General features: G+C 59.7%; 56 protein-coding genes and 2 tRNA genes (2 of these 58 cut by a window edge). 23 read left to right on the top strand and 35 right to left on the bottom strand.

Annotated elements, in window-relative coordinates; translation table 11 throughout:
- A protein-coding gene (locus tag QRN33_RS21400) for a 5-carboxymethyl-2-hydroxymuconate Delta-isomerase (protein ID WP_065617457.1) crosses the window boundary here: on the bottom strand, window positions 1–319 show its 5' portion. It extends 47 nt beyond the left edge of the window; the window shows 319 of its 366 coding nt (coding positions 1–319); the start codon lies at window positions 317–319; the stop codon falls past the left edge of the window.
- A gap of 159 nt (window positions 320–478) precedes the next feature.
- A complete protein-coding gene (locus tag QRN33_RS21395) occupies window positions 479–1,408 on the bottom strand; it encodes a LysR substrate-binding domain-containing protein (RefSeq protein WP_042607421.1) in 930 nt (309 codons plus the stop codon).
- A 202-nt stretch (window positions 1,409–1,610) separates the two neighbouring features.
- On the opposite strand from QRN33_RS21395, the gene QRN33_RS21390 reads away from it, so the two are divergent.
- Window positions 1,611–1,802, top strand: a complete 192-nt coding sequence (locus tag QRN33_RS21390) for a YegP family protein (protein ID WP_016771242.1) — start codon at window positions 1,611–1,613, stop codon at window positions 1,800–1,802.
- 155 nt (window positions 1,803–1,957) lie between these two features.
- Entirely contained in the window at window positions 1,958–2,479 is a 522-nt protein-coding gene (locus QRN33_RS21385; protein WP_285409972.1) for a DUF4142 domain-containing protein, read from the top strand.
- Between the two features lie 16 nt (window positions 2,480–2,495).
- Here the strand turns inward: QRN33_RS21385 and QRN33_RS21380 are convergent, their stop codons facing one another.
- From QRN33_RS21380 to QRN33_RS21370, 3 genes are all read right to left on the bottom strand, one after another.
- Complete coding sequence (locus QRN33_RS21380) at window positions 2,496–3,473, bottom strand: SDR family oxidoreductase (protein ID WP_285409970.1); 978 nt, start codon at window positions 3,471–3,473, stop codon at window positions 2,496–2,498.
- 19 nt (window positions 3,474–3,492) lie between these two features.
- Window positions 3,493–3,723: a hypothetical protein gene (locus QRN33_RS21375; protein WP_064362564.1), complete on the bottom strand. Its 231-nt coding sequence runs from the start codon at window positions 3,721–3,723 to the stop codon at window positions 3,493–3,495.
- Between the two features lie 91 nt (window positions 3,724–3,814).
- Window positions 3,815–5,392 (bottom strand): histidine kinase famiy protein, encoded by a 1,578-nt coding sequence (locus QRN33_RS21370; protein WP_285409967.1) that lies wholly within the window; start codon window positions 5,390–5,392, stop codon window positions 3,815–3,817.
- A 218-nt stretch (window positions 5,393–5,610) separates the two neighbouring features.
- On the opposite strand from QRN33_RS21370, the gene QRN33_RS21365 reads away from it, so the two are divergent.
- Window positions 5,611–6,600, top strand: a complete 990-nt coding sequence (locus QRN33_RS21365) for a ribonuclease Z (RefSeq protein ID WP_042607418.1) — start codon at window positions 5,611–5,613, stop codon at window positions 6,598–6,600.
- A gap of 54 nt (window positions 6,601–6,654) precedes the next feature.
- Here the strand turns inward: QRN33_RS21365 and QRN33_RS21360 are convergent, their stop codons facing one another.
- The 8 genes from QRN33_RS21360 to dapA all read right to left on the bottom strand — a co-directional run bounded on the left by QRN33_RS21360 (window position 6,655) and on the right by dapA (window position 13,538).
- Window positions 6,655–7,164, bottom strand: a complete 510-nt coding sequence (locus tag QRN33_RS21360; RefSeq protein ID WP_083353366.1) for a ferritin-like domain-containing protein — start codon at window positions 7,162–7,164, stop codon at window positions 6,655–6,657.
- Between the two features lie 76 nt (window positions 7,165–7,240).
- Window positions 7,241–8,125: a manganese catalase family protein gene (locus QRN33_RS21355; protein WP_064362567.1), complete on the bottom strand. Its 885-nt coding sequence runs from the start codon at window positions 8,123–8,125 to the stop codon at window positions 7,241–7,243.
- Between the two features lie 242 nt (window positions 8,126–8,367).
- Window positions 8,368–9,723: a chromate efflux transporter gene (chrA, locus tag QRN33_RS21350; RefSeq protein ID WP_285409962.1), complete on the bottom strand. Its 1,356-nt coding sequence runs from the start codon at window positions 9,721–9,723 to the stop codon at window positions 8,368–8,370.
- Window positions 9,724–9,842: 119 nt separating this feature from the next.
- Window positions 9,843–9,932 (bottom strand) — tRNA-Ser (locus QRN33_RS21345).
- Between the two features lie 84 nt (window positions 9,933–10,016).
- Entirely contained in the window at window positions 10,017–10,730 is a 714-nt protein-coding gene (gene purC / locus QRN33_RS21340) for a phosphoribosylaminoimidazolesuccinocarboxamide synthase (protein WP_016771262.1), read from the bottom strand.
- A gap of 28 nt (window positions 10,731–10,758) precedes the next feature.
- On the bottom strand, window positions 10,759–11,520 hold the full coding sequence (locus tag QRN33_RS21335; protein ID WP_042607414.1) for an MBL fold metallo-hydrolase: 762 nt from the start codon (window positions 11,518–11,520) through the stop codon (window positions 10,759–10,761).
- 6 nt (window positions 11,521–11,526) lie between these two features.
- A complete protein-coding gene (bamC, locus tag QRN33_RS21330) occupies window positions 11,527–12,642 on the bottom strand; it encodes an NlpB/DapX family lipoprotein (protein WP_042607413.1) in 1,116 nt (371 codons plus the stop codon).
- A gap of 17 nt (window positions 12,643–12,659) precedes the next feature.
- Window positions 12,660–13,538: a 4-hydroxy-tetrahydrodipicolinate synthase gene (gene dapA / locus QRN33_RS21325; RefSeq protein ID WP_042607412.1), complete on the bottom strand. Its 879-nt coding sequence runs from the start codon at window positions 13,536–13,538 to the stop codon at window positions 12,660–12,662.
- Window positions 13,539–13,866: 328 nt separating this feature from the next.
- Here dapA and QRN33_RS21320 point away from each other — a divergent pair, with 328 nt between their 5' ends.
- Entirely contained in the window at window positions 13,867–14,427 is a 561-nt protein-coding gene (locus QRN33_RS21320) for a glycine cleavage system transcriptional repressor (protein WP_042607411.1), read from the top strand.
- A 10-nt stretch (window positions 14,428–14,437) separates the two neighbouring features.
- The gene (locus QRN33_RS21315; RefSeq protein WP_041478861.1) at window positions 14,438–14,911 is read left to right on the top strand and encodes a peroxiredoxin; all 474 of its coding nucleotides are present in this window, start codon (window positions 14,438–14,440) and stop codon (window positions 14,909–14,911) included.
- Between the two features lie 121 nt (window positions 14,912–15,032).
- Here the strand turns inward: QRN33_RS21315 and QRN33_RS21310 are convergent, their stop codons facing one another.
- Window positions 15,033–16,103, bottom strand: a complete 1,071-nt coding sequence (locus tag QRN33_RS21310) for an AI-2E family transporter (RefSeq protein ID WP_041478862.1) — start codon at window positions 16,101–16,103, stop codon at window positions 15,033–15,035.
- A 32-nt stretch (window positions 16,104–16,135) separates the two neighbouring features.
- Window positions 16,136–16,375, bottom strand: a complete 240-nt coding sequence (locus QRN33_RS21305) for a sulfurtransferase TusA family protein (protein ID WP_042608134.1) — start codon at window positions 16,373–16,375, stop codon at window positions 16,136–16,138.
- 97 nt (window positions 16,376–16,472) lie between these two features.
- On the opposite strand from QRN33_RS21305, the gene QRN33_RS21300 reads away from it, so the two are divergent.
- On the top strand, window positions 16,473–17,906 hold the full coding sequence (locus QRN33_RS21300) for a M48 family metalloprotease (RefSeq protein ID WP_042608135.1): 1,434 nt from the start codon (window positions 16,473–16,475) through the stop codon (window positions 17,904–17,906).
- 78 nt (window positions 17,907–17,984) lie between these two features.
- Here the strand turns inward: QRN33_RS21300 and QRN33_RS21295 are convergent, their stop codons facing one another.
- From QRN33_RS21295 to rpoE, 4 genes are all read right to left on the bottom strand, one after another.
- Window positions 17,985–19,418, bottom strand: coding sequence for a DegQ family serine endoprotease (locus QRN33_RS21295; protein ID WP_042608136.1), 1,434 nt, complete (start codon window positions 19,416–19,418; stop codon window positions 17,985–17,987).
- A 208-nt stretch (window positions 19,419–19,626) separates the two neighbouring features.
- Window positions 19,627–20,592 carry a MucB/RseB C-terminal domain-containing protein gene (locus QRN33_RS21290; RefSeq protein WP_065615194.1) on the bottom strand — a complete coding sequence of 322 codons (966 nt, stop codon included), beginning with the start codon at window positions 20,590–20,592 and terminating at the stop codon, window positions 19,627–19,629.
- A gap of 8 nt (window positions 20,593–20,600) precedes the next feature.
- Window positions 20,601–21,188, bottom strand: coding sequence for a sigma-E factor negative regulatory protein (locus QRN33_RS21285; RefSeq protein WP_008077804.1), 588 nt, complete (start codon window positions 21,186–21,188; stop codon window positions 20,601–20,603).
- A 30-nt stretch (window positions 21,189–21,218) separates the two neighbouring features.
- Window positions 21,219–21,800 carry an RNA polymerase sigma factor RpoE/AlgU gene (rpoE, locus tag QRN33_RS21280; protein WP_003172477.1) on the bottom strand — a complete coding sequence of 194 codons (582 nt, stop codon included), beginning with the start codon at window positions 21,798–21,800 and terminating at the stop codon, window positions 21,219–21,221.
- Between the two features lie 557 nt (window positions 21,801–22,357).
- Between rpoE and nadB the strand changes: the two genes are divergently transcribed.
- On the top strand, window positions 22,358–23,974 hold the full coding sequence (gene nadB / locus QRN33_RS21275; RefSeq protein ID WP_285409924.1) for an L-aspartate oxidase: 1,617 nt from the start codon (window positions 22,358–22,360) through the stop codon (window positions 23,972–23,974).
- Here nadB and QRN33_RS21270 read toward each other — a convergent pair.
- Both QRN33_RS21270 and QRN33_RS21265 read right to left on the bottom strand, forming a co-directional pair.
- Window positions 23,943–24,395 carry a protein YgfX gene (locus tag QRN33_RS21270; RefSeq protein WP_083353370.1) on the bottom strand — a complete coding sequence of 151 codons (453 nt, stop codon included), beginning with the start codon at window positions 24,393–24,395 and terminating at the stop codon, window positions 23,943–23,945. The two genes, nadB and QRN33_RS21270, sit on opposite strands and share 32 nt — an antisense overlap.
- The gene (locus tag QRN33_RS21265) at window positions 24,379–24,633 is read right to left on the bottom strand and encodes an FAD assembly factor SdhE (protein WP_007911418.1); all 255 of its coding nucleotides are present in this window, start codon (window positions 24,631–24,633) and stop codon (window positions 24,379–24,381) included. Before QRN33_RS21265 ends, QRN33_RS21270 begins: the two co-directional genes overlap by 17 nt.
- A 150-nt stretch (window positions 24,634–24,783) precedes the next feature.
- On the opposite strand from QRN33_RS21265, the gene ygfZ reads away from it, so the two are divergent.
- Together ygfZ and QRN33_RS21255 are read left to right on the top strand one after the other, a co-directional pair.
- Window positions 24,784–25,725: a CAF17-like 4Fe-4S cluster assembly/insertion protein YgfZ gene (gene ygfZ, locus QRN33_RS21260; protein WP_285409920.1), complete on the top strand. Its 942-nt coding sequence runs from the start codon at window positions 24,784–24,786 to the stop codon at window positions 25,723–25,725.
- A gap of 34 nt (window positions 25,726–25,759) precedes the next feature.
- Window positions 25,760–26,581, top strand: a complete 822-nt coding sequence (locus tag QRN33_RS21255) for an HDOD domain-containing protein (RefSeq protein ID WP_042608142.1) — start codon at window positions 25,760–25,762, stop codon at window positions 26,579–26,581.
- A gap of 91 nt (window positions 26,582–26,672) precedes the next feature.
- Here the strand turns inward: QRN33_RS21255 and tctE are convergent, their stop codons facing one another.
- Complete coding sequence (gene tctE / locus QRN33_RS21250; RefSeq protein ID WP_042608143.1) at window positions 26,673–28,058, bottom strand: two-component system sensor histidine kinase TctE; 1,386 nt, start codon at window positions 28,056–28,058, stop codon at window positions 26,673–26,675.
- Window positions 28,051–28,722, bottom strand: a complete 672-nt coding sequence (gene tctD, locus QRN33_RS21245) for a two-component system response regulator TctD (RefSeq protein ID WP_034153139.1) — start codon at window positions 28,720–28,722, stop codon at window positions 28,051–28,053. Before tctD ends, tctE begins: the two co-directional genes overlap by 8 nt.
- A gap of 448 nt (window positions 28,723–29,170) precedes the next feature.
- Between tctD and QRN33_RS21240 the strand changes: the two genes are divergently transcribed.
- The 4 genes from QRN33_RS21240 to QRN33_RS21225 are packed head-to-tail and all read left to right on the top strand — an operon-like array spanning window position 29,171 to window position 33,206.
- Window positions 29,171–30,148, top strand: coding sequence for a Bug family tripartite tricarboxylate transporter substrate binding protein (locus QRN33_RS21240; RefSeq protein WP_285409915.1), 978 nt, complete (start codon window positions 29,171–29,173; stop codon window positions 30,146–30,148).
- A 56-nt stretch (window positions 30,149–30,204) separates the two neighbouring features.
- Window positions 30,205–30,663, top strand: a complete 459-nt coding sequence (locus tag QRN33_RS21235) for a tripartite tricarboxylate transporter TctB family protein (RefSeq protein WP_039760883.1) — start codon at window positions 30,205–30,207, stop codon at window positions 30,661–30,663.
- A gap of 1 nt (window position 30,664) precedes the next feature.
- The gene (locus QRN33_RS21230; protein ID WP_285409911.1) at window positions 30,665–32,179 is read left to right on the top strand and encodes a tripartite tricarboxylate transporter permease; all 1,515 of its coding nucleotides are present in this window, start codon (window positions 30,665–30,667) and stop codon (window positions 32,177–32,179) included.
- Window positions 32,172–33,206, top strand: a complete 1,035-nt coding sequence (locus tag QRN33_RS21225) for an AbrB family transcriptional regulator (RefSeq protein ID WP_285409910.1) — start codon at window positions 32,172–32,174, stop codon at window positions 33,204–33,206. The genes QRN33_RS21230 and QRN33_RS21225 overlap by 8 nt, the downstream gene beginning before the upstream one ends.
- A 90-nt stretch (window positions 33,207–33,296) precedes the next feature.
- On the opposite strand, the gene ung is transcribed toward QRN33_RS21225, so the two are convergent.
- Complete coding sequence (gene ung, locus QRN33_RS21220; protein WP_042608147.1) at window positions 33,297–33,989, bottom strand: uracil-DNA glycosylase; 693 nt, start codon at window positions 33,987–33,989, stop codon at window positions 33,297–33,299.
- Window positions 33,990–34,121: 132 nt separating this feature from the next.
- On the opposite strand from ung, the gene dspII reads away from it, so the two are divergent.
- Entirely contained in the window at window positions 34,122–35,234 is a 1,113-nt protein-coding gene (gene dspII, locus QRN33_RS21215) for an enoyl-CoA hydratase/isomerase DspII (protein WP_285409908.1), read from the top strand.
- 68 nt (window positions 35,235–35,302) lie between these two features.
- Here the strand turns inward: dspII and QRN33_RS21210 are convergent, their stop codons facing one another.
- The 4 genes from QRN33_RS21210 to QRN33_RS21195 all read right to left on the bottom strand — a co-directional run bounded on the left by QRN33_RS21210 (window position 35,303) and on the right by QRN33_RS21195 (window position 43,538).
- Entirely contained in the window at window positions 35,303–40,834 is a 5,532-nt protein-coding gene (locus QRN33_RS21210; protein ID WP_285409906.1) for a calcium-binding protein, read from the bottom strand.
- 2 nt (window positions 40,835–40,836) lie between these two features.
- Window positions 40,837–41,691, bottom strand: a complete 855-nt coding sequence (locus QRN33_RS21205; RefSeq protein WP_285409904.1) for a hypothetical protein — start codon at window positions 41,689–41,691, stop codon at window positions 40,837–40,839.
- 1 nt (window position 41,692) lies between these two features.
- On the bottom strand, window positions 41,693–42,937 hold the full coding sequence (locus QRN33_RS21200) for a glycosyltransferase family 4 protein (RefSeq protein ID WP_285409902.1): 1,245 nt from the start codon (window positions 42,935–42,937) through the stop codon (window positions 41,693–41,695).
- A gap of 196 nt (window positions 42,938–43,133) precedes the next feature.
- A complete protein-coding gene (locus tag QRN33_RS21195; protein WP_065615200.1) occupies window positions 43,134–43,538 on the bottom strand; it encodes a hypothetical protein in 405 nt (134 codons plus the stop codon).
- A gap of 370 nt (window positions 43,539–43,908) precedes the next feature.
- On the opposite strand from QRN33_RS21195, the gene QRN33_RS21190 reads away from it, so the two are divergent.
- The 5 genes from QRN33_RS21190 to QRN33_RS21170 all read left to right on the top strand — a co-directional run bounded on the left by QRN33_RS21190 (window position 43,909) and on the right by QRN33_RS21170 (window position 47,778).
- The gene (locus tag QRN33_RS21190) at window positions 43,909–45,396 is read left to right on the top strand and encodes a sensor domain-containing diguanylate cyclase (protein ID WP_285409900.1); all 1,488 of its coding nucleotides are present in this window, start codon (window positions 43,909–43,911) and stop codon (window positions 45,394–45,396) included.
- A complete protein-coding gene (locus tag QRN33_RS21185; RefSeq protein WP_042608153.1) occupies window positions 45,389–45,619 on the top strand; it encodes a cysteine-rich CWC family protein in 231 nt (76 codons plus the stop codon). Before QRN33_RS21190 ends, QRN33_RS21185 begins: the two co-directional genes overlap by 8 nt.
- 33 nt (window positions 45,620–45,652) lie before the next feature.
- Window positions 45,653–46,345, top strand: coding sequence for a pseudouridine synthase (locus QRN33_RS21180; protein WP_285409897.1), 693 nt, complete (start codon window positions 45,653–45,655; stop codon window positions 46,343–46,345).
- Window positions 46,346–46,661: 316 nt separating this feature from the next.
- Entirely contained in the window at window positions 46,662–47,546 is an 885-nt protein-coding gene (locus QRN33_RS21175; protein ID WP_041478884.1) for an alpha/beta fold hydrolase, read from the top strand.
- A gap of 158 nt (window positions 47,547–47,704) precedes the next feature.
- Window positions 47,705–47,778 (top strand) — tRNA-Gly (locus QRN33_RS21170).
- Window positions 47,779–48,227: 449 nt separating this feature from the next.
- Here the strand turns inward: QRN33_RS21170 and QRN33_RS21165 are convergent.
- Window positions 48,228–48,482, bottom strand: a complete 255-nt coding sequence (locus QRN33_RS21165; RefSeq protein WP_083354340.1) for a helix-turn-helix domain-containing protein — start codon at window positions 48,480–48,482, stop codon at window positions 48,228–48,230.
- Between QRN33_RS21165 and QRN33_RS26625 the strand changes: the two genes are divergently transcribed.
- Together QRN33_RS26625 and QRN33_RS21155 are read left to right on the top strand one after the other, a co-directional pair.
- Complete coding sequence (locus QRN33_RS26625) at window positions 48,453–48,581, top strand: type II toxin-antitoxin system HigB family toxin (protein ID WP_401200749.1); 129 nt, start codon at window positions 48,453–48,455, stop codon at window positions 48,579–48,581. The two genes, QRN33_RS21165 and QRN33_RS26625, sit on opposite strands and share 30 nt — an antisense overlap.
- A complete protein-coding gene (locus QRN33_RS21155) occupies window positions 48,581–48,937 on the top strand; it encodes a helix-turn-helix domain-containing protein (RefSeq protein WP_042608155.1) in 357 nt (118 codons plus the stop codon). Before QRN33_RS26625 ends, QRN33_RS21155 begins: the two co-directional genes overlap by 1 nt.
- A gap of 67 nt (window positions 48,938–49,004) precedes the next feature.
- On the opposite strand, the gene QRN33_RS21150 is transcribed toward QRN33_RS21155, so the two are convergent.
- Window positions 49,005–49,364, bottom strand: a complete 360-nt coding sequence (locus QRN33_RS21150; RefSeq protein ID WP_285409890.1) for a DUF6124 family protein — start codon at window positions 49,362–49,364, stop codon at window positions 49,005–49,007.
- A 429-nt stretch (window positions 49,365–49,793) separates the two neighbouring features.
- Between QRN33_RS21150 and QRN33_RS21145 the strand changes: the two genes are divergently transcribed.
- Complete coding sequence (locus QRN33_RS21145) at window positions 49,794–50,522, top strand: class I SAM-dependent methyltransferase (protein ID WP_116657853.1); 729 nt, start codon at window positions 49,794–49,796, stop codon at window positions 50,520–50,522.
- A 130-nt stretch (window positions 50,523–50,652) separates the two neighbouring features.
- Here QRN33_RS21145 and tam read toward each other — a convergent pair whose 3' ends face one another.
- Window positions 50,653–51,423 (bottom strand): trans-aconitate 2-methyltransferase, encoded by a 771-nt coding sequence (tam, locus tag QRN33_RS21140; protein WP_285409887.1) that lies wholly within the window; start codon window positions 51,421–51,423, stop codon window positions 50,653–50,655.
- Between the two features lie 174 nt (window positions 51,424–51,597).
- Between tam and QRN33_RS21135 the strand changes: the two genes are divergently transcribed.
- Complete coding sequence (locus QRN33_RS21135) at window positions 51,598–52,008, top strand: low affinity iron permease family protein (protein WP_016771301.1); 411 nt, start codon at window positions 51,598–51,600, stop codon at window positions 52,006–52,008.
- Between the two features lie 169 nt (window positions 52,009–52,177).
- Here QRN33_RS21135 and QRN33_RS21130 read toward each other — a convergent pair whose 3' ends face one another.
- The 4 genes from QRN33_RS21130 to QRN33_RS21115 form a co-directional block, all read right to left on the bottom strand.
- Window positions 52,178–52,681, bottom strand: coding sequence for a DUF4142 domain-containing protein (locus tag QRN33_RS21130; protein ID WP_042608160.1), 504 nt, complete (start codon window positions 52,679–52,681; stop codon window positions 52,178–52,180).
- 156 nt (window positions 52,682–52,837) lie between these two features.
- Window positions 52,838–53,473 (bottom strand): LysE family translocator, encoded by a 636-nt coding sequence (locus QRN33_RS21125; RefSeq protein ID WP_285409883.1) that lies wholly within the window; start codon window positions 53,471–53,473, stop codon window positions 52,838–52,840.
- Window positions 53,474–53,558: 85 nt separating this feature from the next.
- Complete coding sequence (locus QRN33_RS21120; protein ID WP_502945011.1) at window positions 53,559–54,287, bottom strand: PA3715 family protein; 729 nt, start codon at window positions 54,285–54,287, stop codon at window positions 53,559–53,561.
- A gap of 199 nt (window positions 54,288–54,486) precedes the next feature.
- Window positions 54,487–55,276, bottom strand: the 3' portion of a protein-coding gene (locus QRN33_RS21115) for an MFS transporter (protein WP_285409879.1). 542 nt of this gene lie beyond the right edge of the window; 790 of the gene's 1,332 nt are visible here — the last part of the coding sequence; its start codon lies off the right edge, out of view — the gene reads right to left on this strand; its stop codon occupies window positions 54,487–54,489.

Here is a 55,276-nt window from a genome sequence, read left to right as displayed (position 1 = left end):
GCAGTTCGACGCACAGTTGCACTTCAAGCCCGGCCGGCCATTCGCAGAGCTCCTGCAACACCGCCAGCAGGCTTTGCGACAACTGCTTCTTGATTTCTGCCGAGCGCCCGCTGAGCAAGGCCAGCTTCACATGGACGAAGGCACGCTCGCCGAGAGCCGTGCCGACCTTGAAGTGTTCGACCTTGATCGCGCGGCTCTTGATATCGAACTCCGCCCCGAACTGACCGGAACCGACCAGGGTGTTGTTGAGCCTGATCAGGGCAATGTCGGCATTCAACTGCGTCAGGTTGGCTGTGTATTCCATGTGCAGGTGTGGCATTGCGGATCTCCAGTCGGGGGGTGCGGGGGCGTACGTATAACACATGCGGCTGAGCGGACTTTCTGTAGGAGCTGTCGAGTGAAACGAGGCTGCGAGCTTTTGATCCTTCATTTGAAGATCAAAATCAAAAGATCGCAGCCTCGTTTCACTCGACATCTCCTACAAGGGATCGTGGCGCTCAGTTGGCCGTTCGCTCATGAATGCTTCCAGTCGCGAACGCAGCCAGCGTTCGGCCGGGTCGCTGTCGACATGGCTGAGCCAGACCATCGACAGGTCCAGCGTCGGCGTCTTGAACGGAAACGGTTCCTGGAACAGCGCCCCGGACGCCGCCATCGCCGCTGCAGTGTAGTCCGGCAGGCTGGCGATCAGGTCGGTGCCCGCCAGCAGCGCCGGCAGCGCGCTGTACTGCGGCACCGACAACACCACCTGGCGCGTCCGGCCCAGCTCCGCCAGCCATTCATCGGCATAACCACTGACATTGGCCGTGTGCGACACCAGTACATGCGGGCGAGCGCAATATTCGTCGAGAGTCAGCGGCGTATCAGAGGCGTCGGCGCGCAGGATGCTCGGCTGGATATGCCGTAGCAGTTTGCGTTTGGCGTTGGCCGGCAGGCCACGGGTCTGGCTGATGCCGACGGTGATATCGCCAGCCGCGAGAAGATCGGGAATCCGCCAGTAATCGACATGCTGCACGACGAACACCACGTTCGGTGCTTCCTGGCGCAGAGCGCGCAACAGCGGCGGCAGGAGGCCGAATTCGACGTCATCGGACAGGCCGATGCGAAAGGTCATGGTGCTGGTGGCGGGGTCGAAATCGCGGGTCAGGCTCAGCGCCGCCGACAGCGAGTCGAGTGCCGGTTTGAGATGGCGGTAAATATCTTCGGCACGGGCCGTCGGTTCCATGCGATGACCGACGCGGATGAACAGCGGGTCGTTGAGCATCGTGCGCAAACGGTTGAGCGCCGAGCTGATGGTCGGCTGGCCGAGGAACAGCTTCTCCGCGGCGCGGGTCACGTTGCGTTCGAGCATCAGAGTCTCGAACACCACCATCAGGTTGATGTCGGCCTTGCGAAGTTCATTGCGGTTCATCCATTGCCCCTGCTCCCCGGAATAGCGGCAGTGTAGAAAGGCCTTGGGCATTGCGTCCATAAACGTTTCCGAGACAGCGTTTCAGAAACATCCGCGAACGATTGGAAACAAATCCGCGATAGCCAAAAAAACCCTCTGCGCTAGGCTTGCGTCGATGCGCCACACAGGTTGGCGCGCCTATCGATCGCAGGGAGCGAACCGTATGTATTTCGAAATCTACCGACAAACCCGAGGCACCCCGAGCACCGGCAAAGGCCAATGGCGCTGGCGCCTGCGTGCGCGCAACCACGAGACGGTGGCCAGTGGTGAGTCGTACGTGAACAAGGCCGATTGCCTGCATGTGATCAACCTGATCAAAGCCGTACAGGGCGAGACGCCGATCAAGGAGATTTGAGCCAGGCGACGGTCCTTGTTGGAAAGGCGGGCCGTTGGTCGCCATTCAGAACGGTTGCTTGAATACCCATCCGCTATGCTCATCAAAGGTGCATGTGCTGCGATTGCTGCTGCCATGCACCTGACCGTCCATTGATCCCGCAGAGGTTACGCGCGATGAAATCACTTGCCGCAATCTGCCTTGCAATACTGGCCCTGAGCGCCCAGCCCGGCCACGCGGACACCCTCGATGCTTTCGTCGAAGAAGCGGCCCAGCAGAGCCTGTTCCAGAACAACAGCGCACATATCGCGCTGGAAAAGGCCACCCTGCCCGAGGTCAAAGCGTTCGCCAGACAAATGATTGCCGACCATGAGCGTTTCGATAAACAGCTCCGGCAGCTGGGGGAGAGCCAACGCATGGCGGTGCCGACGGAACCTTCGGTAGCCTCGAAAGCCAAGCAACTGCGCCTCGAGTCTCGGGACGATTCCTTCGATCGCATCTACATCGACAGCCAGGCCGAAACCCTCGAGCAAAAGCTGATGCTGTTCAAGAAAGAAGCCATGTCGTCGCAAGATCCGCAGCTCAAGGCCTTCGCTCAAGCAGCCTTGCCGGGCATTGAAAAACAGGCGAAAAATGTTCGGGATCTGCAGGAAAAACTCAAACCGTCAGCGGGCGCGCTGAAGTCCGTCAACCCTTGAGCGAACCGCGGAACGATCAAAACTGCAAAAGAATCACACCCACCAATACGGCGATTACCGCAGATACCGCCATCACTTGGGTCGAGGTGAACGCCAGCGCCGCCTCCTTGGAACGGCCGATGAAGCGGCCACGAATCTGATGTAAACCTGGCTGCGCTTCGAACAGGTTGTCCGGGTGCTCGTTGTCCTCAGGTTCACTGGTCTGCTGACCGGTCCAGGCGCTGCGCGCCAGCAAACGATCCAGCAAACCTGGCATGACCGACTGGCCGATGATCGCCTTGATCGTCGACCATCCCAGCCACAACTCTCGCGGCGGGTGTTTGACCACGCTGAAAATCGCTCGCGCTGCCACGTCCGGGTCATGGATCGGCGGCACAGGTTGCGGGCGTCTGGGCAATTTGTTGCGTGCCCAGTCGAACTGCGGCGTGTTGATCGCCGGCAGTTGCACCATGCACACGCGGATACGGCTGCGCTCATGCAGTAACTCGCAGCGCAACGCGTCGGTAAAACCGCGCACGGCGAATTTTGCCCCGCAGTAAGCGGCCTGCAACGGAATGGCGCGATATGCCAGCGCCGAGCCGACCTGAATGATCAGCCCCTTGTTGCGCGGGCGCATCAACGACAGCGCTGCCAACGTGCCGTGGACGGTGCCGAGATAGGTCACCTGGGTGACGTGCTCAATCTCGGCGGCGGACAATTGCTCTATCGGCGAGAGCACTGTGACCATCGCCGCATTGATCCACACCGTCAAAGGCCCGAGCCTGGCTTCCATCTGCTGGGCGGCCTCCTGCACGGCAAGCGCATCGGCAACGTCGACGCTGACGGCAGCCACCTCGACCCCATACATTTCCAGCTCCTGTTGCGTAGCGGCCAATCCTGCGGGATCGCGCGCCAGCAAGCCGATGCTATACCCGCCAGCGGCAAACCGATGCGCCACCGCGCGCCCGACGCCAGCACTGGCGCCGCTTATCACCACCAAAGGTTGCTCCTGCATGAACCGTCCTCGTTGACGCTCAGTCAATCGGCCCGATATTGATCATCAGGTCGTCACCCAGCCCTTGCACCTTGGCCAGCACATCCACCGGCGTTTCGCTGGAAAAATGCACGACGTAGCCCATGCCGCTGCCGTCCTCTTCGATCGCGCTGACCCACAGCTCGACCTCGTCGGCGTCCAGCCCCAGCGCCTGGCCGAACTGACGGTTGCGGTGATCGGAATCGGTTTCGTCCATCGGGTAATCGCTCATGACCAACATCTCCTCGGGGATCAGTCCCCTCACTGGTTGCTCAATGGGGTCTTAAGGATGGACGCCTGCCGCGCGACGACAGTTCGTTTTTTTAATCGAGCATCGAGCGCAGCTTGCGCAACAGGTCCACCGGCGCGTAGGGCTTGGCGATCAATTCGAATTCATTGTCAGTCAGCTCATCCGGCGTCGACTCGTCCGCGCAGTACCCGGTCGTGAGCAGGATTTTAATGGCCGGATAGCGTTGGCTGACTTCCCGCGCCAGTGCCAGCCCGTTCATCTCGCCAGGCATGACCAGATCGGTGAATACCAGGTCGTATTCGCTACTCTGCAACACGGCCAGTGCCTCGCTCGCATCAGCAACGAGGTCAGTGTGATAACCCTGTTCGGACAATACAAAGCGCGCCAGTTCAGCGACTTCGGCGCGGTCCTCGACGATCAGGATGCGCTCGGTACCCTTGAGGTTTTCGGCGGAGTAAGGCGCACCAGTTGCCGATGGCTGACTGTCGTCCGCCGGGAAGAACAGGCGCACCGTAGTGCCGAGTCCCGGCGTCGATTCGATTTTGACCACGCCGCCGGATTGCTTGACGAAGCCGTAGACCATCGAAAGCCCGAGACCGGCACCGTTGCCTTCTTCTTTGGTGGTGAAAAAAGGCTCCATCACTTTGTCGAGATCGTCGGCGGCTATACCCACACCGTTATCGGCAACCGCGATGCAGACGTAACGCCCCGCCGCCAGTCCGGCCTGATGCGGACCCGTCGGATCCGGTACATCGACGTTGCGGGTCTGCACGGTGATCGCAGGTTGCTGCTGGTCAACCAGCGCATCGCAGGCGTTGGAGAGCAAATGGTTCAGCGCCATCTCCGCCTGCGCCGGGTCGAGGCGGCAATTCCACAAATCCTCGGCCAATTCGAATTGCGGCTCCGGATCGCAGGATTCCGGTGCCGGCAGCGTTGACCGCTCGAGCAAGGCATTGAGATTGATCACCCGGCCCTCAAGCCGTTGCCGCCGGGAAAACGCCAGCAGATGCTGAGTCAGCAGACGGGCTTTTTCCGCCGCCGCACGGGCATGACCGGCGCCGACCACGATGCGCTGCGGGTCGATGCTCGGGCGTTTGGCGGTGTGCTGGATCAGCTCGATGTAGCCGATCATCACTTGCAGCAGGTTGTTGAAATCGTGGGCGATGCCACCGGTCAACTGCCCGAGTGCTTCCATGTTCTCGCTGTAACGCAAACCGTCCTCGGCGTCACGGCGTCGGCTGACGTCCATTTGCGAGGCGAAGAAATACACCAGTTGCCCGCGCTCGTTGAATAACGGCGCGATAAACAGCTCGTTCCAGAACGATGAACCGTCCTTGCGATAGTTGAGCACTTCCACGCAGGTTTCGTGGTGATGTTTCAACGCTTGTTTGACCTGTTGCAACACGGCGCGATCGGTCTGCTCGCCTTGCAGAAATCGGCAGTTGCGCCCGAGCACCTCTTCCCGCTCGTAGCCACTGAGTTCAAGAAAGGCATTGTTGGCAAAAATAATGGGATCATCGGCCTGCGCAGGATCGGTGACGATCATGGCCATGCGGCTGACCTGCACCGCCGCGAAGAACACATCTTTGCGCTCTTGCGAAAGGACCGCCACATCGGCTCGGTCGACGATCGGCCTGGAATTTCTAGGCAAGTTGACCTCCGCTGAGTTACTTCCGTTTCGCTGAGACCACCATCACCGATCGGAGTGCCGCGATCGAGCGCCGGCAGCGCAGGTGTCCGATGAGTTGCCGCAGACTGTCGAGGGATCCGAAGCGTGTCGCTGATTGTCGAAAGCACACCGAGCACTGCACGCGGTTATCGCGTTCGGCAGCCTGCATAGTCAAATCCGTACCGCCAGGGAGAACCACCGTGGATTTGTTGTTTCTGGGCACGTCAGCCGGCGTGCCGACCCGCCAGCGCAATGTCAGCGCCACGGCATTGATCGCGTCTGCGGGCAAGGGCTGGTACCTGATCGATTGCGGTGAAGGCACCCAGCATCAGGTGTTGCGCACACCGCTGTCGCTGAGCGAGCTGCGGGGTATTTTCATCACTCACGTGCACGCCGATCACTGCCTCGGCCTGCCGGGGTTGCTGGCGAGCACGGGCATGTCGGGGCGCACGCGGCCGCTGGATATTGTGCTGCCGACAGCGCTGCATCCGTGGCTGAAAATGAGCCTTGAGGTGACGCAATCGCATCTGCCCTTTGAGATCAACCTGCACGCCGTGGAAACGCTCACAGAGTGGCGCAACGTCAACGTTCAAGTGCAGACCGTCGAGCTGTCCCACCGTGTGCCGTGTCATGGTTATGTATTTACCGAGTCCGATCCGGAGCCGCGTCTGGACGTGCAGCGCCTCGAGGCCGAAGGCATAGAGCGCGGCCCGCTTTGGGGTCAGCTGGCCCATGGTCAGGACGTAGAGCACAACGGGCAGTTGTTGCATGCGCGGGATTACTTGCTCAGCTCACGACCTGATCGGCGCATCATTGTCTGCGGCGATAACGATCGCCCGGCACTGCTGGCCGAAGTGGCGCAATCGGCAGATGTGCTGGTGCATGAAGCGACATTCGTGCAAGCAGCGATCGACCGCGCTCGCGCCAGTTACGGCCACAGCAGCGCCGCCGCTGTCGCCGGTTTTGCCGAGTCCGCCGGCGTACGCAATCTGGTGCTGACGCATTTCAGCGCGCGCTATCAGGCCAATCCGGCTTTGAGTCCGTCGATCGAAGATGTGCGTAGTGAAGCGGCGTCGCTGTATCACGGCCAGCTGATTCTGGCGCGCGACCTGCAGCGTTATCACCTGGATCGGTCGGGACATTTGCAGCCGGTGGCGACTGAGCGCAAACCGCTGCAGGTCGCGCCATAATCCGCTACCGCTACCGCGTCCGCCCGGCTGACAGGCGGACGCTGGCACGCGGGCTTACTTCTTGGCTTCCTTGTCCGGATCCGCCGAGCGTTCGAGAAACGCTTCTGTCAGTTGCGGCAGGTGCTTGAGCAGCCATTCAGCCATGGCCACTTCCTGCGGCAGAATCTTTTCGCAGGCCTTCTGTGTCTGCTTGTCCCCCGCCGCTTTCGCCGCTGCAATAAGCACGGTGTAACTGGCGATTTCCATGTTTTCGAATACATAACCGGCCATGGCGCCCTTGATCACCTCGTCGCTCATCAAGGAGCCGCCGACGGCCTGACCGAACGCCATCAGCTTGCCGCCCAGGTCTTTGATCGTCGACGAATCACCGCCCAGGCGTTGCAGGCATTCGTCGATGAGTTTCTGCTGGCCGAGGGTTTCTTCGATGTGCTGATCAATGCGCGCCTTGAGCTTCGGGTAATGCTCCAGACGCTTGGACTGCGCCTTGAGCATCTGCTCGGCCTGTTGCTCCATAGCGTGGGCGTCACGCAGCCAGTCGAGCAGATTTTCCTGTGGAGTAGCCATTGTCGAGTCCTCTTCTTGATGATTCCCAATGATCAACCGGGGCGCGCCGTCGCATGTCAGGCGCGCCCCACGTGCCTTACAGCCCTGGTTTGGCCTGCGCGCCAGAGCCCAGGTCCGCACCGGTGACCGGTTCACTGTTGGGGTCGGACATGGTGCGCATCTTCATGTTTTCCAGCAGCGCTTCGTCGGCGCTGTCCAGTTGCACGGTGGCCAGGCCATCGCCGCCGTCGACTGCTGGCGTCGGGTCTTCGACAAACTCCCAATCGTCGCCCTGGTTCCAGGGACCGCGCATGCTTTCGGTGCCTTGCGACATGTTGAAGTACACGTTGGTGAACTCGGGCATGCCCGGCAGCTTGCCTTGCGGGAAGTTGGGCTGGATCGAGTGCAGGGCTTTTTCGAAAGACAACTGGTGGGCAATCTCGCGGGTCATCAGAAAGCCGAGCGCCTCTTTCACGCCGGGGTCATCGGTCACGTTCATCAAGCGCTCATAGACGATTTTCGCCCGTGCTTCCGCAGCGATATTGGAGCGCATATCGGCGGTGGGCTCGCCGATGGTATCGACGTACGCCGCTGTCCACGGCACGCCGGCCGAGTTGGTCAACGGTGAACCGGCACCGTACAGCAGGCTGGTGATGTGCGAGTCATTGCCGTTGCCATTGAGCGAGCGATACAACTCGCCCTCCTGCTCGACGCCTTCGGCCATCCGGCCTTTTGCGCCTTTGTTGAGCATGACGATGATCGAGCCAATGATCTCCAGGTGACTGAGTTCTTCAGTGGCGATGTCCATCAGCAGGTCTTTACGTCCCGGATCTTCCTCGGCCAGGGCTTGCGTGAAATAGCGCGAAGCCGCCGCCAGTTCACCTTGTGCGCCGCCAAACTGCTCGAGCAACAGATTGGCCAGCCCCGGATTAGGCTCGGCAACACGAACGGTGTATTGAAGTCGCTTGTTATGTAGAAACATGACAAATCTCCTCAGTCGGATAAGCGTGGCAAGTCGTCGGGTGAAAGCCTGCCTACCCTTTTGTGAAGCATTGTCTTTGCGGAAATTTCAAAAAAATTGCGGTAACAGGACAAATGGTTTGAACCGTATGGGCAAGTGAAACGGCGGCTTGCCGCTGGTACGACTCGCACTTGGTTAGATGGAACCAATGACAAAAGATCGGGTTGTCAGTCCGCGATTCGAACTGGCTGGGCCCACCTGGGTCAACGCAGCAAATGCACCAGCAACCCGACCAGCGCACAGCCCAGCAGCACCTGAATCACCCCGCGCTTGAAGCGAAACAGCGCAATGGCCGCGGCGATGGCAATCAATGCCGACGGCCAGTCCAGGCTGCCGCTGAAGCCCTGCGGCCAGAGCACGTGATAGCCGAAGAAACACGCCAGATTGAGAATCACCCCAACCACCGCGGCAGTGATGGCGGTCAGCGGCGCGGTGAACTTGAGTTCATCGTGGGTCGACTCCACCAGCGGGCCGCCGGCGAGGATGAACAGAAATGAGGGCAGGAAGGTGAACCACGTCACCAGCGCAGCGGCGACCGCGCCGGCGAGAAACACCTGATCGGCGCCAAACACCTGCGACACATAAGCCCCGACAAACCCGACAAACGCCACTACCATGATCAGCGGTCCGGGGGTGGTTTCGCCCAGCGCCAGGCCGTCGATCATCTGCGTCGGCGTCAGCCAGCCGTAGTGACCGACGGCGCCCTGATAGACATAGGGCAGCACCGCATACGCCCCGCCAAAGGTAAGCAGCGCAGCTTTGGTGAAGAACCAGCTCATCTGCGTCAGCGTGCCATGCCAGCCAAACAGCGCAGTCAACACGCCCATCGGCAATGCCCATAGCGCGGCGCCGATCACGGCGAGCATCGCCAGTTTCGTCCAACTGAAGCGGGCATGTGCTGGCGATGGCGTGTCGTCATCGATCAATGCCGGGCCGAAAGACTTGTTCGCCGCGCTATGCCCGCCGACCCTGAACTTCTCAGGCGCCAGTCGACCGCCGAAGTAGCCGATCACCGCCGCGCCCAGCACGATCAGCGGGAACGGCACATTGAGCACAAAAATCGCGGTAAACGACGCCGCCGCAATCGCCCACAGCCAATTGTTCTTCAGCGCCCGCGAACCGATGCGATGGGCCGCCTGCACAACAATGGCCGTTACCGCAGGCTTGATCCCATAAAACAAACCGGCCACCACCGGTACTTCACCGAAAGCGATGTACAGCCAAGAGAGGAAAATAAGGATGAACAGCGACGGCAACACAAACAACGCACCGGCCACAATCCCGCCCCAGCTTCGGTGCATCAACCAGCCAATGTAGGTCGCCAACTGCTGCGCCTCCGGCCCGGGCAGCAACATGCAGTAGTTCAACGCGTGCAGAAAACGCCGCTCGGAAATCCACCGCCGCCGCTCGACCAACTCCTGGTGCATGATCGAAATCTGTCCGGCCGGCCCGCCGAAACTGATAAACCCCAGCTTCAACCAGAACCAGAACGCCTCGCGCAAACTCACGACCTGCGGCTTCACCTCGCCACCACCCGCCAACGGCTGAACTTCACTCATCGAGCTGTCCTTTTGTGCAGTCGGCAGGTTGTACCCGAAAAGCGTCGCGAACAAAACGCCAGAAACGAAAAAGCCCCCGTAATCATCAATGATTACGGGGGCTTCGTCTTGTTCAATAATGGCGGAGAGATAGGGATTCGAACCCTAGGTACCGGTGAAGGTACAACGGATTTCGAATCCGTCCCATTCGGCCACTCTGGCATCTCTCCAACGGCGCGCATCATAACAACACTTTCGTTGGTTGCGAACCCCCCAAACGAAATTTTTTCCGTGCTATCAGATGCTTGCGTCGATTAAAGCGGTACACCCAGACGAGCGGCGACTTCTTCGTAGGCTTCGATGACGTCACCGAGGCCTTGGCGGAAGCGGTCCTTGTCCATCTTCTTCTTGGTGTCCTTGTCCCACAGACGGCAGCCGTCCGGGCTGAACTCGTCGCCGAGGACGATGGAGCCGTCGCTGAACACGCCGAATTCAAGCTTGAAGTCGACCAGCAGCAGGCCGGCGTCGTCGAACAGTTTGCTCAGGACTTCGTTGACCTTGAGCGACAGTTCCTTCATGCGCGCCAGTTGCTCGGCGGTGCCCCAGCCGAACGCCACGACGTGGGATTCGTTGATGAACGGGTCGCCTTTGGCGTCGTCCTTGAGGAACAGTTCGAAGGTGTACGGGTTGAGCTTCATGCCCTCCTCGACGCCCAGACGCTTGACCAGGCTGCCGGCGGCGTAGTTACGCACGACGCATTCGACCGGGATCATGTCGAGCTTCTTCACCAGGCATTCGTTGTCGCCCAGCAGTTTGTCGAACTGGGTCGGTACGCCGGCCGCTTCGAGCTTCTGCATGATGAAGGCGTTGAACTTGTTGTTCACCATACCTTTGCGATCAAGCTGTTCGATGCGCTTGCCGTCGAACGCCGAAGTGTCGTTGCGAAACAGCAGGATCAAGCGGTCAGCGTCGTCGGTCTTGTAAACCGATTTGGCTTTGCCGCGGTAGAGTTCTTCACGTTTTTCCATGATGGGCTCCGCTTGCTAAGTAGGTGGGCTAGGCGATGTGGCGCCAGTCGAGCCCTGAATCTTGATCGGCCAGTTGCAGCCAGTCCGGGTCGCACCCGAGGGTGTCGACAAAACATTGCCGGGCCAGCTGCGGCAGGTTGTTCTTGCTGCTCAGATGGGCCAGGACCAGGTGTTGCAAGCCCTGCCAGCCCAACTCGGCCACCAGGAATGCCGCCTGATGGTTGTTCAGATGTCCGCGTTCGCCGCCCACCCGCTGCTTGAGAAAGTACGGGTAGTGACCACGGGCGAGCATGTCGCGGCAATGGTTCGACTCGATCATCAATGCATCGAGGTCCCGGTAGCCATCCAGCACCCGCTCACAAAACGATCCCAGGTCGGTCAGCAGGCCGAAGCGCCGCTGTTCCTGATCGCTGAAGACGTACTGGGTCGGCTCCTGCGCGTCATGGGCCACGGCAATGACCCCGACGTTCAGTGCGCCGATCTGCATCTGCTCGCCGCCGGCCAGAAAGCCTGCCGGTTCAAGCGGTTTGCGCATCCCGCGCAGCGTGCCGCGACTCAGGTACACCGGCAGATTGTAGCGCCGAGACAGCAAACCCACGCCATGCACGTGGTCGGCATGTTCGTGGGTCACGAGTATCGCGCTCAGTTGCGCCGGGTGCACACCCAGGCGCAACAGACGTCTTTCGGTTTCCCGCAGGGAAAAACCACAATCCACCAGCACGTACGTATCGGCACTGGCGATCAGCGTGCCGTTCCCTTGGCTACCGCTGCCGAGAACGGCAAAACGCATATCGGATCAGCCCAGGTTGTCCTGAATCACGCTCAGCACTTTACGCGCGACATCGGCCGGCGCGACGGTGTTGATGTTCTTTTCGACGGTGACCTGGATGTTCTCGCCCACCTTGCTCAGGCGAACCTGATAACGCTCGGCGCGGGCTTCGACTTCTTCCTTGCTCGGCGCGCTGCCGAACAGGCCGCTGAAGAAGCCAGGCTTGTCGTCTTTGTTCTCGGCTTTTTCGGCCAGGTTGATGTAGTACAGGCCCAGGCTGCGGTTGATGTCTTCAACGCGCCATTCGCCCTGTTCCAGCGCACGGCCGACGCTCGACCAGGCGCGGTCCAGATCGGTACCGACGTTCAACACCGGGTTGCCGCTGCCGTCTTCGCTGAGGCTGACGCGGCTCGGTGCATCGAAATCACGCGAGGCCAGCATCGACACCGAACCACCCTTCTCGGAGGTGCGGCTCATGCTCGCGAGCATGTCGTCGACCAGCGCAGCGTCCAGGCCAGTGTTGACCGAACGGTTGGTGAAAGCCACGTCGGCCGTGCTGCCGGCAGGACGCTCGGCGCTGACCACGTAGATTTCACTGGTGTTGCGCTGCACGCCGGGTTCGATACGTACACGCACGCGGGTTTCGCTGTCGCTGGCGATACCGGCCGCGCTCAGGCGCTTGGCCATCGAAGCGGACAGTTCGTCGGAGTGCTGCCAGGTGGTAGTGAACTCACCGGTTTGCGGACGCTGTTCATCCAGACGGAAACCGTTGTCCTGGAAGAACTGCAGCGCCACTGGCCAGACTTCGGCCGGTGGATGCTGCGCCACGACCCAGCGCGAATCACCGCTTTTCTGCAGCGAGTAATCGGTGGCATCGGCAACCGCCGAAAGCGGCTGAGGACGCGGAACCACGTACTCGCCCGTCGCGGTGTCGTCGGCCACGTTGCGCGGGATCGGCAACAGCGGATCGAGACGCTTGGCAGTGCTCACATCCGGTGGCAATTGCATCGGTGCAGTCTGTTGCGCTTGCAGGTAATCGCTTCCACGGTCGCGGAAATAACCTTCCGGCCCCCAGACCCATCCGCAGCCACTGGTGCTGGAGATAATCAAGGCAAGTGCGGAAAGTCCGGCCATTCGCTTCATGCGTTGTACTTCCTCAATTAAACCAGGACGCTGCACTGGCGCAGGGCCGAGCGCAGCGTTTCATGACAAGGAGTGCTCAGCCAGGTCAGTGGCAGGCGGATGCCTTCGTGCATCAGGCCCATTTCGACCAAAGCCCACTTCACCGGAATCGGGTTGGCTTCGATGAACAGGTCCTTGTGCAGCGGCATCAGTTTTTCGTTGATTGCGCGTGCGGTGTCGGCGTCGCCTTTCAGCGCGGCCTCGCACAGGTCAGCCATTTCGCGCGGGGCGACGTTGGCGGTAACCGAGATGTTGCCCTTACCGCCGAGCAGGATCAGCTCGACTGCGGTCGGATCATCGCCGGACAACACGATGAAATCCTTGCTCACGCCATCGATGATCGCCTTGGCGCGTTGCAGGTCGCCGGTGGCTTCCTTGATGCCGATGATGTTCGGCACGCTGGACAGGCGAATAACGGTCTCGGCCTGCATGTCGCAGGAGGTGCGGCCGGGAACGTTGTAGAGAATCTGCGGAATGTCGACCGCTTCAGCGATGTGCTTGAAGTGCTGGTACAGACCTTCCTGGGTCGGCTTGTTGTAATAAGGAACCACCAGCAGGCAGGCATCGGCGCCGGCGGCCTTGGCGTTGCGGGTCAGTTCGACGGCTTCGCGGGTCGAGTTGGCGCCGGTGCCGGCGATGACCGGAATGCGCCCGGCAACCTGTTTGACCACGGCTTTGATGACGGCGATGTGCTCTTCTACATCAAGGGTGGCCGACTCGCCGGTAGTCCCGACGGCGACGATGGCATGGGTGCCGTTCTTGAGGTGGAAGTCCACGAGTTTGCTGAGGCTGTCCCAGTCAAGACGCCCTTGTGCATCCATGGGAGTGACCAGTGCCACCATACTGCCCGCAATCATGAAACCGCTCCTGCCGGAAAAAGAGAGCGGTAATGGTACTGGCGCCAAGATGCTTGCACAAGCGAAGTACTGCGCCGCCGCCATTCCCCTTGGCGCCGCTTTTCGCTACCCTTCAGACTTTGATCGGTACAGATCAGCTTGTACGCCGGGTTCCAGCCTCCCTTTTCGGCCTCCCAGGCCCCGTTCCTGCGTCGCATCGACGCGCTCCCGCACAGTGGAGCGAGCCGCGAGCGCAGGCCGGGTCTCTTTATACGGACCGCCAGAACAGGCACTCCCGACCAGCAACGCCCGTCAACCTACCGACCGCTCATCGCTTTAGGAATGCTGCATGTCCACCCCCACAGTTCGCGAACAATTCCTTGTCATCAGTGCCCTCGGCGCCAACCCCATGGAGCTGACCAACGTCCTGTGCCGCGCCAGCCATGAAAACCGCTGCGCCGTCGTCACCTCCCGCCTGACCCGCCACGGCGAGTGCAGCGCCCTGGTGCTGGAAGTTTCCGGTAGCTGGGACGCCCTGGCGCGCCTCGAAGGCAGCCTGCCGCTGCTGGCCAAGCGTCATGCGTTCACCGTCAACGTGGTGCGCAGCGCGGCGCTGGAAAATCGTCCGCAGGCCCTGCCTTACGTGGCCTACGTCAGCTCGGCCTATCGCCCGGACATCATCAATGAGCTGTGCCAGTTCTTCATGGACCACAACGTCGAACTGGAAAACCTCACCTGCGACACCTACCAGGCGCCCCAGACCGGCGGCACCATGCTCAACGCCACGTTCACCGTGACCCTGCCGGCCGGCACCCAGATCAGTTGGCTGCGCGATCAGTTCCTCGACTTCGCCGACGCAATGAACCTGGATGCCCTGATCGAGCCCTGGCGCCCACAAAACCCAATGTAAGGAAGCTTTCATGGCCGTTGTCATCGACCAACCGGTTGCGGATTTCACCGCGCCTGCGACCAGCGGGCAGACCGTCAGCCTGTCCGAACTCAAGGGCAAGCAAGTGGTGATCTACTTCTACCCGAAGGACAGCACCCCGGGCTGCACCACTCAGGGTCAGGGCTTTCGTGATCAATATGCGGCTTTCAAGGCTGCCAACACCGAAGTCTTCGGCATTTCCCGCGATAGTTTGAAGTCGCACGAAAACTTCAAAGGCAAACAGGAATTCCCCTTCGAGCTGATCAGCGACAAGGACGAGGCGGTTTGCCAGTTATTCGACGTGATCAAGCTGAAGAAGCTGTATGGCAAGGAATACCTGGGCGTCGATCGCAGCACGTTCCTGATTGACAAGGACGGCGTACTGCGTCAGGAATGGCGTGGCGTGAAAGTGCCGGGGCATGTTGATGCCGTGCTGGCGGCAGCTGAAGCTCTGAATAAAGCCTGATGTTTCTGTTGCGTCTTTGAAGACGCCTTCGCGAGCAGGCTCGCTCCCACAGTTGGAATGCCATCAACTGTGGGAGCGAGCCTGCTCGCGAATAGCCTCTCTGCAAAATCCGGATCAACCGCTAAAGCAACGGCGCCACCACCGGCTCCTTGCGCGGCCATGCATCCAGCACAGCCTTGAACAGCGTCGCCAGCGGGATCGCAAAGAACACGCCCCAGAATCCCCACAACCCGCCAAACAACAACACCGCACAGATGATCGCCACCGGATGCAGGTTGACCGCTTCCGAGAACAACAGCGGCACCAGCACGTTGCCGTCCAGCGTCTGAATGATTCCGTAGACCGCCATCAGATAAATGAACTGATCGCTCCAGCCCCACTGGAACAGCGCAATCAGCAGCACCGGCACGGTCACCACTACGGCGCCGACATACGGCACCACCACCGACAAGCCGACCAGCAACGCCAGCAGTGCCGCATAGTTCAGACCCAGGGCGATAAAAGCGATGTAGGTCACGCCGCCGCAAATCACGATCTCGATGCCTTTGCCACGAATGTAATTGGCGATCTGCCGGTTCATTTCCTGCGCTACGCGGGTGATCAACGCGCGCTCGCGGGGCAGATAGCCGCGCACCCACTCGCCGATCATCGCCCGATCCTTCAGGAAGAAAAACACCAGAATCGGCACCAGCACCAGGTAGATCATGATGTTCACCAGCAGCGGCAAACTCGACAGCGAGAACGTCAGCGCCCACTGGCCGAACTTGCCGATCTCGCCCCGCGCCGCTTCGATCGCTTGCAAGACTTGCTCGTCGGACACCAGATGCGGATAGCGCTCCGGCAATAGAAGCAGCAACGACTGCCACTTGGCGAGCATGCCTGGCAGTTCGTTGAACAGCGTGATCAACTGGTGCCACAACAGCGGCAGGACCACGACGATAAACAGCATCAGCGCGCCCATGAACAGCGCGAACACCAGCCCCACCGCCACGCCGCCGGGCACGCGCAGCCGCTCGAGTGTCACCACCAGGCCTTGCATCAGATACGCCAGCACCATGCCGGCGAGCACCGGGGCGAGCATGCCACCGAGGGTGAGCACGGCGGTGAAGGCGAGAACCAGCAGCACCGCCAGCACCACGGCTTCTTCATCGGAGAAGTAGCGCTGAATCCAGTCGCGTAACACTTTGAACATCAATAATCCCTTCGATTGTTAACGCGGTCGCTTCAGGCTTTCTTCAACCAGTAACGGTAGATCCCGGCCTCGTCCTCTTCACGCAGCAGCGCATGACCGGCCAGTTTGGCAAAGGTACGGAAGTCGCGCTGCGAACCGGCGTCCGTGGCGATCACCTTGAGCACGGCACCACTTGGCAGTTTATTGAGTTCCATTTTTGCCTTGAGCAACGGCAACGGACAGTTCAGGCCACTGGCGTCCAGTTCCACGTCATGGTCTACAGCGTCAGTCATTGCGTCACTCCGTTCGGGTTATCGAGCTGCCTAGAATATCTGGTCGCGGCTTCGGTGTCCGGCTACAGTAAGGTCTTTGTCCTTCAAGGCTTTGTGCATGACTTTTCTGCGCCCTACCCTGCTGACGCTCGCTTGCCTGCTCGCCTCACCAGGCTTTGCCGACGATCTGCCGTCACTTGGCGACGCCAGTTCTGCCATCGTCTCGCCGCAACAGGAATACCAGCTCGGCCGCGCCTGGCTGGCCATGCTGCGCAGTCAGGTTTCCCAGCTCAACGATCCACAGCTCAAGGATTACGTTGAATCCAGCGTGTACAAGCTCGTCGAGACCAGCCAGGTCTCCGACCGACGCCTGGAATTCATCCTGATCAACAGCCCGCAACTCAACGCCTTTGCAGCACCGGGCGGCGTGGTCGGGGTCAATGGCGGCCTTTTCCTCAACGCCCAGACCGAAGGCGAATACGCCTCGGTGCTCGCTCACGAATTGGCGCACTTGTCGCAACGTCACTTTGCTCGCGGAGTGGAAGCCTCACAACGCATGCAGGTGCCGATGATGGCCGCGCTGCTGGCCGGCATTGTCATTGCGGCGGCCGGTGGTGGGGATGCCGGCATCGCTACGATCGCCGGCACCCAGGCAGCGGCGTTGCAGGAACAACGGCGCTTCTCGCGGCAGAATGAACAGGAAGCCGACCGCATCGGCATTCTCAACCTGGAGAAGGCAGGTTACGACCCGCGCTCGATGCCGACCATGTTCGAACGCCTGATGCGCCAGTACCGCTTCGACGCCAAGCCGCCGGAATTCCTCCTGACTCACCCGGTTACCGAATCGCGGATCGCCGACACCCGCAACCGCGCCGAACAGGCGAAACCGGGCGGCATCGAAGACAGCATGCGCTACCAGTTGATCCGCGCGCGGGTGCAGTTGATCTACGAGGAAACCCCGGGGCTGGGTGCCAAGCGGTTCCGCGCCCTGCTCGATGAGAATCCGAAAAACGATGTCGCCCGTTACGGCCTGGCCATCGCCCAGATCAAGGGTGGCCAACTCAACGAAGCACGGGAGAACCTCAAGCAGTTGTTGACCAAATCGCCGAACGAGATCATCTACAACCTCGCGCAGGTCGATCTGGACATCACCAACAATCGTCTGCCCGATGCGCAGTCGCGAGTCGACCGCATGCTCACGCAATACCCGGGCAACTATCCGCTGAACCAGGTGCGCGTCGACCTTCTGCTGAAACAGAATCGCGCCGCCGATGCCGAGAAGGCGCTCGACAGTCTGCTCAAGTCACGCCCGGATGATCCGGACGTCTGGTATCAGGTTGCCGAAACCCGCGGCCTGTCGGGCAACATCATCGGTCTGCATCAGGCGCGGGCCGAATACTTTGCGCTGGTCGGCGACTATCGGCAGGCCATTCAGCAACTGGACTTCGCCAAGCGCAAGGCCGGCAGCAACTTCCCGCTGTCCTCGCGCATCGATGCCCGCCAGCGCGAGCTGATGGAGCAGGAGCGCATGGTCAAGGACATGATGGGCTGAGTCTTCCCGCAAGACATAAAGTGCAGACATAAAAAAACCGCCTCTTTCGAGGCGGTTTCTTTTTACCCTGTTGCGGGCTTATTCAGCCAGTTTGAAGGTGATGAAGCTGGCACGACCCTGACGCAGTACGCGCATCGACACCGACCGGTTCTTCGGCAACGCCTTGGCGATGTCGGTGAACTCCTTCGCCGAGCCAATGGCCTGGTTGTTCAGGTGGGTGATCACGTCACCCGGCTGCAGACCGATCAGCGCCGCAGGACCGTCCTGCACTTCCTTGATCACCACACCACCTTTAAGGTCGTAGGTTTTCTTCTGCTCAGCGGTCAATTCACCGACCGCAACACCGAGGCGGTTGCTGCTGCTTTCAGCGCCGGACTTCGGCAACGCGTTCAGCTCTTTGTCTTCGTCCGGAATCGCGCCGACAGTCAACTCGACGTTCTTGCGCTTGCCTTCACGAATCACTTCCAGATTTGCCTTGGCGCCAGCCTTCAGCGCGCCGACCAGATGCGGCAGATCAGCCGACATGACGATCGGCTGACCGTTCATGCTCAGGATCACGTCGCCAACCTGCAGGCCGCCCTTGGCCGCAGGGCCGTCATCCTGGATCTGCGCAACGAGGGCGCCGGCCGGCTTGTCCAGACCGAACGACTCGGCCAGATCCTTGTTCACTTCCTGAATGACCACGCCCAGCCAGCCGCGGCTGACTTTGCCACCACTCTTGAGCTGGTTGGAAACGTCCATCGCCACGTCGATCGGGATGGCAAACGAAACGCCCATGAAGCCACCGGAGCGGGTGTAGATCTGCGAGTTGATGCCGACCACTTCACCATTCAGGTTGAACAGCGGGCCACCGGAGTTGCCCGGGTTGATCGGCACGTCGGTCTGAATGAATGGCACATAGTTTTCGTTCGGCAGGCTGCGGCCGACGGCGCTGACGATGCCTTGGGTCACGGTGTGGTCAAAGCCGAACGGCGAACCGATCGCGACGACCCACTGGCCGGCTTTCAGGTCCTGGGATTTGCCGAGTTTGAGCACCGGCAGATCCTTGCCTTCGATTTTCAGCAATGCCACGTCGGAACGTGGATCAGTGCCGATCAGCTTGGCCTTCATCTCACTGCGGTCAGCCAGCCGGACGAGGATTTCGTCGGCATCGGCGATCACGTGGTTGTTGGTGAGAATGTAGCCATCCGGCGAAATGATGAAACCCGAGCCCAGCGATTGCGCTTCACGCTGGCGCCCGTCGCCACGGGGCGAGCGCTGCTGAGGCGGCATGCCGCGCTCGAAGAATTCGCGCAACATCGGTGGCAGGCCTTCCAGATCCGGCATCTGCTGATTGACGCGGCGGTCCGGCAGTTTCTGCGTGGTACTGATGTTCACCACCGCTGGCGAAGCTTGTTCGACCAACTGGGTGAAATCAGGCAGATCGGCCGCTTGCGCAGCAGGGACCGCCTGACCGAGCAACAGCACAGTGGCGAAGATGGAAAGGTAAGACTTCAAACTAGGTATCGACATACAGCTCCCGTTACGACGAGCAGGGTTAAGCGATATGGAGCAAAGGAACACCGGAAACCACAGACCGGCATTTTTGTTCCGGGAACAACAAACAAGGCCAGAGCCGTGAGGCTCTGACCTATAAAAAATTTTCAGGGGTTTTGCAAATGAAAATGCTCAGCAAACATTTCGACGTCTCGACGACGAAGTGGAAATGACTGAAATCAGCTCACTGCTTGCTGGTCGCAGCGCCATCGTTGTTACGCATCGATAGAGCGATTCGTTCGGCAGTACCAATCGGGATTTCGCCCACGACCGTGACCATCATTTCACCTTGCGGCGTGGTCAGGCGACGCGACACCGCGACGGTCGGACCCAACTGAGTGCGGGTGTCGGTGACGGTTGCACCGTTCAACGGCTCAAGAAACACGGAGAATCGCGCCAAGCCATCGTCGTACATCAGGCTGCTGACCTGGGTCTTGGTCTGCGCATCCTTGTGCGAACTGCTGCTGGTCAGCTCGAAGCCTGGCGGCAGCCAGTCCGAACGCCAGTTCTGCACGGTCTTCGCTGCGGAAGCCTTGTCATTGCCGATATTGATCGGCTTGCAATCGGCGTCTGCCAGCAATTCCTTGTCAGAAGGGATTTCATCAGTGTCGAGACTGGTGAACTGGAAACGTTCGAGCAACTGACCTTTATCGTTCAACAGCAACGACTTGAGCGGCAGCGCGGTTTTCTTGTCCAGATGCAGTTCGAAACCGTAACGGTGCTGATCACGAGGGGTCAGCGACACGATCACCGCGTCACGGCCGGCAACGCGCGACTTGCCGATAACCGCTAGGTCATACCAGTTCTTCAGCTTTTTGGGATCCAGCGCACGGGCGGCAGCGTTGGGTGAATCACCCAATCCCGCAATCAGGGTGCCGCTGACGCATTGAGTACGGCCATCAATGCGCACGACTTCCTGAGCCGAGCCGTCGAGCTGCAACAGCCGCTCGCGGACCTGACCATTCTGGACACGATGCCAGATGTTGTGCGTGGAAAAACTGCCGTTGCGCTCGTAAACGAAAGTACCGTTGAAGCTTTGCTGCTGCTCGGCCTGGCCCAGCCGGGTCAACCAATCCTGGGCCTCATCAGCGTGGGCTGGAACAACGAACCAGCCACTGAGCAGAAGCGAAAGTAGAGGGATGGCGCGCATGATCCTCCTTAACGGTTTTCCAGGCTTGCAGCACGTGCGTATGGCAGCGCGCTTTCAGTTCCCTTGAGTGCAGCCTGCTGAGCGTGCTGACGCAGATAGCCTGGCAGACGCTGATCATGCCAGCCTGGCTGACCTTGCAGAACGCCATTGGCCATCGGGCCAGTCGCTTCCGAGCTTTCGCTGTAACCAGCCAGAACTGCCGGACCCTTGACCTGTGGAGTGGCCAGAGTTGGCTGGTTCGACTGCTGCGCCAATTCGACGCCAGCGATTTCGTCCTGGTTGTACAGGCGAACACCGGCCAGAACAGCCACGGTCACCGAAGCGGCAACAGCGAGGCGACCCAGGTTACGCCATGGGCTGCGGGAAACTTTGGCCGGAGCCGTTTCGTCTTCCAGCGCAGCAGACACTGCCGCAGCGATATCCAGACGCGGAAGCAGCAGATCCTTGTGCATGGCTGCCCGAGCGATCTGGTAACGAGCCCAGGTCTCACGGGTATCAACATCATCCAGTGCGCTGAGCACTCGACGCAATTCCAGTTCGTCCGCTTCGTTATCCATCACTGCGGACAGCGATTCCTGCAGGGCTTCACGACTCATGGCGTTCCTCTCTTGGCTGTCGCCGCTGTCTCAGTTTTCCTGCAACAACGGTTGCAGGGCTTTGTCGATGGCCTCCCGAGCGCGGAAAATCCGGGAGCGCACGGTACCCACCGGACACTGCATGACGCTCGCAATGTCCTCGTAACTCAGACCATCGAATTCACGTAAAGTTAAAGCCGTACGCAAATCCTCTGGCAGTTGCTGGATGGTCCGATGGACAGTGCCTTCGATCTCATCCCGCAGCAACGCACGTTCTGGTGATTCGAGATCCTTGAGGCCGTGATCGCCATCGTAGAACTCTGCATCCTCCGAACTTACATCGCTATCCGGCGGCCGACGGCCGCGGGAAACCAGGTAGTTCTTCGCCGTGTTAATGGCAATACGGTACAGCCACGTATAAAACGCACTGTCACCGCGGAAATTTCCAAGTGCCCGATACGCCTTGATAAAGGCTTCCTGAGCAACGTCCTGGGCTTCATGGGTGTCGTGCACAAAACGCACGATCAACCCGAGAATTTTGTGCTGATATTTCAGCACCAGCAGATCGAAAGCTCGCTTGTCGCCACGCTGAACGCGTTCGACCAGCTGCTGATCCTCTTCCTGGGTTAGCATGAACACTCCTCGATAAGCCCGGAGGAGACTTGCATTACTAAACGACCAGACTTGCAAACATAGACTCGGGCTTTTCGCAAAAGTTCTCCCCCTCCAAGCAAGTTTCCTGCGGGCTCTGATTTGGCACGCACGAAAAACGCAGCGCGGGATAAACCGGCTGCGCGAATAATCTTGTTATCGGTTTCGCCGGCAGGAATCCAAACGCAGATTCCGCACTGAAGCCGACACTGTCCCTGGTTTCTGGCACCGTCTATTGATCTTGGGCCTTTGGCAAAAGTTCCAATTATTTATAGCCGGACCCACCTGACATTGCGCAACCGTGGGCGGAAAAGTCTGTTTCAGCGCCGATACAGGTGTCTTTTCCCACACACTGGGAAAAAAACTTCCGACGAAGCACAGCGCTTTTTACCCCGCTGTAGTCTCACAATGCCATCTGGGCCCGGCTATTGTGCCGTCCAACCCCTCTATATACTAGTGGGCTGTGTGGCTGTCTTGACTCGCCGATCCAGCTGTCTTGCGCCAACCCCGATCCGGGTCGCTTTGAGCGGAATCCTGAAATGAGCCAACAGTTCCAACACGATGTTCTGGTGATTGGCAGCGGTGCTGCCGGTTTGAGTCTCGCGCTGACCTTGCCCGGTCATCTGCGCATTGCCGTATTGAGCAAGGGCGATCTCGCCAACGGCTCGACCTTTTGGGCTCAAGGTGGGGTCGCCGCCGTGCTCGACGACACTGACACTGTCGAATCCCACGTCGACGACACCCTTAATGCCGGCGGCGGTTTGTGCCACGAAGATGCCGTGCGCTTCACCGTCGAGCACAGCCGCGAAGCCATTCAATGGCTGATCGACCAGGGCGTGCCGTTTACCCGCGACGAAAAGTCCGGCACCGAGGATGGCGGTTTCGAATTTCACCTGACCCGCGAAGGCGGCCACAGCCATCGGCGGATCATCCACGCGGCCGACGCCACCGGCGCTGCGATCTTCAAGACCTTGTTGGCCCGGGCCAAAGAGCGCGCGAACATCGAATTGCTGGAACAGCGTGTCGCCGTCGATCTGATCACCGAGCGCCGTCTGGGCCTGCAAGGCGAGCGGTGTCTCGGCGCCTACGTGCTGAACCGCGCCACCGGCGAAGTCGATACTTACGGCGCACGCTTCGTGATCCTCGCCTCGGGCGGCGCCGCCAAAGTCTACCTTTATACCAGCAACCCGGACGGCGCCTGCGGTGACGGCGTCGCCATGGCCTGGCGCTCCGGCTGCCGGGTGGCCAATCTGGAATTCAACCAGTTCCACCCGACCTGCCTCTATCACCCGCAAGCCAAAAGCTTCCTGATCACCGAAGCCCTGCGTGGCGAAGGTGCGCATTTGAAGCTGCCCAACGGCGAGCGCTTCATGCACCGCTTCGACAAACGCGCCGAGCTGGCGCCGCGTGACATCGTCGCGCGGGCCATCGACCATGAAATGAAGCGCCTGGGCATCGACTGCGTTTATCTCGACATCAGTCACAAGCCCGAATCGTTCGTCAAAAGCCACTTCCCGACTGTTTATGAGCGCTGCCTGGGCTTCGGCATCGACATCACCAGTCAACCGATCCCGGTGGTTCCCGCAGCGCACTACACCTGTGGCGGTGTGATGGTTGATCAGCACGGTCGCACCGACGTGCCCGGACTCTACGCCATCGGCGAAACCAGCTTCACCGGTCTGCACGGCGCCAACCGCATGGCCAGCAACTCGCTTCTGGAATGCTTCGTCTATGCCCGTTCGGCAGCGACAGACATTCTCGCGCAGCTGGATGATGTCGCGGCGCCGAGCGCCCTGCCCGTCTGGGACGCCAGCCAAGTCACCGACTCGGACGAAGACGTGATCATCGCGCACAACTGGGACGAATTGCGTCGATTCATGTGGGACTACGTCGGCATCGTGCGCACCAACAAGCGCCTGCAACGGGCACAGCATCGGGTGCGCTTGCTACTGGACGAGATCGACGAGTTCTACAGCAACTATAAAGTCAGCCGTGACCTGATCGAGCTGCGCAATCTGGCGCAGGTGGCCGAGTTGATGATCAGCTCGGCCATGGAACGCAAGGAAAGTCGCGGCCTGCATTACACCCTCGACTACCCGGACCTGCTGCCGGAAGCGCTCGACACTATTCTGGTGCCGCCCACCTACGCCGGCTGAACTTGAGCCGCACTCGCAGGCGTCGGTGCAGATCCGCCGCCTGCGAATCCCGTGGCACGCAGATCGATCTGACCCGCCATTCCCCGCGCAAGCGAAAACGCAGCACCACGATCAGCGGCAGCGCCAGGCTGTCCGGTCGTAACTGCGCGGCCTGCCAACCGCACGCCCGATTCCAGACCTGCCAGCCATCGCCGTCGCGTCGCAATCCGCAAAATGCATTCGGATGACTCAGCAGAATCTGCCGGGGCATCACCCAAAAGCCATGCAACAGACAGCCGGAAACACCGGCCAGACTGGCCCACAGCGGAATCGACAGTAGACACAACGAGCCCACGGCGAACGCCTGGGCCAACAGATACGCCGCCAGCAACTGCCGTGAGGCATGCCAGCGGCATTCGAACGTATTACTTGGGCTGAACACGATCCAGGATCATCCGGACCATGCGTTGCAGCTCAGGGTCTTCCGACTCGCTGCGCTCCATGAACCAGCCGAACATGTCCTGATCCTCACAGGTCAGCAAACGCACGTAGAGATCGCGATCCACCTGATTCAACGTTGCGTAAACCTCCTGCACGAACGGCACCAGCAACACGTCAAGCTCAAGCATCCCGCGACGGCTGTGCCAAAAGAGGCGATTCAGTTCAACTTGTTCGACCATGGAGCCCTCCTCGAATTTGCCGGGCAGTATACAGCCCCGGCGCGGGCCGCACAGTCGGCTTTGGTCGGGCACCCTTGATCCTTTATCAACTACCCATTTCAACCCTGCCCCCTTATGATGTGCCCCAGTCTATTTACCCTGCGATGACCCATGGCCGATTCTGCTTTTTTCTGCACCCTGTCTCATGAAGGCGTACTCGCGGTTCGCGGTGCGGACGCCGGAAAATTCCTGCAAGGCCAGTTGACCTGCAATATCAATTACCTGAGTGACACCCGCGCCAGCCTCGGCGCCCGCTGCACGCAGAAAGGCCGGATGCAGTCGAGCTTCCGTATCCTGCTGGAAGGTGACGGTGTGGTGATGGCGATGGCCAGCGAGCTGCTCGAGCCACAACTGGCCGACCTGAAAAAGTACGCGGTGTTCTCCAAATCGAAACTGACCGATGAAAGCGCCGCCTGGGTGCGCTTCGGCCTGGAGCATGGCGACGCAGCCTTGACCAGCCTCGGTCTGGCACTGCCGGCCGAAACCGATAGCGTCGTGCGCCACGAAAGCCTGATTGCGATTCGCGTCTCGCCCGAGCGCGCCGAACTCTGGGTGCCCGCCGTCCAGGCGCAAAACATCCAGAGCCAATTGTCCTCGACGCTGCCCGAGGGCGATCTGAATCAATGGCTGCTCGGCCAGATCCGCGCCGGTATCGGTCAGGTCATGCCAAGCACCCGCGAGCTGTTCATCCCGCAGATGCTCAATCTGCAGGCGGTCGGCGGCGTGAGTTTCAAGAAAGGCTGCTACACCGGCCAGGAAATCGTTGCGCGCATGCAGTACCTGGGCAAGCTCAAGCGTCGCCTGTACCGCTTGCGCCTTGACGCGGCTGAGCTGCCGGAGCCCGGCACTCAGTTGTTTGCCCCAAGCCACAACAGCTCGATCGGCGAAGTGGTGCTGGCGGCCAATGCCGAGGGAAACATTGAACTCCTGGCCGTGTTGCAGGCCGAAGCTGCCGAAGCCGGTGACTTGCATCTGGGCGCCCTCGAAGGCCCCGCGCTGCATCTGCTCGACCTGCCTTACGAACTGGATCGCGACCGCGAAATCCAGCGCTGATCGCAGCATTGTTGCGACACCCTAGAGAGTCCAAATGAGCGAACTGGCGGAAAAGGTCCAACAGGATTTGGTTGCGGCCATCGATAACGATGACCTGGTTCTGCCAACGTTGCCGGAAGTGGCCCTGCAAATCCGCAAGGCCGCCGAGGATCCGGAAATCAGCGTCAGCGATCTGAGCAAAGTCATCGGCCGCGACACTGCGCTGTCGGCGCGCCTGATCAAAGTGGTCAACAGCCCGCTGCTACGCGCCGCGCAGGAAGTCACTGACCTGCACACCGCCATCACCCGCCTGGGCATCAACTACAGCAGCAACCTGGCGATCGGTCTGGTCATGGAGCAGATCTTCAACGCCCGCTCCGAAGTGGTCGAACAGAAGATGCGCGAAGTCTGGCGCAGCAGCCTGGAGATCGCCGGTGTCAGTTATGCGCTGTGTCGTCGTCACACTCAGCTCAAGCCGGATCAGGCGGCGCTCGGCGGCCTGGTGCATCAGATTGGTGTGTTGCCGATTTTGACCTACGCCGAAGACCACAACGAGTTGCTCTCGGATGCGGTCAGCCTCACTCATGTGATCGAGCAGATTCATCCATTGCTGGGCGAGAAGTTGCTGCGGGTCTGGGAGTTTCCCGAACGGCTGGTGCAACTGCCATTGCTGTACGAGGACTTTCAGCGCGACTCGGCCAAAATCGATTACGTCGATTTGGTGCAAGTAGCGAACCTGTATTGCCGCAAGGGTACCGACCATCCTTTCGCGCGGATTGATCCGCTGAGTGTTCCGGCGTTCAGAAAGCTGGGGATTGATCCGGAGAACAAGCAATTTTGCGCGGATCTGGAAGAGTCGCGGTCGATGTTTTACTGATCCGGGACCGAGGCGCGGCTTTCGCGAGCAGGCTCGCTCCCACAGGAAAAATGCATTTTCAATGTGGGAGCGAGCCTGCTCGCAAAGAGGATCACCCAGCGATAAAACTCACCCGCACCTTCAACCCCGCCTGCTCACCGTCATGCAAGGTGATCTGCGCCAGATGCGCCCGGCAGATCTCGCCGACAATCGCCAGGCCCAGGCCTGATCCGGCGACCTGCTGATTACGCCGGTAAAACCGCTCGAACACGCGATCGCGCTCTTCCTGCGGAATGCCTGGCCCGTCGTCTTCTACCTCAAGCACCGCCGGTGCCGTCACCCGCAAGATCACATTGCCACCCTGCGGGGTATGCGCCAGTGCGTTATCGACCAGATTGCTCAGCAGTTCGTTGAGCAAGGTCGGTTCGCCACGCAGCCACACCGGCTCATCCGCCTCCAAGGCCAGCGCTACGCCGCGCTTGTGCGCCAGAGGCGCCATGGCCATACCCAGCTCGCGCGCCAATTGGCTCAGATCGAGCAGTTGCGCGCCGCCCTCGGCGATCGCCCGCGCACCGTTTTCGACGCGGGCCAGCGACAGCAGCTGATTGGCCAGATGCGTCAGGCGATCGGTGCTTTGTGCGGATGATTCGAGGGTTGTACGCCAGGTCTCCGGCTCGTCTGAACGCAGGCCCAATTCCAGCCGAGCTTTCAGCGCCGCCAACGGCGTACGCAATTCGTGGGCAGCATCGGCGATGAACTGCGCTTGCCGCTCGAACTGGCCGCGCAGGCGCTCGGTGAAATGGTTGAGCGCGCGAACCAATGGCCCGAGTTCATGCTGGACTTCCACCAGCGGCAGTGGCCGCAAGTCGTCGGGCTGGCGCTCTTCGACGGCGGTGCGCAAGCGCTCCAGCGGGCGCAGCGCCGCGCTCACTGCGAACCACACCAGCAACAACGCACCCACGGCCAGCATGCCCAGACGCAGCAACGTATCCGCCGCCAGACTGCGCGCCATGCTGACGCGCGCTTCGTCGGTTTCGGCCACGCGGATTTCCGCCATGCCGTTCATGTTCGGCTCGCTCACAGCTTTGAGCAGGCTGACCACGCGTACGTTCTGGCCGTTGTACTTGGCATTATAGAAGCGGGCGAGCGCCGGATAGCTATCCGTGCGCGGCGTGCCGGGCGGTGGCCCGGGCAGATTCTCGTAGCCGGAAATCAGCTTCTGGTGGATGTCGTTGACCTGGTAATAGATGCGCCCGGCGCTGTCGTAGGCGAAGGTGTCCAATGCCACGTAAGGCACGTCGGCGCTGAGGCTGCCATCGCGCTGCGACAACCCCGCCGCAATGGTCCGCGCCGAGGCCAGCAGTGTGCGGTCATACGCGGTGTCGGCGGCTTCGCGACCATTCCAGTAAGCGCTCAAGCCACTGGCGAGCATCAGCACCACCAGCAACCATCCGAGGTTCCACAGCAACCGCCAGCGCAGGCTGCTGGGCTTATGCATCGCGGCTTTCCAGCAGGTAGCCGAGGCCGCGGAAAGTCACGATGGCCACGGGCTGGCCGTCGAGCTTCTTGCGCAAGCGGTGCACGTAGATTTCGATCGCGTCGGGGCTGGCTTCTTCGTCGAGGCCGAATACCTGGGCGGCGAGCTGTTCCTTGCTCATCACTCGCCCCGGCCGCGCGATCAACGCTTCGAGAACGGCTTGCTCGCGTGACGTCAGGGTCAGCAATTCTTCGCCGAGGGTGAAGCGTCGGGTGTCGAGGTCATAGGCCAGCACACCACAGCGCTGCTGACGCTCGCCGCCCAGGACACTGCGGCGCAGCAAGGCTTTGACCCGCGCTTCCAGTTCCGTCAGTTCAAACGGCTTGGCCAGATAATCGTCAGCACCGAGATTGAGACCATGTACGCGGTCCTTAACGTCACTGCGCGCCGTCAGCATCAGGACGGGCAGGTTCTTGCCGCGGGCACGCAGACGGGCCAGTACCTCGAAACCGTCCATGCGCGGCAGGCCGACGTCGAGAATCGCCACGGCGTATTCCTCACTGCCGAGCGCCAGGTCGGCGGCCACGCCATCGTGCAACACATCCACGGTCAGACCGGTGCTCTTGAGCGCCTGAGCCACGCTTTCGGCCAGTTGCAGATGGTCTTCGACGAGCAGGACACGCATGGATTGTTACCTCGTTCAGGGTCGGCCGACGCCGCGCTTTGCCGCGGAGTTTACAGCCGCAACCGCCGCTGTGAAGCCTGAAAACCGTGAAAGACAACTGAAAGGTTGCTGAAAGGTTAGCCGGTTAGAGTCGGCCCACGGACAGTTTCGACTGTCGCCGCTGCTGCCACACAGCGCAACGCAAAACGCCACGAAGCGTTTTCGACCAATAAGAACAATAATCGGAGTACCCCGCATGTCGTACATGCACACCCGGGCTTTCTCACAGGCCGACACCCTTCGCTGCAACCCCGCCCTCGCCGGTTTTTCCGTGACGGGCTACGCCGTTTTTCCTTCCGATATTCCAGTCAATGCGTCCGCGCAACGAACACCTGCGCCCGCTGCTGAGCAAAGCGTTGCCCTTTGGTAATTCTGCACGTCCATAACAACAACTCCCAAGGAGACTCAGATGAACTTATCACTGCGTAAAATTGCGCTCGCCACTGGCGCGATGCTGTTTGCCGGGCAACTGCTGGCCGAGCCGAAACGGCCTGAATGCATCGCCCCCGCCTCCCCCGGCGGTGGTTTCGACCTGACCTGCAAACTGGTGCAGAGCGCGCTGGTCAACCAGAAGCTGCTGAGCAAGCCGATGCGCGTGACCTACATGCCCGGCGGTGTCGGTGCGGTGGCGTACAACGCAGTGGTTGCGCAACGTCCGGCGGATGCCGGCACGCTGGTAGCCTGGTCGAGCGGTTCGCTGTTGAACCTGGCTCAGGGCAAGTTCGGTCGCTTCGATGAAACCAACGTGCGCTGGCTCGCGGCGGTCGGCACCAGCTATGGCGCCATCGCGGTGAAAAGCGATTCGCCCTACAAGACCCTCGACGATCTCGTGCAGGCCTTGAAGAAAGATCCAGGCTCGGTGGTCATTGGCTCCGGCGGCACCGTCGGCAGCCAGGACTGGATGCAAACTGCATTGATCGCCAAGGCCGCCGGGATCAATCCCCGTGAGCTGCGTTACGTGGCACTCGAAGGCGGCGGCGAAATCGCCACTGCTCTGCTCGGCGGTCACATCCAGGTCGGCAGTACCGACATCTCCGACTCCATGCCGCACATCCAGAGCGGTGACATGCGCCTGCTCGCGGTGTTCGCCGACAAGCGTCTCGACGAGCCGGAAATGAAAGACATCCCGACCGCCCGCGAGCAGGGCTACGACATCGTCTGGCCGGTGGTGCGCGGCTTCTACCTCGGGCCGAAAGTCAGCGACGAAGACTACGCCTGGTGGAAAGACGCGTTCGACAAACTGCTGGCCTCCGACGAGTTCGCCACCCTGCGCGATCAGCGTGAACTGTTCCCGTTCGCCATGACTGGCGCGGAATTGGACACCTATGTGAAGAAGCAGGTCGCCGACTACAAAGTGCTGGCCAAAGAGTTCGGCCTGATCCAGTGATCGTCTCTGTCTAGTGGCCGCGCTCCCCGCTTCGGGGGCGCGGCACAGGAGTTCTCATGCTTATTCAACGCATTTTCGCCTCGGTGTTGCTGCTGGTTTGCGCCGGTCTGGCACTGATGGCGTGGCCGTACCAGGCGGCTTTTTCCTACGAACCGGTCGGCCCGCGCGCCTTCCCGCTGCTGATGCTTGGCCTGATGGGCCTGGCGCTGCTGTACATGGTGTTCCGCCCGGCGCCGATCAAACACAGTGAAGACGAGCCGCCGCTGGACCGCGAAACCCTGACCAAGATTGCAATCTGCGTCGCACTGTTGCTGGTGTTCGCCGGCCTGTTCGAACCGCTGGGTTTCATCCTCAGCAGCATCGTGATCGGCATTCCGATGGCGCGCCTGTACGGCGGGCGCTGGGTGCCGAGCATCGTCGTCACCACGCTGATGGCCATTGGTCTGTACCTGTTGTTCGATCGGGTGATGGAAGTCCCGCTGCCCCTTGGCCTGCTCGACGTGCTGGAGAACTGATATGGATACCCTCGGTTATTTGGGTCAAGGCTTCGGCGTCGCGCTGAGCCCGTACAACCTGGTCACGGCGCTGACCGGCACCTTGATCGGCACCGTCGTCGGCCTGCTGCCGGGCCTCGGCCCGATTAACGGCGTGGCGCTGCTGATCCCGATCGCGTTCGCGCTCGGTTTGCCGCCGGAGTCAGCGCTGATCCTGCTCGCGGCGGTGTATCTGGGCTGCGAATACGGCGGCCGGATCAGCTCGATCCTGCTGAACATTCCTGGCGAAGCATCCACCGTCATGACCACCCTCGACGGCTACCCGATGGCCCGCCAAGGCATGGCTGGTGTGGCATTGTCGCTGTCGGCGTGGAGTTCGTTCATCGGCGCGTTCATCGCCACGTGCGGGATGGTGTTGTTTGCGCCGCTGCTGGCGAAGTGGGCGATTGCTTTCGGACCGGCGGAATATTTCGTGTTGATGGTGTTTGCGATCGTCTGTCTCGGCGGCATGGCCGGTGATCGACCATTGAAGACCTTTATCGCGGCATTGATCGGCCTGTTCCTGTCCAGCGTCGGCATCGACGCGAACAGCGGCGTGTACCGTTTTACCGGCGACAACATTCACCTGACCGACGGCATTCAATTCGTGGTGCTGGTGCTGGGTCTGTTCTCGATCAGCGAAATCCTCTTGCTGCTGGAAAAAACCCATCGCGGCCAGGAAGCGGTAAAAGCGACCGGGCGCATGATGTTCAACTTCAAGGAAGCGGCTTCGGTGTTCGTGGTGAACATTCGTTGCGGCCTGCTCGGTTTCATCATGGGCGTGTTGCCGGGTGCGGGCGCGACATTGGCCAGCGCCGTGGCCTACATGACCGAGAAACGCATCGCCGGTGCGAGCGGCAAGTTCGGCCAGGGCGATGCCCGTGGCCTGGCTGCACCGGAAACGGCGATCGGTGCTTCGGCCTGCGGCGCGCTGGTGCCGATGCTGACACTGGGCGTACCGGGTTCGGGCACCACGGCGGTGATGATCGGCGCGCTGTCGCTGTACAACATCACCCCAGGCCCGCTGCTGTTCCAGCAACAACCGGATATCGTCTGGGGCCTGATCGCGTCGTTGTTCATCGCCAACATCATGCTGGTGATCCTCAACATCCCGATGATCCGCATTTTCACGCGCATCCTCGCCGTGCCGAACTGGGCACTGGTGCCGGTCATCGCGATCATCACCGGGATCGGCGTCTACGCGGTTCACGCCACCACTTTCGACCTGTTCCTGATGGTCGGCATCGGCATCTTCGGTTACATCCTGCGCAAGCTCGACTTCCCGTTGTCGCCGGTATTGCTGGGCTTCATCCTCGGCGGTCTGATGGAGCAGAACCTGCGTCGCGCGCTGTCGATTTCCAACGGTGCGCTGGAAATCCTCTGGTCGAGCCCGATCACTTTCGGTGTGTGGGTGCTGACCGCGCTGATGCTGCTGTTCCCGCTGATTCGCATCTGGCGCAAACGCGCGGTCGCTCGTCGCGCTACCGCCGATGTCTGATCGCTCGTCCCTGAAAGCCTGGTGGGGCACTCCGCTGGTCGGTCTGCTGGGCGGTTTCGTCGCCAGTCAGATCGGCTGGCCACTGCCGTGGATGGTCGGCTCATTGCTGGCGATCATCCTCGTGCGCTGCCTGACCCCGTGGCAACTGGCGGAAATCCCTGGCGGCCGCAAGTGCGGCCAGTGGATCGTCGGCATCGGTATCGGCCTGCACTTCACCCCGCTGGTGATGGAGCAGGTGCTCAGTCATTTCGGTCTGATCTTCTTCGGTGCGCTGGTCACCAGCCTGTCGGCGGTGGTCGGGGTGTGGCTGATGCGCCGCACCGGCGAAGATCGCGCCACCGCATTTTTCTCGAGCATGCCCGGCGGTTCCGGAGAGATGGTCAACCTCGGCGCGCGCAACGGTGCTTTGCTCAGCCATGTCGCGGCGGGGCAAAGTCTGCGGGTACTGGTGGTGGTGTTGTGCGTGCCGGCGGCGTTCAAGTATCTGCTTGGTGACGGCACGCCGATTTCTCATGCCGGCAGCGTCGATTGGCGCTGGTTGGCGATTCTGTTTCCGGCGGGTGCCCTGCTCGCCTGGCTCTGGCAGCGTCTGGGCCAACCCAATCCATGGCTGTTCGGGCCGTTGCTGGTCAGCGCGGCGGTGAGCATCACCTGGGATTTGCACATCGGTTTGCCCAACGGCGGCAGCCAGATCGGCCAATGGCTGATCGGCAGCGGTTTGGGCTGTCACTTCAATCGGCAGTTCTTCCGACGCGCGCCGTCGTTCATGGGCCGGACGTTGATCGGCACGGCGCTGACCATGTTGATCGCGTCACTGGCGGCGTTGGGCTTGAGTGCGCTGACCCATCTGGATCTGCGTTCGCTGACCCTGGGCATGATGCCGGGGGGGATTGCCGAGATGAGCCTGACGGCAGAGACCCTGCAATTGTCGGTGCCACTGGTGACGGCGATGCAGGTGATGCGGCTGCTGTTTGTGCTGTTTCTGGCGGAGCCGTTGTTCAGGTACTGGAATCGCAATGCCGCATGAGTCTTAAGACCGAGTCGCCCCAATCGCGAGCAGGCTCACTCCTACAGGGGAATGTATTGCAAAGTAGGAGTGAGCCTGCTCGCGATGCTTTTAGATTGGTGGAAGGCGCCAGTCGATCGGCGTTTCGCCATTCTGTTCGAGAAACTTGTTGGTCCGGCTGAAATGCCCACAGCCCAAAAACCCTCGATAGGCCGACAAAGGTGATGGATGCACCGAGGTCAGCACCAGGTGCTTGGTGGCGTCGATCAGCTTCTGCTTGCTCTGCGCATGGGCGCCCCAGAGCATGAACACCAGATGCGGCTGCCGTTCGCTGACCACCTCGATGATGCGGTCGGTGAAGTGTTGCCAGCCCTTGTCCTTGTGCGCATTGGCGTTGGCGCGTTCGACGGTCATGGTGGTGTTGAGCAGCAGCACGCCCTGATCGGCCCAGCTCTGCAGGTAGCCGTGGTTGGGAATGTCGATGTTGAGGTCGCGCTTCAGCTCTTTATAGATGTTGACCAATGATGGCGGCGCCGGCACGCCCGGTTGCACCGAGAAGCACAGACCGTGGGCCTGGCCCGGGCCGTGATAGGGATCCTGACCGAGGATCACCACTTTCACCTTGTCCAGCGGCGTCGAGTTCAGCGCATTGAAAATCAACGGCCCAGGCGGGTAGATCTCCTTGCCGGCCGCCCGCTCCTGCTGCAGAAAGCTGCGCAACTCTGCCATGTAAGGCTGGTCGAACTCAGCACGCAGTGCCTCCTTCCAGCTCGGTTCGAGTTTGATACGGTCGTCAGCAGTCATGGTCATTTCCGGCAAAAACAATGGGGCGAACCCTAGGAAAGCCGGCCACGCTTGTCAATTGATCTGACGCAGATCCGGCACTTTCCCCCACAGCGATCATACTGATCGCTCAAATTTCCGATCGAGGTCACGATGAATCTGCACTTCGAAGAACGCACCGGCACCGACGGCGCCCGCATCGGCATCGCCAGCCTGGATGCCGAAAAGTCGCTGAACGCGCTGTCCCTGCCGATGATCAACGCCCTCAGCGACAAATTGAAAATCTGGGCCGATGATCCGCAAATCGTCTGCGTATTGCTGCGCGGCAACGGTGCCAAGGCCTTCTGCGCCGGCGGCGAGGTGCGCAGCCTGGTCGAAGCCTGCCGTGCTCATCCCGGCGAAGTGCCGCCACTGGCCGCGCAGTTTTTCAGCGCGGAATACCGCCTGGATTACAGCCTGCACACCTATCCCAAACCGCTGATCTGCTGGGGCCACGGTTACGTGCTGGGCGGCGGCATGGGCCTGTTGCAGGGCGCCAGCACACGGATCGTCACGCCGAGCAGCCGTCTGGCGATGCCGGAAATCAGCATTGGCCTGTATCCGGATGTTGGCGCCAGCTGGTTTCTCGCACGGCTGCCGGGCAGGCTCGGCTTATTTCTCGGGCTGACCGGCGCGCACATCAACGGTCGCGATGCGCTGGATCTGGATCTGGCCGACCGCTTCCTGCTCGACGAACAGCAACCGCAACTGATCGAAGGCCTGCTGCAATTGAACTGGCAGGAACAGACCGCCATGCAGCTCAACAGCCTGCTCAAGGCTCTGCAGCAGGAGGCTCTTGAGCAAATGCCCGAAGCGCAATGGCTGCCGCGTCGCCAGCAGATCGACGAATTGCTCGACGTCAGCGACGTCACCTGTGCGTGGAAAGCCATCAGCCTGCACCGTGACAGCAGCGATCCGTTGATTGCCCGCGCGGCGAAAACCATGGCCGAGGGCTCGCCGCTGACCGCGCATCTGGTCTGGCAACAGATCCTTCGCGCGCGGCATATGTCGCTGGCCGAAGTATTCCAGATGGAATACACCCTGAGCCTCAACTGCTGCCGGCACCCGGAATTCAGCGAAGGCGTGCGCGCACGTTTGATCGACAAGGATCAGAAGCCGCACTGGCACTGGCCGGATATCAATAACGTGCCGGATGCGGTGGTCGAGGCGCACTTCCATAAAGTCTGGGAGGGGCGACATCCCTTGGCGGATCTGACCCGGTATTGAGCTGACGCGTTGCTCGCGATGGCGACTGGCTTTCCATCGCGAGCGGGCTCAATCGGGCGCCATACGACTCAGACATTCAGCTCGTAAAACTGGATGTTTTCCATCATCGCCCGCTGCGCTTCATCGTCGCCCTTTGTCAAAATGTCTTCGACATCCCTCAATGGCGGAAGCGGGTGCAGACGTTCAGCAATTTGCCCTGCGGTGTAGTCCTGAATCGTTGCTCCTTGGCTGACTCTTATGAAGCCGATAGCGCTTTCACCTGCGGCAAAATGATTGGAAACCCGGATTTTCGGTGCCATGCCGTAATCCACCACGATCACCAGATCATCGCGATCACGGTGAAATTTCAGGTTGTCGATAGTCAGCCTGCGCTCGGAAAAATCGATTCCATCCAGGCCACCTCCGCTGTTGATGATCACATCTCTGCCGAGGCCATCGTATCGGTAGATATCATTTCCAGCGCCGCCGGACAGCGTGTCGTTGCCCGGCCCCCCCAGCAGCAGATCATCACCGGGGCTACCCGTGAGCATGTCGTCACCCTGCATGCCGCGAATCTCTCCGGCGCCGGTTATCGTGTCGTTGCCACGACCGCCCACCAAGGGAAGTGCTCGTCCGTCTCGCAAGGCAGTGAAACGCGTGGGATTGCTGACGATGACGCCAGTATGAGAAGTGTCGGGCGCGGGGCTCAGCTGACTTGATTCCAAGAGTTGCTTCACACTTACGACCGACCCATCGCCGAACTTTACGAGCTCAATCCCGGCCCCCTCAAGTTCACCGTTGAGGGGCAAGACGATGCGGACTTTCTGCGTCCCGCCCCATTGGATATCGAGAGTCGGATGGAGCATTTTCGCCCTCGGCGGATTGCGGTAAGCCGCGCGACCTGGGTTGGGTTCCAGCTCGACATGGGTGGTTTCTATCAACGCAGCACCCCAGCTCAAGTGCAGTGCATCGCGCTGTGCATCTGCTGGCAGAACGACCGTGTCCTGATCGATCAATCCGAACTCGTCTTTCCACCCCGCAGCGCCAACTTCTGCTCGGTGGAAAACCGGGTTCGGTACATCCGCAATCGTGGTGGTCGCTCCGGCGTGCGCTTGGACGATGTAGGTGTCGGCACCGTCTTCGCCGTAGAGCCAATCGTCACCTGAGCCGCTGAGCAGATAGTCGGCGCCCTCGAAGCCCAGCAAGGTATCGTCCCCTGCCCCTGCGGATAAATACGCGCCCGGTGTTCTGTCACCGACAGTGCCGTAGTCGAGTGGGGAGCCTGCATAAGCGACGATCAGATCATCTCCCGCACCGCCGTGAAAAACGTTCTCCACTTCGATATTGACTCGCCCACCGACGTCGTCGCCTTGGACGATTTTGTTTTTGATCGTTGTGCTTTCGATATCCCATCGGAATTCCCTGCGCACCGTTTCGCTCGAACTGAAACTTGCCGCCGGATAAACGTACCAGCCTTCAAGGGCGCCGGACTGCTGCCGGTCTTCAACCAATACATCCCCGATATTGAATGAAAAACCGCTGGCAGAACCGGATCGATAATAGCGAGGCGCCAAGCTTGAGGAGGGCATTGTTCCCTCGGCTTTCACCTGTTTATGTTCGACCCGCGTTGTGGTTTTCGACTGCCTTTCACTGACCACGGCTCGCCCGCCATCAGCTTTCATCCACTGCGGCGTTTCAGACAGTGAACCTGCTTCGACGCTGTGATCGATCAGCTCAGTGTGGGTGGTGTAACCGGTGTCGCTGGTGGTGATATGACTGCGAACCCAGACCCCTTGTTCATTCAGGGTAAAACCAGTGGCGTGTCTGCGGGCGGAGCGTTTTGACTTGCTTTGCGCGAGGAATTCATCGGTCCAGTCAACCGTTTGAACAGATGCCACTGGGCGTTGCGCCGGAGCGGTTACATCGTCTGACTGAAGCGGGTCCTCAACTCTGCTTTCAACGGTTCCTGGGGCGGTTACACCTTCCGGTACGGGTAACTCAGGCACCTCCATCTGCGGCAATGTTTTGTGCAAGACATCGTCATAACCCAGTACCACGCCGTCGCTGAAACTGAATGTGGAGTCCTTCCACTTCTCGTAATTCTTGATGAGTATCGCGTCGCTCGTGCCGTCGGCCAGTCGCAACACCGTGCCGACGGTAACTTCGATAATGTCGGCTTGCAGACTCTGCGCGGAAAACCCTGCGCCGAACCTGATGATGTTGCGGCCACCAGAATCGGTAACAACATCCAGGCCATCGCCAGTGCCGAAATAATAAATATCAGCACCCTCCAGCCCGTCCAACACGTCGTGACCGGGACCGCCATCAAACACGTTGTCGCCGGAATCGCCGCGAAGGTAGTCCGTGCCTTCTCCGCCCAGCAACGTGTCGTTGCCGGCGCCACCGAGCAACGTATCGTTACCTGAGCCACCGTCCAGATAATCGGCATTCGGCTCGGTTTCAGCGCTACTTTCGTAATCGCCGGCAAGAATGTCGTCGCCCGGGCCGCCGTACAGTGTGTCGGCACCGAAGCCCCCCTGTAAGGTATCGTTTCCTTCGCCGCCCTGAAGCAGGTCATTGTTGATTCCGCCCGGCTGCAGGTCAGACACATCGCCATCCAGGAAATCCGCTCCTGCCCCCCCCAGCAGCGTGTCCGAGCCCCCCATGCCACGCAGCGTGTCGTCCCCCGCACCGCCATCGAGGAAGTCGTTACCCTGATAACGAACAGGATGGTCAGGGCTATCGCCGATCAGATCGTCATTGCCTTCGCCGCCGAAGAGCAGATCATCGCCACCGCCGCCCCAGAGCCTGTCGTCACCGGGACCACCGTCTAGCAGATCATCGCCAAAAAAATCTGCGGCGTTACCGTTGACGCCGTCGATTACGTCGTCATCACCCTGCAAAGTGTCGTTGCCAAGGCCGCCATACAACGCGTCGCTGCCACCGTTACCGGCGAGCAAGTCATCACCGCTACCGCCGTCCAGCACATCGTTGCCATGATGCTTGCTGGGTAGACCACCGCCCCAATCGAGATTGTCACCGAGCATCGTGTCATCGCCGCTGCCACCGGCCAGGGTGTCGTTCCCTTGCTCGCCTTCGAGCAAATCGTCGTCAGCCCCGCCGTCGAGCAGGTCCTGACCCCAGCCGCCGTTGATGAAGTCCTTGCCACCCTGCCCATACAGCACGTCATCACCGCCCTCGGAGGCGCTGTTTGTCGAGGCCTTTGAATAGACCGTTCGATGACTGGTGACACCGCCAGCTATGGGGACGTCAGCGCGCTTGACCGCCCAACCCTGCTCCAGCGCACCGGTGGTTTCGTCTCCGGATAAAACGTCGTCGCCAGCGCCACCGATCAAGGTATCCCGGTCATTGCCACCGAGCAGAACGTCTCGCGATGCCGTCCCGATAAGCAAATCGTCGCCTTGCCCGCCGTCGAGCCAGTCGCCGCGACTTGCCTTGCCCTTGGCGTCACCGTCGGCCATGGCCTTTTCGATCGTCGTCTGCTTGTCGCCGAATAACCGATCGTCTCCAGCCTTGCCGAACAATCGATCAGAACCACCCAGGCCGAGAATAACGTCGTCTGCAGCGGAACCGTAAAGTACGTCGGCCTTGTTGCGCTGTTTTACCTTGGGCAGCAGCACAACGTTGCCCAGCTCATCAAAGGAGGGTTGATCGCCGGGGGTAGTGGGATCAGCGTCTTTGGCTTTCCAGTCGCCCTGAAGTGTCAGATCTGCAACTGTGACCGGCTGCCGCTCATGGTCGGGGAGTAGGATGCCAAGCATCCCGGGCTGGAAGTTCTTGATCACCACCAGATCGCTCTGGCCGTATTTGATGTTGAGCGTGTCTTCAATGAGCGTCAGGGTGATTGCCTGATCCTCGGTAGACCAAATGTTGCTCGAAGGTGTGCGGCGCTTTAGCGTGGGGATCGGCACACCGTTGATCCACAGCTGCCCATTGGCGTTGGCATCGAAAATCTCATCAATGCCATCGCCGCTGGAGAACTCGTAGCGGTCACTGCCCTCGCCTCCGATCAAAGTGTCGTTGCCCTTACCTCCGATCAGCACATCATCACCGCCCATTGCGTACAGCGCATCATTGCCATCGCCTCCGCTTAGCGAGTCATTGCCGCGGCCTCCTTCAATGACATCGTTACCCGCCAATCCGGCGATCGAGTCATTTCCCACGCCGCCATACAGATGATCGGCATTGGTGCCGCCGGCGAAAGATCGCCCATCGTCATCACCGAACGTGACCAGCGGGTTCAACACACCGGTGGTCATCGGCGCCTGTTTGCCTGAGGCGAGATCGGCGTAGGAATACTTCTGCAGCGTGTGTTCCCCAAACGAGCCTTGGGTCCGGGCAATCAACCGCGCCAGCATCTGCGCACGATCCGCCAGCCACTGCGCGGTGATAAAACCTTCGCCGGTCAACGGATCGTAGAGTTCAAGTTTGCGGCCGGGATAACCGTCGGTTCGCTCTATGACGACTTCGCTGAGTTGCTGTAAGGAATTGCGCAACGCCAGGCCGAGCGGTGTCTCCTCGCCTGCCAGTTTCGCCCATGCACTCGCATTGCCAAACTCGCCGATTGTTCGGGTGACGATGCTTTGCGACTGCTCTGGGGAGAATGCCGAGAAGAATGCGTAAGCGTTGCTGGCGAAGGTCTCGTTGGAGGTGGGTGAAGCAGCAGAATCGCCGTCGTAAGTGCGCCTGAACATGTCGAGAAATTCGTTCTGGCCGTAGCGCAAGATCAGGTCGACCACGGCGGCGACAGGTGTGCCTTTCACTACATGCTGGATCAGTGGATTCACACTGCCACTGGCTAGAGCAATGTTGATCTGCTCCGGCACCACTGAAAGCAGACTTTGCAGTGGGTTGATGCCGAAATTGCTGATCGCCGCTCGCAGGCCGACGCTGTAGGAGTCGATGGCGAAGAGAATGTTTTTATAGTCGTCGAGCCGGTTGGCCTTTGCCTGAATGGGTGGGCCGTCATCTTCCGCATCCTGTTCGCCGGCAGAGATCAATCTCCACGTCTCATAGGGAGGTTTACCGCCCAACAGGCTGAAGCCGACCGTTCCGGACCAACCGGCATTACGCTTAACGGCCGTGTCTTCCTCGCCGCAAACCTCCTTGAACAGTGCCTCGCCAATCGCGCTTGCATCGATTTCTGCGATCTGGCTGATTGACGGAACGGTCCAGGGCGCCAGTTGACCGGCGAGGGATCCGTTGATCAGGGTATTGATGAAATTGACGGCAACCTGGTTGGATGAAAGCTGCATCAGGTCTTCACTGAAAATTGTATTCAGTCTGAGTTCACCTTGCCGCGAGGTGTAACCACGAATCAGCGCCGAGTAGGCACCGTTTCCACCGTTGGCATCAATAGCCACGGCCAGCCAGAGCCTGGCGTTTTTCAGCACTTCTCCAGCCTCTTTATCGGCAGCGAAAACCTCAGACACTTTTTCGCCAATAATATCGAACAGCTTTTGATACAGAGGAGCGCAGCTGGCTCCTGCTAGTTCCAGCGCATCGTACTGAATTTGTTTTGAGCGCAGCCTCATTCCTTTGCAAATATTGGCTGCGTTGAAAATTTCTGTTTTTTCCATATCGCTAAAAACATAACTCATTGTTACTTCCTTGTAATAACAGAGCGTGAAAGATAATCACTGAGATACTTGAGCATCTCAGGTGCTTCGCGTAATGACGCTAGTCCGAGACCTACGCTCCCGTGTCCCCCAGCGAAATCGAAGTTATCCAGATTGATAGTGCAGAAAAAATTCAATTTTCCGAAATCAAGGTTTTCCAATTCAGCTCGGCTGAACCGTGCCAGTTTCTCGTCAGTCAGTTGTTCCTCCGAAGCCGGACGAATCAAGCCATCACAGTTGATCAACCGAGGGGTTCCATCTCGCCGCGGCCAGCCAGTAATGACAAACGTTCTGACCGAATCTTCATTCTTGAAATGCGGCGGAGGTGCATCCAGCCAAATCTCCAGCCCCGGATAATTTTTCAATTTCACGATCAACTCATCCGGCCAGTTGACGTGCCGATAACCGCGCTCATGGGGCTCGGTGGTTTCTTTTCTGGTAAAAAGTCCGGCATTCAATTTATAAAGCCGCCAACTTTTGGGTATCGGCTCCAGGCGCAGATCCTGGTAACGGTGCAGTCCCGCGCCGGTCCACCAGAAAAACCCCTTCAGAGCAATTGCCAGGCAAGCTTTCTTATTCACCATTTCAGGCATGCCAACGTAAAACTCCGGGACCAGCGTCTTATCCACATAGGCACCGCCTAATATCGGCACCTGCTTCATGCTCGCCAGCTTGTTCTGACAGGCTTTCTCGTTTGCCTGGTGAATAGCCGCCGACTCGGCGGATTGTTCTTTTTGGATATAAAATTCCGCTACGCAGTAACAGACATACACGAACAGGCCATACTTCAATAACCTTTTGAACCACTTGATCGCCTGCTTACGCGACTTCCTGGACATTTCAACCCTCCCGATCAAACCGCAGAACGGTTGATATATCGTCATGCCCGGACATCGCCCTTTCAAAAATCTCAAAGTATTGGCTCACGCCTGATTTCACACTGAACCGACTTGCCGCCAACTTCGCAGCGCTGGCAAGACCATCGTACTCACCCATCGATTTCAAAACCTTGCATACATTTTTGGCAATTTCTTGATGATCGAAGAAATCCACCAGCATTCCATTAATCCCATCAACGATCACTTCCTTGACCGGGGCCGTATCCGACGCAATGACCACGCAACCAGACGCCATCGCCTCCAGTAACGACCACGACAAAACAAACGGATACGTCAAATAGACATGAACTTTCGAACACTGCAGGACCGCTCGATAAGTCTGGTAAGGAAGTTTTCCCGTGAAATGCACGCTGGAGTGATCGAAACCTACCTCCGCTTCCATCCTGCTGCGCCAATTTGCATACCCAACCGCCTTGCGCCCATAACTGACGTCATCACCGCCAACCACGATGATTTGCGCATCGGGGCACTGAGCCTGAATATGCGGAATCGCTCGCATGAAACTGTGAAACCCGCGATAAGGCTCGAGATTTCTGGCGACGTAGGTAACGATCGGCTGTCCCGCTTTGAGCTCGATTCCATTGGGCAACCTGACTGCCCCGACTGTTGCCAGGTCAGAACCTTGAATGACACCTTCATGAATGACCCGGATTGCCGACCGGTAAGCGGCCGGAAAAAGGCTGCGCTGCCACTGCGTAGGCGAAATTGCGATATCACATTGTTCAAGATTCAAAAGATGCAGCGAATTGAGCACCCGCAGCCGTGAAGAATCCGCCGTGGCCCGCGCAAACTCAGGGTCGAAGCCGGAATCGGCGCCCTGCGCTCGATAGTAGTACTCGCAATAGTGGATAAGCGGCGTATCGGGATAGACGTCCTTGGCGAACAGCGTCTCTCCCCATCCGGGATGAGCGAGAATCGCGTCTGGTCGATAACCCGACCGTTTCAACCTGCTCAGGATTGCGAAAACTTGCTGCCCATCCATCACGGCTTGTTCGTAGCGAATCAGATAGGGGTGTGTATTACCGGGCGCTCGGCTGGTCGCTCGATAGCGATAGATTTTCACCCCGACGACGCCCGGTGCCGTGTCCCGGCCTATCGCCACAACCTCGTCATGCCGGGCCATCGCCGCCAGCACCACATGGCGGAACTGACCCGGAAAATTTTGGTGAATAACCAGAAGCTTCATAGCGCTAACGTCCATTTTTCGCCGCTATTGAGCTGAGGATCTCTCACGTCGTTCGGCATCCACAAACGCTAACAAATGCCACGAAATGAAACTGTAGGACGCTTCCGGGAATCCCTTGGGAGAAGGCGAATGAAACTACTTTTCGACGGGCAAAAAAAAGCGGCGCTTGATGCGCCGCTTGTTTGTTTACGGTTAATTACCAGCGGTTGCCACGGCCGTTGTAGTCACGGCGACCGCTGTGGCGATCGTAGCTGCCGCGGCCACGGTGGTCGTTGTCCCAACCGCCGCGACGGTGGCCGTCCCAACGTCCGCGATCATTGCCGTGCCAGCGACGGCTTTCGTAATAGCGTGGGGCCGGTTGGTAGTGACGCGGGGCCTGGTAATAACGCGGTTGCTGGTAGTACCGCGGCGCTGGCTGGTAATAGCGCGGCTGGGTGTAATAGGTGCCGCCGCTACGGTAATAGGAGCCGCCACCGCTGTAATAGGCCGGTGCGGGTGATGTGTAGACCTCTGACCTGTAGTAGCTGTCTCCGTATGAATATGGGACGCATCCGCCAAGGGAAAAAAGCATCACGGCAAGCAGTACGATTCGGCGATACATGGCGGCCTCCTGGACCGCGGGTTGGCCACACCAGCGACGCTGGCAGGCGACAGTCAACAATTCTGTGACTGTCGAAAAATCAGACAGCGTTTTCCGAATCTGGTGCGTTCCTGCAACAAGTTGAAACAAGTGATTATGAAATCCTGTTTACCTCACGGAGATGAGTTTCAGAGGCGATCATTTGACTGATACCGAGCCGATCACCAATTTCGCCATCACCACAATCAGCTTTTCTATCCGGTAGACGGATGCGATTTCCCTGACACACCGCTGAGTCATATCCCCCGCCATTTCAGGCACAAATCCCGCAGTGTTTTCCCGACCATCCCACTAGAATGCATCCCATCGGGCCACTGCCAACGGATCTGCCATGCCGCTTCGTTCTCCCTTGTACTCGCAACGTTCACTGGTGCTCACCTTGGTCGCCCTGCTCGGCGCCGGGTTTCTCGCCACCTCGCTGTTGAGCTATTTCGCGTCCCGCGCGTCGATCCGCGACAACATCGTCAACACCGAACTGCCGTTGACCTCCGACACGGTCTATTCGGAAATCCAGAAAGATCTGGTCCGGCCGATCCTGATTTCTTCGATGATGTCCCGCGACACGTTCATGCGCGACTGGGTGGTCAACGGCGAACAGAACCCCGAGCAGATGACCCGTTACCTCGACGAAGTCATGACCCATTACGGCGCCTACACCGCATTCTTCGTTTCCAATGCCACGCTCACCTACTACCACGCCAAAGGCGTGCTCAAGCAGGTCAAAATCGAAGAGCCGCGCGATGCCTGGTATTTCCGCGTACGCGACATGGGGGACCCGTACGAGATCAACGTCGACCCGGATCTGGCCAACAAGGACAATCTGACGTTCTTCATCAACTACAAGGTCTACGACTACCACAACCGCTTCATCGGCGCCGCGGGCGTGGGCCTGACCGTGGACGCGGTGATCAAGCTGATCGACAAGTATCAACAGCGCTATCAACGCAGCGTGTACTTCGTCGACACCTTCGGCCGCCTCGTGTTGACCGGTGCCGAGGGCGGCCCGGAAGGCGCGCACATCGGCCAGGGCCTCGGCGAACTGGAAAGCATGAAAAGTCTGGTCAGCCAGTTGCCCAAGCCCCACAGCGGCAGTTACGAATACTCCACCCACGGCCAGGGACATTTTCTCAACGTGCGGTTTATTCCCGAGTTGAACTGGTACCTGTTCGTCGATAAACGCGAGGACGGCGCGCTGAGCGAAATCCGCCAGTCGCTGTATCTCAATCTGCTGATCTGCCTGCTGGTGACGCTGATAGTGCTGGCGCTGCTCAATCGGGTGATCAAACGCTTCCAGGCGAAGATTCAGGCACATGCCACCCTCGACAGCCTCACCGAACTGCCGAATCGACGCGGCTTCGACATTCTTGCCGCACAGGCACTGCACGAGGCTCAACGCGAAACCCGGCCGCTGACCGCTTTGCTGCTCGACCTCGACCACTTCAAGACGTTGAACGACACTTACGGGCACATGGCCGGCGATCAGGTGTTGATCGGGTTCGCCCGCGATCTGCAAAGTTGCCTGCGCCACGCCGATATCGTCTGCCGCTGGGGCGGTGAAGAATTCATCGTTCTGTTGAAAGACACCGACGGCGAGACCGCGCAGAAAATCGCCGAAAAAATCCGTCAGCACGTCGAGCAACACGAATATGCCTACGACGGCCACAGCCTGCATCTGACGGTGAGCATCGGCGCCACCACCGTGCAACGCGATGACACCTTGCACAGCCTGCTGTCCCGGGCCGATCATGCGATGTACCGCGCCAAGCAATCCGGGCGCAACCGCACCTGCATGGAAATGCCGCACTCGACTTATGCCTGATCTCGACGTCAAACCCGACCACTGCCCTGCGTGTGGCGCCCGCAACGACTGCAGCCTCGCCGACCCGCGCACCGCCGACCGCGAATGCTGGTGTTACGGCGTAACCATCGATCCGGCAGTGCTCGAGGCGCTGCCGGTCGAGCTGCGCAATCAAGCCTGCCTGTGCCCGCGCTGCGCGCAGGTCGAAGCGCAACTGCAAGCAGGCCGGCGGCCGATCCCGTAAGATGCGCGACCCTTTTTCCGTTGAATTGTGACCATGCGCGTCGACCGTTTCCTCAGCAATCTGCCCCGCTACAACCGTCAGCAGGTTCGCCTGTTGCTGGTGGAAAAGCGCGTGCGGATTGACGGAAAAATCGTCAGCGACCCGCACAGTGAGGTACTGGAATTCAGCCGGGTCGAAGTCGACGATGAGGTGCTGCAAAGCGGCAAACCGGCGCGCTATTTCATGCTGCACAAACCGCCGGGTTGCGTCAGCGCCACCCGCGATCCGCAGCATGCGACCGTGCTCGACCTGCTCGATGAACCGGGCAAGGAAGAGCTGCACATCGCCGGGCGTCTGGACTTCAATACCACCGGGCTGATGCTGATCACCAACGACGGCGCCTGGTCGCGGCGACTGACGCAGCCGCAAACCAGAATGCCGAAGGTCTATTACGTCGAAACCGAGCAGGACATCGACGCAGGCTACGCGCTGAAATTTGCCGAGGGGATCTACTTCGCTTTCGAGGATCTGACCACGCAACCGGCGCATCTGGAGCTGCTCGGTCCACGCTCGGCGCGGCTGAGCATCGTTGAAGGCCGCTACCATCAGGTCAAGCGCATGTTTGGTTTCTTCAACAACAAAGTGCTGCGCCTGCATCGCGAATCCATCGGTGAACTGGCCCTCGACCACGCGCTAAAACCGGGCGAGTACCGCGTTTTACGCACCGAAGAGATCCATTTGTTCTAAGCCCGCTACCGCTCAGCCGAAGTTGTCGAACAATTTACCAACCGCACTTGCGTGATCCTGGCTCCCCTGCTTGAATCAGGACGTCGGCCGAAATGTGACCGATTAGTCACCACATACTTCCAAGAAACTTTTTGTCGGTCGTCTGCCCTTAGGGGCTGCGCCTCAGCCGGCAATCTGCCCGCAAATAACAACACCCGTCGACCTGCCGTACCGGATCGACATGGGCCAGCACATTCCAGGCGTATGCCTACCTGTCACAAAGCTCGTGCAATCTCGATTGCGCGCATACCCGCTTGCTTGCCAGGAGTCTTATGACATGAGGCCAGAAATCGCTGTGCTGGATATACAGGGTCAGTATCGGGTTTACACGGAGTTCTATCGCGCAGACGCCGCAGAAAAGACCATCATTCTGGTTAACGGCTCGATGGCCACGACTGCGTCGTTTGCACAGACCGTGAAAAACCTGCACCCGCAATTCAACGTGGTCTGCTACGACCAGCCCTACGCGGGCCGGTCAAAAGCCCACAACCGGCATGAGAAACATCTGACGAAGGAAGTCGAAGGGCAGATTCTGCTGGAGCTGATCGACCACTTCGCTGCCGAGCACGTGCTGTCCTTCTCCTGGGGCGGTGCGGCAACATTGGTCGCCCTCGCCCAGCAGCCCCGGCGTATCGAAAAAGCCGTGATCAGCTCGTTTTCACCGGTGATCAATGCACACATGCTCGATTACCTCGAGCGCGGCGTCGACTACCTCGGCAGCCGCGACGGCGACCGGGTCGGTCATCTGGTCAACAACACCATCGGCAAACACCTGCCGTCTCTTTTCAAGCGCTTCAACTATCGCCACGTCAGCAGCCTCGCCGAGCATGAATACGGGCAGATGCACTTTCACATCAACGACGTGCTGCACAGCGATCGACAGTGCTATCTGAACGCGGCGAAAAAAATCAACGTGCCGGTGCTGTTTCTCAATGGCGAGTGGGATGAATACACCGCTGCCGAGGATGCGCGACTGTTCGGCAATCACGTCGCCCACAGCAGCTTCACCACCCTGCAAGCCACCGGGCACTTCCTCGACATGGAGCACAAAGCCGCCTGCCGCGACAGCCAGAACGCCCTGCTCGGCTTTCTGAAACCCGCGCCGCAAGCCAGCCGAACGCGCTACTCGTTTGTGCAGGATCAACATGCACTGGCCATTTGAAACCGCGTCATCGCGGGCAAGGCTGCAAGCCTGAGGTGCCTTACTGCACCGGCGCAGCACTTGCTCGCGATCGACCGATTTCTGCGTGGCAAAGCCATGACGAAGAAAAGAAAACTTCAAATCCGTGGCCGAGTCTGGTACAAAGTCAGCCGCTCTGAGCGGGTATAGTTTAGTGGTAGAACGAAAGCTTCCCAAGCTTTAGATGAGGGTTCGATTCCCTCTACCCGCTCCACCGAATATTGATCTCGCGTTGGGTTGTCTGACGGGGGATGCAGGAATAGAAAAACCGGCCTTGATGGCCGGTTTTTTTGTGCGCGGGATTTCACGCGTATTCGCGGCAAAGACTTTCGTGGAAAGTGTGAGCCCTACCTCTTGGGTTTACTTCTCGAAATCCTGATGCAGCTTCGCCAGTACGTTAAAGATCGGTTCCCCGGCTTTGTGTGGGACATTCAGTCGAGTGAATACCTCCCTCCAGTCGGCGAGCGCAGCGAGAGTCTGCTCGATGTATTCTTCGGCCTTGAGGTATTTGTAATCCCTGCAGATCTCCATGATCCGCTTGCGCGTAGGCTTGCCGGGAGTGCGGCCACCGAAGTCAGCGGCCCGCGACTTTTTTCAGCTCACCAACCTTGGCGCCGTCTTTCAAAACATTCAGCGCTTCTGTTTGTTTGAACGGCTTGATCATCAGCGCATCCCTCTCTTGCGCCTGGCATTCTTCAGCTCATCCAGCGAGCCCGGGTGCTCAGGTTTGAACAGTTTGGTCACAGCGTCGAGTTCATCAAGCGCAGTGGCGATCAGGATCAAAGCCTCCAACGTCACGAGCCCGGTCGCTTCGAATCGCTTGATGGTGGATTCGGAAACCCCCGCCTTTTCTGCGAGCGTCTTGCGAGCGTCCTCAAGGGAGCCAGGGTGGTATTCAATATCGGCGGGAATAAATATCGAGTGATTCTGGCGATCGACTACCAACGGCAACTCGGCTTTATCCGCTTCGTTGGGACTCACGCTCAATACGACCAGATCAACGCGGAGACCGTTTAATGAACATCAGACCCATTCGTAGCCCGGAAGACCTGAGCGCCGCATTGCTGCGCATGGAACAGCTGTGGGGTGCAGAAATCGACTCGCCGGAGGGCGATGAGTTGGAAATTCTCGCTCTGCTGATCGAAAAGTATGAGGAGCAGCATTTTCCGATGCCGCCTTCTGATCCCATTGAAGCCATCAAATTTCGTATGGATCAGCAGGGTTTGACACCGCGGGATCTTGAGCCCTTTATTGGCACAAGTGGCCGCGTTTCGGAGGTGCTGAACCGCAAACGCAAGCTGAGTCTGGCGATGATCAAACGTCTGCACGATGGCTTGCGTATTCCTTATGAATGCCTGCTCGCCAGTGTCTGAAGAAACTATATCGCACGAAAAACCGGTCGCAACGACCGGTTTCTTTTTACCCGGAAATCAACGCCGGCTAACCCACCGGCACCACATTATCCAAAACCTGATTCACCGCCAGTTCGCCCAGCATGACGACCTGGGCGATGCCGAGCAGGGTTTTGCGTTGGCTGCCGTCGAGCAAGGCGGCGAAGTCGCCGAGCATGACGCTGGCCGAGCCGAGGGATTCGCTGGCATTGACCAATAGCGACTCGGTGTCGGTGCTTGGGTTGACCTGGAACATGCTGCTGGTCTGGTACGACGGTGAAGTGGTTTTCGGTGGGATGAGATAGTGGTCGAGGGCGCGTTCGGCGGCTTCGTGGAGTTTTTTTGAGTCGAGGGACTCGTACGGAGAGGCCGGGTCGGTCTCCGGCGGATTTGGCGTTACCTTGAACATGGAATCTTCCTGTAGTGGTAACTGCGACCATCCCGCTGCTATACGAAAGGGTGGCAGCTGTACGCAAGTTAGCAGACCGGTAGGAAGTCCAAAACCCGGCGCACCCGAGGGTGCCATGCGCACAGCCACCATCAAGTGCAGGCGAAGCCTGACTGGAAGGTACATGTGCAACCGTTGGTCAATCCTGGCCGGGCTGCTAAACCCGATCACTGGAAATCAGTGACGCGAACCAAGTTACCGACCGCCCTCCCGGCGCACAAGCCGGCGGATTCTGGCGTACCGGTAGGCAGCGGCGCAAGGATTTGTAGGCATCGGGACGTAACGCGATTCGACTTTAAACAGCCATGGCGCACCACGTGTAAAAGCGCTGGGAAAAGAGAAATTTCTCCGACACATTCAACGCAAACGCATTGAAAGGACACCGTCAACATGACGCAAAACATCTACGATGATCCCGAGTTCTTCCACGGCTACAGCCAGATGAATCGCTCGATCGGCGGCCTCGATGCCGCCCCGGAATGGCCAGCGCTCAAGGCATTGCTGCCGGTCATGCACGGTCTGAATGTGGTTGATCTGGGGTGCGGGTATGGCTGGTTCAGCCGCTGGGCAGTCGAGCAAGGCGCGGCCAGCGTGCTGGGGCTGGACGTCTCCGAGAGGATGCTCGACCGCGCACGGCAATCGACGACCGTCGCGAATGTGCGCTATGAACGCGCCGACCTCGAACACCTCGACTTGCCCGCCTGCAGTTTCGACCTCGCCTACAGCTCGCTAGCACTGCACTACATAACAGATCTCCCGGGGTTGTTCGCGCAACTGTATGCCGCACTCAAACCGGGTTCGCATTTTGTCTTTTCAATTGAACATCCGATTTTCATGGCGCCACGCAATCCGGGTTGGCTGATCGACAACGAAGGTCGCAAGCGCTGGCCGCTGGAAAGCTATCAGATGGAAGGCGAGCGGGTGACGAATTGGTTGGCCGACGGCGTGATCAAGCAGCATCGGACCGTGGGCACGTTGCTCAATACGTTGATCGCAGCGGGTTTCAATATTCGTCACGTCAATGAGTGGGGACCGAGTGACGAAGAGGTTGCAGCGCAACCGGCGTTGGCCGAAGAACGCGAGCGGCCGATGATGATGCTGGTGGCAGTGCAGCGATGATCGGGTTTCATGCTCCGAAAGGCCCCTCACCCTAACCCTCTCCCGAGGGAGAGGGAACCGACCGGGTTGCTTTCGAGAGATGCGCCGACCTGAGATAACGTGGCGAACTCAAGAAACTTAGAGGCGTGATTCAGCGAGTCGCAACAATAAACAAACGCGGAAACGGCAACAGCACCGAGCCGTCGGCCAATGCTGGGTAAGCCTTTGCAACTTCCGCCAGGTATCTCCGCAGATACTGCGCGCGCTCTTCCTCGGTCAACGGGCTCAGAAACGGAATCAAACCACTGCCCTTGAACCACTCAACCACCCCCGCCGCTCCGTCCGCCAGTAGATGATGATAAGTCGTGCGCCACACATCGACCCGCGTGCAGTGCGGACGGAGGATCGAGAAATACTCGCTGGCACTTGCCATGTCAGTACGCTGTCCCGCAGCGTCTGCAAGCTTGCTTGCCCATGGCCCATCCGCGGCGATTTCGCGCATCAAGCGGTGGGACGGTTCGTTGAGGTTGTCCGGCATCTGGAGCGCCAGGCTGCCGCCGTCTGAGAGCTTGCTCGCCAGGGCTGGCAGCAACGAATGGTGATCAGGCACCCACTGCAACACCGCATTGGCGAAGATCACATCGAACGGACCTTGGTCAGCCCATTTGTCGATCTCGGCCACCTTAAACTGCAAATCTGGCAAGCGCTTGCGCGCGGCGGCAATCATGTCTGCCGAACTGTCGAGGCCACTGACCCTCGCCTCAGGAAACCGCTGCACCAGCAACCCGGTGGAATTGCCCGGCCCGCAACCAATGTCCACCACCGCCCGCGCCTGTGCCGTGGGTATTGCCGCCAGCAGATCACGGGCCGGGCGGGTGCGTTCATCTTCGAAAGCGACGTATTGCTTGGCAGACCAACTCATTGCGTTCTCCTGTCGGGGCGTTCTGGGAGCCTGGAAAAAACGGCTGCCGACACGATACAGCGATCCACGCGGCACGCCTTCCCTACCAAAGTCCTGCACTGAAACTTTGTAAACAGAATTTTCAGCGCAACGCCGATGTCTGAATTTCAGGCTCCCAAAACAAGGACTTCCATCATGAAATTCGCCAAGATTGCCCAGAAACTTGCCCTGTGGGCCGGTAGCCCGAAGACGTTCATGGGGGCGTTGATTCTGATCGGGTTGTGGGGGTTGAGCGGGCCGATTTTTGGTTACAACGACACGTGGCAGCTGATCATCAATACCTCAACGACGATCATCACGTTCCTCATGGTGTTCCTGATTCAGAACACCCAGAACCGCGATACCGACATTCTGCATTTGAAACTCGATGAGCTACTGCGGGTGAACAAGGAGGCGCAGAACGCGATGCTCGGGCTGGAGGCGCTGGATTTGAAACAGCTGGAAGCGCTGCGCCGGCATTACCGCGCACTGGGTGAGAATCAGGTGTTTGATCTAGAGGGGCTAGGTGACAAGAGCAAGCCCAAGCAGGATTTGAACGAGTGCTGAACAAATCCAGGGTGTAAACACACTGTGGGAGCGAGCCTGCTCGCGAAGATGGATGGTCAGTCAAAACCTCATTGACTGACACACAACTTTCGCGAGCAGGCTCGCTCCCACAGGGCACGCATCGCATTTCAACTGAAGGTCTCGGTCGCGTTGCAATAATGCAGCGAACTCAGCGACTGGCCTGCAACGCGCGGGCCTTCTCCAGATGACTTTGCAATTTCGGCAAGGTCTCATCGGCAAACGCTTTGATCTCAGGCACGTCGGTGGTCTGTGCCTGTTGTTCGATCTGGGTAATCGCCTCTTCGGTGGCTTTGACCTGACTGGCGGCGTAGGCCTGATCGAAGGTTGCGCCGTCCTTCACTTCCGGCATCAACTCTTTGGCCTTGTCGGCTAGTTCTTCGCGGGGCGCAACCGGCAGGTCGAGTTTCTTGGCGATTTTCGCCAGGTGCTGGTTGGCAGTGGTGCGGTCGTTGATGACGACGATGGTGTAATCCTTGACCTCTTTCGATTCGGTCTTGCCGTGTGCCAGACGGCTGGCTTCGATGTCGGCCATGCCTTTGGCAGAGGCATCGTTGATGAATTCGGCAGGCGACTGGGCGAACGCAGTGCTGGCGCACAGGCCCAGCAGGGTTGCAAAACTGACGTTACGTAAACGGGTGGCCATCCGGCTCATGGTCGCGCCCTCCTTCGTTGAAAATTCAAGCGGGCCGTGTTTCTCCCGCTGCTCAAGATATCGCGGCGGACAAGCGTCCGCCTCAGTTAGGAATGCTTTGACGGTCAAAGGTTTAGAAAAACCGCCCCGGGCGCGACGAACGGTGCTTGCTCAGCATCAGCCCTTCGGCATCAACCCTGGGAGCGCGTGCACCAGCGCATTGATGGCAAAACCGATAAACATCACGCCGCACAAACGGGTGATCAGCAGTTCGTGACGCTGATACACCGTACGCACTCGTTGCGCGCCAACCACACCGATAAGAATGGCGTAAGCCAGCGCACCGCCGATGAAACTCAGGGCGATCAGCGCCGGCAGCATTGACCAGTTGAGCAATTCGGCGCGGCTCGACAGCAGCGCGGTGAAGGTCGCCACCGCTACCGGGTACGCCTTGGGATTGGTCAGGCCGAAGACGATGCCGTGCCAGAACGGCTGGCGCGCCGCGCCTTGCGCTTCGTCGCCATTGCGACGCTGGGCACGCACCGCACGCCAGCCGAGCCAGAACAGGTATAACGCGCTGAGCACGCCGAGCACATCAAATGCAGTGCTGCCGATTTCCCGCGCGCCGACGATCGCCACCAGCGCGGTGCTGCACCAGATCACATCGCCGAGCAGGTGCCCACAGAGAAACCCCGCCCCGGCCCGCCGCCCGTGCGCCGCGCCAATCCCGAACACCGCCAGCACACCCGGCCCCGGCGTGATCCCGTAGATGAAACCCGAAGCCAGAACGGCCAACAGCAATGATGGAGTCATGGAAAACCTGCAAGCGCCAGAATACGTGGCACAAAGTCTATATCAGGCGATCACGTCCGATCACTGCGCGTCGTGAAAACGCCAGTCACATGCCCTTGAAACCTTGCGGCAACACGTACGTTTTGCCGTCGTAGCGCAACGTGGTCAGCACTGGCTTTTCGTGGGTGGTCTTCAATTCGCAGCTGTCAGGTGGTCCCTCACCGGCCAGGCCCGTGGTGACTGAGCGGACAATGATATCGGCATAACCATGGGCACCGGTTTTGCCCATCTCGAGCGTGCGCACCGTCTCCGAGCGCTCGCCCGCGCAATTGCCATCCCATTCGCCGCTGAAGCTGTAGACGACCAAGCGATCCAGCACCGGGCGCAACTTGTCGCCCTCTTTCACATAGAGCGACAGCAACGTTTCATCCAGCGGATTGACGCGTGAGGAGCCTTTGAACTGGGCGCGTACGCCGAATGCACGCAGGTCGGGCGTGAGTTTATAGCGCGCGGTATCCAGTTCCAGACTCTCCAGCGCGATGGCATCGGAGAGAAATGCCGACGGCTGATGATAGGTCGCCAGCGGTTGGGCACTGCCTGCCGAGATGACGGCCAAATCGAGATTGTATGAACCCACCCTGCCGCCGTCGGCATAGACGGGATCGGGCACGAACGTCGATAGCGCGGTAATCGTCAACTGCGAATAAGCCGGCCAGTCCTTGCACAGAGAAAAATCCGCTTCTGCGCTGACCGCGGGCCGCGTGCAATCGGCCCACGCCTGCCCAGTCATTAACCATCCGTAGAGCACCGCAGCGCTGATCCACATGGACTTCATTGTCAATTCCTGCTCCTTGAAGATATTTCCAGGCGAGCACTATCCCTTTCTGCATCGGAGGATTCAACAGATCAGGCCAGCCAGTCTTCTCATGCGTCTGAAGTCGGAATTCGCGAGCAGGCTCGCTCCCACAGGAGAGCGCATTCCAAATGTGGGAGCGAGCCTGCTCGCGAAGGCGTCATCACAGACGCCGCCAATCTCAATACTTGTCCAGCGTCCGCAACTTCTGCGGCAAGCCCCACAGCAGCAATGCTGCAGCAATCAGCGCGGCGACGCCGATGACGTAAAGCGCCGGGGTGGTGCTGCCGGTGAGGTCCTTGATGCGTCCGACCATGACCGGGCTGACGATCCCGCCGAACTGCCCCAGGGTATTGATCACCGCGATCCCGCCTGCCGCGCCGGCACCGGCACCTGCGAGCAACTTCGGTGGCAGGGTCCAGAAGCTCGGGATCGAAGCGATGATGCCCGCACCGAGCAGCCCGAGCGCGACGATCAGGAATGTCGTGTGGCTGGCGAAAATCCCCGCGCTGAAGAAGCCGATCGCGCCGACGATCACCAGCCCGGCGACGAACTTGCGCCGCTCACCGGTGGCGTCGGACAAGCGTCCGATCACGACCATGCTGATCGCCCCGCAGATGTAGGGAATGGCGGTCAGCAGGCCGATCATCACCGGGCTTTCGGTGCCGGCGCTGCGAATCAATTGTGGCGCCCAGAAATTCAGGCCGTAGGACGCGACCTGGATCAGGAAGTAAATCAAACCCAACGTCAGGAAACCGGGGATTTTCAGCGCCGCGAGCAATGAGCCGCCGCTTTTGTGCGGCTCGTGTTGGGCGATGCGGCTGGAAAGCAATTTCTTCTCGTCAGCGGTCAGCCAGTGCGCATCCTCGATGCGGTCTTTGAGCTGGGTGAGCACGAGAAACCCGAGCGCGATGCACGGCACGCCACCGAGCAGGAACAACCAGTGCCAGCCGCGCATCTGCAATACGCCG

Origin of the sequence: Pseudomonas sp. FR229a, from assembly GCF_030209115.1 — a bacterium.
GTDB classification, from domain to species: domain Bacteria; phylum Pseudomonadota; class Gammaproteobacteria; order Pseudomonadales; family Pseudomonadaceae; genus Aquipseudomonas; species Aquipseudomonas moraviensis_A.
The sequence above is the reverse complement of the archived record's forward strand: the minus strand, read 5'-3'. Positions and strand labels throughout refer to the sequence as shown.

Excerpts from the sequence above, each read along its gene's own strand:
- QRN33_RS21185 (WP_042608153.1), top strand. The coding sequence starts at position 45,389 with ATGCCTGATCTCGACGTCAAACCCGACCACTGCCCTGCGTGTGGCGCC.
- QRN33_RS21315 (WP_041478861.1), top strand. The coding sequence starts at position 14,438 with ATGGCCGTTGTCATCGACCAACCGGTTGCGGATTTCACCGCGCCTGCG.
- QRN33_RS21190 (WP_285409900.1), top strand. The coding sequence starts at position 43,909 with ATGCCGCTTCGTTCTCCCTTGTACTCGCAACGTTCACTGGTGCTCACC.
- QRN33_RS21290 (WP_065615194.1), bottom strand. The coding sequence starts at position 20,592 with ATGCGCGCCATCCCTCTACTTTCGCTTCTGCTCAGTGGCTGGTTCGTT.
- QRN33_RS21230 (WP_285409911.1), top strand. The coding sequence starts at position 30,665 with ATGGATACCCTCGGTTATTTGGGTCAAGGCTTCGGCGTCGCGCTGAGC.
- QRN33_RS21195 (WP_065615200.1), bottom strand. The coding sequence starts at position 43,538 with ATGTATCGCCGAATCGTACTGCTTGCCGTGATGCTTTTTTCCCTTGGC.
- tam (WP_285409887.1), bottom strand. The coding sequence starts at position 51,423 with ATGAGTTGGTCTGCCAAGCAATACGTCGCTTTCGAAGATGAACGCACC.
- QRN33_RS21380 (WP_285409970.1), bottom strand. The coding sequence starts at position 3,473 with ATGCAGGAGCAACCTTTGGTGGTGATAAGCGGCGCCAGTGCTGGCGTC.
- QRN33_RS21155 (WP_042608155.1), top strand. The coding sequence starts at position 48,581 with ATGAACATCAGACCCATTCGTAGCCCGGAAGACCTGAGCGCCGCATTG.
- tctD (WP_034153139.1), bottom strand. The coding sequence starts at position 28,722 with ATGCGTGTCCTGCTCGTCGAAGACCATCTGCAACTGGCCGAAAGCGTG.
- purC (WP_016771262.1), bottom strand. The coding sequence starts at position 10,730 with ATGGAAAAACGTGAAGAACTCTACCGCGGCAAAGCCAAATCGGTTTAC.
- tctE (WP_042608143.1), bottom strand. The coding sequence starts at position 28,058 with ATGCATAAGCCCAGCAGCCTGCGCTGGCGGTTGCTGTGGAACCTCGGA.
- QRN33_RS21285 (WP_008077804.1), bottom strand. The coding sequence starts at position 21,188 with ATGAGTCGTGAAGCCCTGCAGGAATCGCTGTCCGCAGTGATGGATAAC.
- QRN33_RS21130 (WP_042608160.1), bottom strand. The coding sequence starts at position 52,681 with ATGAGCCGGATGGCCACCCGTTTACGTAACGTCAGTTTTGCAACCCTG.
- QRN33_RS21360 (WP_083353366.1), bottom strand. The coding sequence starts at position 7,164 with ATGGCTACTCCACAGGAAAATCTGCTCGACTGGCTGCGTGACGCCCAC.
- QRN33_RS21310 (WP_041478862.1), bottom strand. The coding sequence starts at position 16,103 with ATGTTCAAAGTGTTACGCGACTGGATTCAGCGCTACTTCTCCGATGAA.
- QRN33_RS21335 (WP_042607414.1), bottom strand. The coding sequence starts at position 11,520 with ATGCGTTTTGCCGTTCTCGGCAGCGGTAGCCAAGGGAACGGCACGCTG.
- rpoE (WP_003172477.1), bottom strand. The coding sequence starts at position 21,800 with ATGCTAACCCAGGAAGAGGATCAGCAGCTGGTCGAACGCGTTCAGCGT.
- dapA (WP_042607412.1), bottom strand. The coding sequence starts at position 13,538 with ATGATTGCGGGCAGTATGGTGGCACTGGTCACTCCCATGGATGCACAA.
- QRN33_RS21145 (WP_116657853.1), top strand. The coding sequence starts at position 49,794 with ATGACGCAAAACATCTACGATGATCCCGAGTTCTTCCACGGCTACAGC.
- QRN33_RS21395 (WP_042607421.1), bottom strand. The coding sequence starts at position 1,408 with ATGAACCGCAATGAACTTCGCAAGGCCGACATCAACCTGATGGTGGTG.
- QRN33_RS21175 (WP_041478884.1), top strand. The coding sequence starts at position 46,662 with ATGAGGCCAGAAATCGCTGTGCTGGATATACAGGGTCAGTATCGGGTT.
- QRN33_RS21225 (WP_285409910.1), top strand. The coding sequence starts at position 32,172 with ATGTCTGATCGCTCGTCCCTGAAAGCCTGGTGGGGCACTCCGCTGGTC.
- QRN33_RS21305 (WP_042608134.1), bottom strand. The coding sequence starts at position 16,375 with ATGACTGACGCTGTAGACCATGACGTGGAACTGGACGCCAGTGGCCTG.
- QRN33_RS21375 (WP_064362564.1), bottom strand. The coding sequence starts at position 3,723 with ATGAGCGATTACCCGATGGACGAAACCGATTCCGATCACCGCAACCGT.
- QRN33_RS21125 (WP_285409883.1), bottom strand. The coding sequence starts at position 53,473 with ATGACTCCATCATTGCTGTTGGCCGTTCTGGCTTCGGGTTTCATCTAC.
- ung (WP_042608147.1), bottom strand. The coding sequence starts at position 33,989 with ATGACTGCTGACGACCGTATCAAACTCGAACCGAGCTGGAAGGAGGCA.
- QRN33_RS21255 (WP_042608142.1), top strand. The coding sequence starts at position 25,760 with ATGAGCGAACTGGCGGAAAAGGTCCAACAGGATTTGGTTGCGGCCATC.
- QRN33_RS21200 (WP_285409902.1), bottom strand. The coding sequence starts at position 42,937 with ATGAAGCTTCTGGTTATTCACCAAAATTTTCCGGGTCAGTTCCGCCAT.
- bamC (WP_042607413.1), bottom strand. The coding sequence starts at position 12,642 with ATGAAGCGAATGGCCGGACTTTCCGCACTTGCCTTGATTATCTCCAGC.
- QRN33_RS21385 (WP_285409972.1), top strand. The coding sequence starts at position 1,958 with ATGAAATCACTTGCCGCAATCTGCCTTGCAATACTGGCCCTGAGCGCC.
- QRN33_RS21355 (WP_064362567.1), bottom strand. The coding sequence starts at position 8,125 with ATGTTTCTACATAACAAGCGACTTCAATACACCGTTCGTGTTGCCGAG.
- QRN33_RS21210 (WP_285409906.1), bottom strand. The coding sequence starts at position 40,834 with ATGAGTTATGTTTTTAGCGATATGGAAAAAACAGAAATTTTCAACGCA.
- ygfZ (WP_285409920.1), top strand. The coding sequence starts at position 24,784 with ATGGCCGATTCTGCTTTTTTCTGCACCCTGTCTCATGAAGGCGTACTC.
- QRN33_RS21300 (WP_042608135.1), top strand. The coding sequence starts at position 16,473 with ATGACTTTTCTGCGCCCTACCCTGCTGACGCTCGCTTGCCTGCTCGCC.
- QRN33_RS21390 (WP_016771242.1), top strand. The coding sequence starts at position 1,611 with ATGTATTTCGAAATCTACCGACAAACCCGAGGCACCCCGAGCACCGGC.
- dspII (WP_285409908.1), top strand. The coding sequence starts at position 34,122 with ATGAATCTGCACTTCGAAGAACGCACCGGCACCGACGGCGCCCGCATC.
- QRN33_RS21295 (WP_042608136.1), bottom strand. The coding sequence starts at position 19,418 with ATGTCGATACCTAGTTTGAAGTCTTACCTTTCCATCTTCGCCACTGTG.
- nadB (WP_285409924.1), top strand. The coding sequence starts at position 22,358 with ATGAGCCAACAGTTCCAACACGATGTTCTGGTGATTGGCAGCGGTGCT.
- QRN33_RS21150 (WP_285409890.1), bottom strand. The coding sequence starts at position 49,364 with ATGTTCAAGGTAACGCCAAATCCGCCGGAGACCGACCCGGCCTCTCCG.
- QRN33_RS21205 (WP_285409904.1), bottom strand. The coding sequence starts at position 41,691 with ATGTCCAGGAAGTCGCGTAAGCAGGCGATCAAGTGGTTCAAAAGGTTA.
- QRN33_RS21120 (WP_502945011.1), bottom strand. The coding sequence starts at position 54,287 with ATGAAGTCCATGTGGATCAGCGCTGCGGTGCTCTACGGATGGTTAATG.
- QRN33_RS21265 (WP_007911418.1), bottom strand. The coding sequence starts at position 24,633 with ATGGTCGAACAAGTTGAACTGAATCGCCTCTTTTGGCACAGCCGTCGC.
- chrA (WP_285409962.1), bottom strand. The coding sequence starts at position 9,723 with ATGAGTGAAGTTCAGCCGTTGGCGGGTGGTGGCGAGGTGAAGCCGCAG.
- QRN33_RS21235 (WP_039760883.1), top strand. The coding sequence starts at position 30,205 with ATGCTTATTCAACGCATTTTCGCCTCGGTGTTGCTGCTGGTTTGCGCC.
- QRN33_RS21240 (WP_285409915.1), top strand. The coding sequence starts at position 29,171 with ATGAACTTATCACTGCGTAAAATTGCGCTCGCCACTGGCGCGATGCTG.
- QRN33_RS21320 (WP_042607411.1), top strand. The coding sequence starts at position 13,867 with ATGTCCACCCCCACAGTTCGCGAACAATTCCTTGTCATCAGTGCCCTC.
- QRN33_RS21180 (WP_285409897.1), top strand. The coding sequence starts at position 45,653 with ATGCGCGTCGACCGTTTCCTCAGCAATCTGCCCCGCTACAACCGTCAG.
- QRN33_RS21135 (WP_016771301.1), top strand. The coding sequence starts at position 51,598 with ATGAAATTCGCCAAGATTGCCCAGAAACTTGCCCTGTGGGCCGGTAGC.